The organism is Bradyrhizobium sp. JYMT SZCCT0180 (assembly GCF_018130165.1).
In the GTDB taxonomy this organism is placed as follows: domain Bacteria; phylum Pseudomonadota; class Alphaproteobacteria; order Rhizobiales; family Xanthobacteraceae; genus Bradyrhizobium.
In genome coordinates this window covers 54,279-109,911 of record NZ_JAFCLZ010000015.1, presented here as the reverse complement: position 1 = coordinate 109,911, position 55,633 = coordinate 54,279, and the positions used below count along the sequence as shown (strand labels likewise).

57 protein-coding genes, 1 tRNA gene and 1 pseudogene (2 of these 59 only partly in view) are annotated in these 55,633 nt (G+C 62.5%); 8 read left to right on the top strand and 51 right to left on the bottom strand.

Annotation, left to right across the window (positions count from 1 at the left end):
• From rplO to rpsL, 25 genes are all read right to left on the bottom strand, one after another.
• On the bottom strand, positions 1 to 2 hold a 2-nt sliver of the coding sequence (rplO, locus tag JQ641_RS22455) for a 50S ribosomal protein L15 (RefSeq protein WP_211998088.1). The gene continues 487 nt to the left of window position 1, outside the view; only 2 of the gene's 489 nt are visible here; only part of the start codon is in view: it crosses the left edge, with 2 bases visible at positions 1 to 2; the stop codon falls past the left edge of the window.
• A gap of 83 nt (positions 3 to 85) precedes the next feature.
• Entirely contained in the window at positions 86 to 277 is a 192-nt protein-coding gene (gene rpmD / locus JQ641_RS22450; RefSeq protein WP_192733854.1) for a 50S ribosomal protein L30, read from the bottom strand.
• Positions 278 to 318: 41 nt separating this feature from the next.
• Positions 319 to 894: a 30S ribosomal protein S5 gene (gene rpsE, locus JQ641_RS22445; RefSeq protein ID WP_028349043.1), complete on the bottom strand. Its 576-nt coding sequence runs from the start codon at positions 892 to 894 to the stop codon at positions 319 to 321.
• A gap of 62 nt (positions 895 to 956) precedes the next feature.
• A complete protein-coding gene (rplR, locus tag JQ641_RS22440; protein ID WP_192733855.1) occupies positions 957 to 1,316 on the bottom strand; it encodes a 50S ribosomal protein L18 in 360 nt (119 codons plus the stop codon).
• 11 nt (positions 1,317 to 1,327) lie between these two features.
• Positions 1,328 to 1,861, bottom strand: a complete 534-nt coding sequence (gene rplF / locus JQ641_RS22435) for a 50S ribosomal protein L6 (protein WP_192733856.1) — start codon at positions 1,859 to 1,861, stop codon at positions 1,328 to 1,330.
• Positions 1,862 to 1,875: 14 nt separating this feature from the next.
• The gene (gene rpsH / locus JQ641_RS22430) at positions 1,876 to 2,274 is read right to left on the bottom strand and encodes a 30S ribosomal protein S8 (RefSeq protein WP_211998087.1); all 399 of its coding nucleotides are present in this window, start codon (positions 2,272 to 2,274) and stop codon (positions 1,876 to 1,878) included.
• 13 nt (positions 2,275 to 2,287) lie between these two features.
• Complete coding sequence (gene rpsN / locus JQ641_RS22425; RefSeq protein WP_192733858.1) at positions 2,288 to 2,593, bottom strand: 30S ribosomal protein S14; 306 nt, start codon at positions 2,591 to 2,593, stop codon at positions 2,288 to 2,290.
• Between the two features lie 44 nt (positions 2,594 to 2,637).
• A complete protein-coding gene (gene rplE, locus JQ641_RS22420; protein ID WP_192733859.1) occupies positions 2,638 to 3,195 on the bottom strand; it encodes a 50S ribosomal protein L5 in 558 nt (185 codons plus the stop codon).
• Positions 3,188 to 3,502, bottom strand: a complete 315-nt coding sequence (gene rplX, locus JQ641_RS22415; protein ID WP_192733860.1) for a 50S ribosomal protein L24 — start codon at positions 3,500 to 3,502, stop codon at positions 3,188 to 3,190. The genes rplE and rplX overlap by 8 nt, the downstream gene beginning before the upstream one ends.
• Positions 3,502 to 3,870 (bottom strand): 50S ribosomal protein L14, encoded by a 369-nt coding sequence (gene rplN / locus JQ641_RS22410; protein ID WP_011473865.1) that lies wholly within the window; start codon positions 3,868 to 3,870, stop codon positions 3,502 to 3,504. Before rplN ends, rplX begins: the two co-directional genes overlap by 1 nt.
• A gap of 84 nt (positions 3,871 to 3,954) precedes the next feature.
• Positions 3,955 to 4,203, bottom strand: a complete 249-nt coding sequence (rpsQ, locus tag JQ641_RS22405) for a 30S ribosomal protein S17 (protein WP_192733861.1) — start codon at positions 4,201 to 4,203, stop codon at positions 3,955 to 3,957.
• A gap of 10 nt (positions 4,204 to 4,213) precedes the next feature.
• The gene (gene rpmC, locus JQ641_RS22400) at positions 4,214 to 4,420 is read right to left on the bottom strand and encodes a 50S ribosomal protein L29 (protein ID WP_192733862.1); all 207 of its coding nucleotides are present in this window, start codon (positions 4,418 to 4,420) and stop codon (positions 4,214 to 4,216) included.
• A gap of 5 nt (positions 4,421 to 4,425) precedes the next feature.
• Positions 4,426 to 4,839, bottom strand: a complete 414-nt coding sequence (gene rplP / locus JQ641_RS22395) for a 50S ribosomal protein L16 (protein WP_025588649.1) — start codon at positions 4,837 to 4,839, stop codon at positions 4,426 to 4,428.
• Between the two features lie 30 nt (positions 4,840 to 4,869).
• Entirely contained in the window at positions 4,870 to 5,568 is a 699-nt protein-coding gene (gene rpsC, locus JQ641_RS22390) for a 30S ribosomal protein S3 (protein WP_192733863.1), read from the bottom strand.
• A gap of 17 nt (positions 5,569 to 5,585) precedes the next feature.
• Positions 5,586 to 5,972 carry a 50S ribosomal protein L22 gene (rplV, locus tag JQ641_RS22385; RefSeq protein ID WP_192733864.1) on the bottom strand — a complete coding sequence of 129 codons (387 nt, stop codon included), beginning with the start codon at positions 5,970 to 5,972 and terminating at the stop codon, positions 5,586 to 5,588.
• 10 nt (positions 5,973 to 5,982) lie between these two features.
• A complete protein-coding gene (gene rpsS / locus JQ641_RS22380; protein ID WP_027536815.1) occupies positions 5,983 to 6,261 on the bottom strand; it encodes a 30S ribosomal protein S19 in 279 nt (92 codons plus the stop codon).
• A 12-nt stretch (positions 6,262 to 6,273) separates the two neighbouring features.
• Complete coding sequence (rplB, locus tag JQ641_RS22375) at positions 6,274 to 7,107, bottom strand: 50S ribosomal protein L2 (protein ID WP_211998086.1); 834 nt, start codon at positions 7,105 to 7,107, stop codon at positions 6,274 to 6,276.
• A gap of 12 nt (positions 7,108 to 7,119) precedes the next feature.
• On the bottom strand, positions 7,120 to 7,419 hold the full coding sequence (locus JQ641_RS22370; protein ID WP_192733866.1) for a 50S ribosomal protein L23: 300 nt from the start codon (positions 7,417 to 7,419) through the stop codon (positions 7,120 to 7,122).
• Positions 7,416 to 8,036: a 50S ribosomal protein L4 gene (rplD, locus tag JQ641_RS22365; RefSeq protein WP_192733867.1), complete on the bottom strand. Its 621-nt coding sequence runs from the start codon at positions 8,034 to 8,036 to the stop codon at positions 7,416 to 7,418. Before rplD ends, JQ641_RS22370 begins: the two co-directional genes overlap by 4 nt.
• A 1-nt stretch (position 8,037) precedes the next feature.
• The gene (rplC, locus tag JQ641_RS22360; RefSeq protein ID WP_192733868.1) at positions 8,038 to 8,760 is read right to left on the bottom strand and encodes a 50S ribosomal protein L3; all 723 of its coding nucleotides are present in this window, start codon (positions 8,758 to 8,760) and stop codon (positions 8,038 to 8,040) included.
• A 53-nt stretch (positions 8,761 to 8,813) separates the two neighbouring features.
• Complete coding sequence (gene rpsJ, locus JQ641_RS22355) at positions 8,814 to 9,122, bottom strand: 30S ribosomal protein S10 (protein WP_002712302.1); 309 nt, start codon at positions 9,120 to 9,122, stop codon at positions 8,814 to 8,816.
• Positions 9,123 to 9,211: 89 nt separating this feature from the next.
• The gene (tuf, locus tag JQ641_RS22350; RefSeq protein ID WP_192733869.1) at positions 9,212 to 10,402 is read right to left on the bottom strand and encodes an elongation factor Tu; all 1,191 of its coding nucleotides are present in this window, start codon (positions 10,400 to 10,402) and stop codon (positions 9,212 to 9,214) included.
• Positions 10,403 to 10,441: 39 nt separating this feature from the next.
• The gene (gene fusA / locus JQ641_RS22345; RefSeq protein WP_211998085.1) at positions 10,442 to 12,514 is read right to left on the bottom strand and encodes an elongation factor G; all 2,073 of its coding nucleotides are present in this window, start codon (positions 12,512 to 12,514) and stop codon (positions 10,442 to 10,444) included.
• Positions 12,515 to 12,544: 30 nt separating this feature from the next.
• Positions 12,545 to 13,015 carry a 30S ribosomal protein S7 gene (gene rpsG / locus JQ641_RS22340; protein WP_192733871.1) on the bottom strand — a complete coding sequence of 157 codons (471 nt, stop codon included), beginning with the start codon at positions 13,013 to 13,015 and terminating at the stop codon, positions 12,545 to 12,547.
• Positions 13,016 to 13,030: 15 nt separating this feature from the next.
• On the bottom strand, positions 13,031 to 13,402 hold the full coding sequence (gene rpsL, locus JQ641_RS22335; RefSeq protein WP_057849132.1) for a 30S ribosomal protein S12: 372 nt from the start codon (positions 13,400 to 13,402) through the stop codon (positions 13,031 to 13,033).
• A gap of 701 nt (positions 13,403 to 14,103) precedes the next feature.
• Between rpsL and JQ641_RS22330 the strand changes: the two genes are divergently transcribed.
• Positions 14,104 to 15,333, top strand: a complete 1,230-nt coding sequence (locus JQ641_RS22330; protein ID WP_211998084.1) for an FAD-dependent oxidoreductase — start codon at positions 14,104 to 14,106, stop codon at positions 15,331 to 15,333.
• Here the strand turns inward: JQ641_RS22330 and JQ641_RS22325 are convergent.
• The 12 genes from JQ641_RS22325 to secE form a co-directional block, all read right to left on the bottom strand.
• Positions 15,270 to 17,318 carry an ABC transporter ATP-binding protein gene (locus tag JQ641_RS22325; protein WP_211998083.1) on the bottom strand — a complete coding sequence of 683 codons (2,049 nt, stop codon included), beginning with the start codon at positions 17,316 to 17,318 and terminating at the stop codon, positions 15,270 to 15,272. The two genes, JQ641_RS22330 and JQ641_RS22325, sit on opposite strands and share 64 nt — an antisense overlap.
• Positions 17,319 to 17,457: 139 nt before the next feature.
• Positions 17,458 to 19,512 (bottom strand): FAD-dependent oxidoreductase, encoded by a 2,055-nt coding sequence (locus JQ641_RS22320; protein WP_211998082.1) that lies wholly within the window; start codon positions 19,510 to 19,512, stop codon positions 17,458 to 17,460.
• A 303-nt stretch (positions 19,513 to 19,815) separates the two neighbouring features.
• Entirely contained in the window at positions 19,816 to 20,910 is a 1,095-nt protein-coding gene (locus tag JQ641_RS22315) for a helix-turn-helix transcriptional regulator (RefSeq protein ID WP_211998081.1), read from the bottom strand.
• 226 nt (positions 20,911 to 21,136) lie between these two features.
• Positions 21,137 to 25,336 carry a DNA-directed RNA polymerase subunit beta' gene (gene rpoC, locus JQ641_RS22310; protein ID WP_211998080.1) on the bottom strand — a complete coding sequence of 1,400 codons (4,200 nt, stop codon included), beginning with the start codon at positions 25,334 to 25,336 and terminating at the stop codon, positions 21,137 to 21,139.
• Positions 25,337 to 25,491: 155 nt separating this feature from the next.
• The gene (gene rpoB / locus JQ641_RS22305) at positions 25,492 to 29,610 is read right to left on the bottom strand and encodes a DNA-directed RNA polymerase subunit beta (protein WP_192733877.1); all 4,119 of its coding nucleotides are present in this window, start codon (positions 29,608 to 29,610) and stop codon (positions 25,492 to 25,494) included.
• A 457-nt stretch (positions 29,611 to 30,067) separates the two neighbouring features.
• Positions 30,068 to 30,445, bottom strand: coding sequence for a 50S ribosomal protein L7/L12 (rplL, locus tag JQ641_RS22300; protein ID WP_192733878.1), 378 nt, complete (start codon positions 30,443 to 30,445; stop codon positions 30,068 to 30,070).
• A 52-nt stretch (positions 30,446 to 30,497) separates the two neighbouring features.
• Positions 30,498 to 31,016: a 50S ribosomal protein L10 gene (rplJ, locus tag JQ641_RS22295; protein ID WP_211998079.1), complete on the bottom strand. Its 519-nt coding sequence runs from the start codon at positions 31,014 to 31,016 to the stop codon at positions 30,498 to 30,500.
• Between the two features lie 594 nt (positions 31,017 to 31,610).
• The gene (locus JQ641_RS22290) at positions 31,611 to 32,564 is read right to left on the bottom strand and encodes a 2-hydroxyacid dehydrogenase (RefSeq protein WP_211998078.1); all 954 of its coding nucleotides are present in this window, start codon (positions 32,562 to 32,564) and stop codon (positions 31,611 to 31,613) included.
• A gap of 84 nt (positions 32,565 to 32,648) precedes the next feature.
• Positions 32,649 to 33,341: a 50S ribosomal protein L1 gene (rplA, locus tag JQ641_RS22285; RefSeq protein ID WP_192733881.1), complete on the bottom strand. Its 693-nt coding sequence runs from the start codon at positions 33,339 to 33,341 to the stop codon at positions 32,649 to 32,651.
• Between the two features lie 6 nt (positions 33,342 to 33,347).
• Positions 33,348 to 33,776, bottom strand: coding sequence for a 50S ribosomal protein L11 (rplK, locus tag JQ641_RS22280; protein ID WP_192733882.1), 429 nt, complete (start codon positions 33,774 to 33,776; stop codon positions 33,348 to 33,350).
• 137 nt (positions 33,777 to 33,913) lie between these two features.
• Positions 33,914 to 34,444 carry a transcription termination/antitermination protein NusG gene (nusG, locus tag JQ641_RS22275; protein WP_211998187.1) on the bottom strand — a complete coding sequence of 177 codons (531 nt, stop codon included), beginning with the start codon at positions 34,442 to 34,444 and terminating at the stop codon, positions 33,914 to 33,916.
• 20 nt (positions 34,445 to 34,464) lie between these two features.
• Positions 34,465 to 34,656 carry a preprotein translocase subunit SecE gene (secE, locus tag JQ641_RS22270; protein WP_211998077.1) on the bottom strand — a complete coding sequence of 64 codons (192 nt, stop codon included), beginning with the start codon at positions 34,654 to 34,656 and terminating at the stop codon, positions 34,465 to 34,467.
• Between the two features lie 370 nt (positions 34,657 to 35,026).
• Between secE and JQ641_RS22265 the strand changes: the two genes are divergently transcribed.
• The gene (locus tag JQ641_RS22265) at positions 35,027 to 35,221 is read left to right on the top strand and encodes a hypothetical protein (protein ID WP_211998076.1); all 195 of its coding nucleotides are present in this window, start codon (positions 35,027 to 35,029) and stop codon (positions 35,219 to 35,221) included.
• 56 nt (positions 35,222 to 35,277) lie between these two features.
• Here the strand turns inward: JQ641_RS22265 and JQ641_RS22260 are convergent.
• Positions 35,278 to 35,353: transfer RNA gene (locus JQ641_RS22260), tRNA-Trp, on the bottom strand.
• Positions 35,354 to 35,529: 176 nt separating this feature from the next.
• Between JQ641_RS22260 and JQ641_RS22255 the strand changes: the two genes are divergently transcribed.
• Positions 35,530 to 36,753: a serine hydrolase domain-containing protein gene (locus tag JQ641_RS22255; protein ID WP_211998075.1), complete on the top strand. Its 1,224-nt coding sequence runs from the start codon at positions 35,530 to 35,532 to the stop codon at positions 36,751 to 36,753.
• 161 nt (positions 36,754 to 36,914) lie between these two features.
• On the opposite strand, the gene JQ641_RS22250 is transcribed toward JQ641_RS22255, so the two are convergent.
• On the bottom strand, positions 36,915 to 37,682 hold the full coding sequence (locus JQ641_RS22250; RefSeq protein ID WP_211998074.1) for an SDR family NAD(P)-dependent oxidoreductase: 768 nt from the start codon (positions 37,680 to 37,682) through the stop codon (positions 36,915 to 36,917).
• 87 nt (positions 37,683 to 37,769) lie between these two features.
• Positions 37,770 to 38,480 (bottom strand): histidine phosphatase family protein, encoded by a 711-nt coding sequence (locus JQ641_RS22245; RefSeq protein ID WP_211998073.1) that lies wholly within the window; start codon positions 38,478 to 38,480, stop codon positions 37,770 to 37,772.
• A gap of 161 nt (positions 38,481 to 38,641) precedes the next feature.
• Between JQ641_RS22245 and JQ641_RS22240 the strand changes: the two genes are divergently transcribed.
• Entirely contained in the window at positions 38,642 to 39,427 is a 786-nt protein-coding gene (locus tag JQ641_RS22240) for an SDR family NAD(P)-dependent oxidoreductase (RefSeq protein ID WP_211998072.1), read from the top strand.
• Positions 39,428 to 40,069: 642 nt separating this feature from the next.
• Here JQ641_RS22240 and JQ641_RS22235 read toward each other — a convergent pair.
• The 4 genes from JQ641_RS22235 to JQ641_RS22220 all read right to left on the bottom strand — a co-directional run bounded on the left by JQ641_RS22235 (position 40,070) and on the right by JQ641_RS22220 (position 44,187).
• The gene (locus tag JQ641_RS22235; protein ID WP_211998071.1) at positions 40,070 to 40,423 is read right to left on the bottom strand and encodes an NIPSNAP family protein; all 354 of its coding nucleotides are present in this window, start codon (positions 40,421 to 40,423) and stop codon (positions 40,070 to 40,072) included.
• A 94-nt stretch (positions 40,424 to 40,517) separates the two neighbouring features.
• Positions 40,518 to 41,429 carry a DMT family transporter gene (locus JQ641_RS22230; protein WP_211998070.1) on the bottom strand — a complete coding sequence of 304 codons (912 nt, stop codon included), beginning with the start codon at positions 41,427 to 41,429 and terminating at the stop codon, positions 40,518 to 40,520.
• Between the two features lie 243 nt (positions 41,430 to 41,672).
• Positions 41,673 to 42,731 (bottom strand): phosphotransferase family protein, encoded by a 1,059-nt coding sequence (locus tag JQ641_RS22225; RefSeq protein ID WP_211998069.1) that lies wholly within the window; start codon positions 42,729 to 42,731, stop codon positions 41,673 to 41,675.
• A gap of 223 nt (positions 42,732 to 42,954) precedes the next feature.
• Entirely contained in the window at positions 42,955 to 44,187 is a 1,233-nt protein-coding gene (locus JQ641_RS22220; protein ID WP_211998068.1) for an acyl-CoA dehydrogenase family protein, read from the bottom strand.
• Between the two features lie 183 nt (positions 44,188 to 44,370).
• Between JQ641_RS22220 and JQ641_RS22215 the strand changes: the two genes are divergently transcribed.
• The gene (locus JQ641_RS22215; protein WP_192733893.1) at positions 44,371 to 45,063 is read left to right on the top strand and encodes a TetR/AcrR family transcriptional regulator; all 693 of its coding nucleotides are present in this window, start codon (positions 44,371 to 44,373) and stop codon (positions 45,061 to 45,063) included.
• Between the two features lies 1 nt (position 45,064).
• Here the strand turns inward: JQ641_RS22215 and JQ641_RS22210 are convergent, their stop codons facing one another.
• The 3 genes from JQ641_RS22210 to JQ641_RS22200 form a co-directional block, all read right to left on the bottom strand.
• On the bottom strand, positions 45,065 to 45,460 hold the full coding sequence (locus tag JQ641_RS22210) for a RidA family protein (RefSeq protein WP_211998067.1): 396 nt from the start codon (positions 45,458 to 45,460) through the stop codon (positions 45,065 to 45,067).
• Between the two features lie 92 nt (positions 45,461 to 45,552).
• Entirely contained in the window at positions 45,553 to 46,779 is a 1,227-nt protein-coding gene (locus JQ641_RS22205; RefSeq protein ID WP_211998066.1) for a CaiB/BaiF CoA transferase family protein, read from the bottom strand.
• 146 nt (positions 46,780 to 46,925) lie between these two features.
• Entirely contained in the window at positions 46,926 to 47,675 is a 750-nt protein-coding gene (locus tag JQ641_RS22200; RefSeq protein WP_249150605.1) for an NUDIX hydrolase, read from the bottom strand.
• Between the two features lie 104 nt (positions 47,676 to 47,779).
• Here JQ641_RS22200 and JQ641_RS22195 point away from each other — a divergent pair, with 104 nt between their 5' ends.
• On the top strand, positions 47,780 to 48,820 hold the full coding sequence (locus tag JQ641_RS22195; RefSeq protein WP_211998065.1) for an SPFH domain-containing protein: 1,041 nt from the start codon (positions 47,780 to 47,782) through the stop codon (positions 48,818 to 48,820).
• Positions 48,804 to 49,739 carry a diacylglycerol kinase catalytic domain-containing protein gene (locus tag JQ641_RS22190; protein ID WP_211998064.1) on the top strand — a complete coding sequence of 312 codons (936 nt, stop codon included), beginning with the start codon at positions 48,804 to 48,806 and terminating at the stop codon, positions 49,737 to 49,739. The genes JQ641_RS22195 and JQ641_RS22190 overlap by 17 nt, the downstream gene beginning before the upstream one ends.
• A gap of 21 nt (positions 49,740 to 49,760) precedes the next feature.
• Here the strand turns inward: JQ641_RS22190 and JQ641_RS22185 are convergent.
• From JQ641_RS22185 to JQ641_RS22170, 3 genes and pseudogenes are all read right to left on the bottom strand, one after another.
• Positions 49,761 to 50,638: pseudogene (locus JQ641_RS22185) on the bottom strand (Bug family tripartite tricarboxylate transporter substrate binding protein).
• Between the two features lie 184 nt (positions 50,639 to 50,822).
• Complete coding sequence (locus tag JQ641_RS22175; protein ID WP_249150604.1) at positions 50,823 to 52,040, bottom strand: CaiB/BaiF CoA transferase family protein; 1,218 nt, start codon at positions 52,038 to 52,040, stop codon at positions 50,823 to 50,825.
• A complete protein-coding gene (locus JQ641_RS22170; protein WP_211998061.1) occupies positions 52,037 to 52,993 on the bottom strand; it encodes a hydroxymethylglutaryl-CoA lyase in 957 nt (318 codons plus the stop codon). The genes JQ641_RS22175 and JQ641_RS22170 overlap by 4 nt, the downstream gene beginning before the upstream one ends.
• 101 nt (positions 52,994 to 53,094) lie before the next feature.
• Between JQ641_RS22170 and JQ641_RS22165 the strand changes: the two genes are divergently transcribed.
• Positions 53,095 to 54,093, top strand: a complete 999-nt coding sequence (locus tag JQ641_RS22165; protein WP_211998060.1) for a LysR family transcriptional regulator — start codon at positions 53,095 to 53,097, stop codon at positions 54,091 to 54,093.
• A gap of 406 nt (positions 54,094 to 54,499) precedes the next feature.
• Here the strand turns inward: JQ641_RS22165 and JQ641_RS22160 are convergent, their stop codons facing one another.
• On the bottom strand, positions 54,500 to 55,633 hold the 3' portion of the coding sequence (locus tag JQ641_RS22160) for a M20/M25/M40 family metallo-hydrolase (protein WP_211998059.1). Its footprint extends 60 nt past the window's final position; the window shows 1,134 of its 1,194 coding nt (coding positions 61-1,194); its start codon lies off the right edge, out of view; it ends in the stop codon at positions 54,500 to 54,502.

Below are 55,633 nucleotides of genomic sequence, written 5' to 3'. Positions count from 1 at the left end.
ATCGCGAAATTCCCTTATCTATGGAGCATGATCTTGACCGAAAACCGGTCCCCACTTTTCGGGATCATGCTCCTCCCTGTCTTGCTTACTCGCCGACGACGCGGACGAGATGTTGAACCTTGCTGATCATGCCGCGAACTTCAGGCGTATCCTGCAGCTCGGAAACCCGGCCAATCTTGTTGAGCTTGAGGCCGATCAGCGTCGCACGCTGCGAGTGGTGGCGGCGGATTGCGCTGCCAGTCTGCTCGACCTTGATCATCTTTGCGGCCTTGGCCATCGTCTTGACTCCGAACGGCGCGGGAAACTGCGCCTGATTGTTTATTCAGCCACCACTTCGGCATCGCCACCGACGCGGCGCGACTGCAGCGTGGACACCTTGATGTTGCGGCGTGCCGCCACCGAACGCGGCGAATCCTGATGCTTCAGCGCGTCGAAGGTTGCGCGAACCATGTTGTAGGGGTTCGACGAGCCGATCGACTTCGCCACCACGTCCTGGATGCCGAGCGTTTCGAACACCGCGCGCATCGGACCGCCCGCGATGATGCCGGTACCGGCGGGGGCTGCGCGCAGATAGACGCGGCCCGCACCGTGACGGCCGGCGATATCGTGATGCAGCGTGCGGCCTTCGCGCAGAGCAACGCGCGTCAGGTTACGCTTCGCCGATTCCGTCGCCTTGCGGATCGCCTCGGGAACTTCGCGCGCCTTGCCGTGACCGAAACCGACCCGACCCTTCTGGTCGCCGATCACGACCAGTGCCGCAAAGCCGAAGCGCTTGCCGCCCTTGACGACCTTCGCCACGCGATTGATGTGGACCAGCTTGTCGACGAACTCGCTGTCGCGCTCTTCGCGATCCCTGCTCCGTTCGCGTCCGCCGCGTTCGCGTTCACCTGCCATGGTGTTTTCCAATCTCAGGGAGCCTAACGCCCCTGTCCTTAATCTTGGTTCAAAACCGGTTGTTAGAAGCTCAATCCGCTTTCGCGGGCCGCATCAGCGAGCGCCTTGACGCGCCCGTGATACAGATACTGACCGCGATCGAATATCACTTCCTTGACGCCCTTCTGCACGGCGCGTTCCGCCAGCAGCTTGCCGACGGCCTTGGCCGCATCGATGTTGGCGCCCGTGTTGCCGCTCTCGCGCATCGTCTTTTCCAGCGACGACGCGGAAGCCAGCGTCTCGCCCTTCAGGTCGTCGATGACCTGGGCATAGATGTGCTTCGACGAGCGGAACACCGACAGACGCGGACGTCCATTGGCGGAGCGGCGCAGTGAATTCCTCACACGCTGCTTGCGCCGGGCATTTGTAACTTTCAGTGACATGGCCGGCTCCGTTACTTCTTCTTGCCTTCCTTGCGGAAGATGAATTCGTTGGCGTACTTCACGCCCTTGCCCTTGTAGGGCTCCGGCGGGCGATAGGCGCGGATCTCGGCCGCAACCTGGCCGACGCGCTGGGAATCATTGCCCGTGATCGTGATCTCGGTCGGCTTCGGCACCGCGATGGTGATGCCATCCGGGATCGCGTAGACGACGTCGTGGCTGTAGCCGAGCGCGAGCTGCAGGTTCTTGCCCTGCAGCGCGGCGCGGTAGCCGACGCCGGTGATCTCGAGCTTCTTCTCGAAACCCTTGGTGACGCCCTCGACCAGGTTTGCGACCTGGGCGCGCGCGGTGCCGTACATGGCCTGCGCCCGGTTGGTTTCGAGCTTCGGCGCGACCTTGACCGCGCCGTCCTCGAACTTCACCTCGACGTCGTCATGCACGACGAACTGAAGCTGGCCCTTGGGCCCCTTCATCTTGACGGTCTGCCCTTCGACCGTCGCCGTCACACCGGACGGGATCGGCACGGGCCGTTTGCCAACACGTGACATGCTAAAATCCTTCCTCAGAACACCGTGAAGAGAACTTCGCCGCCCACATTCGCGTCACGCGCGTCGTGGTCAGCCATGATTCCCTTCGGCGTCGACAAGACCGAAATACCGAGACCGTTGTTCACGCGCGGCAGGTTCTTCACCGAAGCGTAAACCCGACGGCCGGGCTTCGACACCCGCTCGATTTCGCGAATGACCGGCTCGCCGTCGAAATACTTCAGCTCGATCTCGAGCTCGCTGCGGCCGGAAGCATGTTCGACGCTGGCATAGCCGCGGATGTAGCCCTCGGACTTCAGCACTTCGAGAACGTTGGCGCGCATCTTCGAGCCCGGGGTCGAAACCTTGGACTTCGAGCGCATCTGCGCGTTGCGGATGCGGGTGATGAGATCGCTGATCGGATCGTGCGTTGACATCTGACGACCCTCCTTACCAGCTCGACTTCACGAGCCCGGGAACCAGGCCCTTGGAGCCGAGTTCACGCAGCGCGATGCGGCTGAGCTTGTTCTTGCGATAGACGGAACGCGGACGGCCGGTCAGCTCGCAGCGGTTGCGGATGCGCGTCGCCGACGAGTTGCGCGGCATCTCGGCAAGCTTCAGCGTCGCCGCGAAGCGCTCTTCCATCGGCTTGGTCTTGTCGGCGATGATCGCCTTCAGCTTCGCGCGCTGGGGGGCGGCGTTCTTGGTCATCCGCTTGCGCCGGTTGTTCTTCTCGATTGAACTCTTCTTTGCCATGCTTGGCTCCTGGGTTTCCGCGTTTGAGAGGCTTTAACTGCGTCTCACTGCCGGAACGGGAAATTGAAAGCGGTCAACAAGGCACGCGCCTCGTCGTCGGTCTGCGCCGTGGTGCAAACCGTGATGTCCATGCCGCGGGCTTCCGAAACCTTGTCGAAGTCGATTTCGGGGAAAATGATGTGCTCCTTGAGGCCGAGCGAATAATTGCCGCGGCCGTCGAAGCTCTTCGGATTGAGGCCGCGGAAGTCGCGCACGCGCGGCAGCGCCACGTTCACCAGGCGGTCGATGAACTCGTACATCTTGGCCTTGCGCAGCGTGACCTTGCAGCCGATCGGCTGGTTTTCACGCAGCTTGAAGGTCGCGATCGCGACGCGCGAATAGGTCACGATCGCCTTCTGGCCGGCGATCAGCGACAGGTCGCCAGCCGCAGTCTCGGCCTTTTTGCGGTCGTTGACGGCATCGCCGACGCCCATGTTGAGGACGACCTTGTCAAGACGCGGCACCTGCATGACGTTGGCATAGCCGAACTGTTCAGTCAGCTTGCTGCGGATGCTCTTGTCATACTCCACGCGCAGGCGCGGCACATAAGCGGTTTCAGCCATCGATCTCTGCTCCCGAGCTCTTGGCAATGCGTACCTTCTTGCCATCAGCCTGAATCTTGAAGCCCACGCGGGTCGGTTTGCCGTCCTTGCCGACATACGCGATGTTGGACAGGTGGATCGGCGCCTCCTTGGAGATGATGCCGCCTTCCTGGGACTGGGTCTGCTTCTGGTGACGCTTCACCAAATTGACGCCGCGCACGAGAGCCTTGTTCTCGTCCGGACGGACCTCGAATACTTCGCCGGTACGGCCCTTGTCGCGGCCGTTCAGCACGATGACCTTGTCACCCTTGCGGATCTTGGCAGCCATCACAGCACCTCCGGCGCAAGTGAAATGATCTTCATGTGGTTCTTGGCGCGCAGCTCGCGCGGCACGGGCCCGAAGATACGGGTGCCGACCGGCTCCGACTGATTGTTGATCAGCACGGCGGCGTTGCGGTCGAAGCGGATGACCGAGCCGTCGGCGCGGCGGATGTCCTTGCGGACCCGCACCACGACAGCCTTCATCACGTCGCCCTTCTTCACCTTGCCGCGCGGAATCGCTTCCTTGATCGACACAACGATAACATCGCCCACGGTGGCATAGCGGCGCTTGGAGCCCCCAAGCACCTTGATGCACATGACACGGCGTGCGCCTGAATTATCGGCCACGTCGAGGTTGGTCTGCATCTGAATCATTGATGCACCTCGTCCTCTTTCTGATGCGCTGAAACGCGCTTAAAATTTCCCAAAACCAGTCAGGCTATCTAAGCCCGACCTGCTTCAGGCCGTTTTCTTCTGTTCGCCCCGGACAACCGTCCAGCGCTTCAACTTCGAGATCGGCTTGCTCTCCTCGATCCACACCATGTCGCCCGGCTTGAACTCGTTGTTCTCGTCGTGCGCGTGATAGTTCTTGGAGCGGCGGATCGTCTTCTTGTAGATCGGGTGGGTGAAGCGGCGGTCGACGCGCACCACGATCGTCTTGGCTTGCTTGTCGCTCACGACCACGCCTTGAAGGGTTCGTTTCGGCATATCCGGCCTCTTACTTCTTCTTCGCGCGCGCTTGCGCGGCGATGGTCTTGATGCGGGCGATATCGCGGCGGGCTTCACGCAGCCGCGTGGTGTTTTCCAGCTGCCCGGTGGCGCGCTGGAAACGCAGGTTGAAACGCTCTTTCTTCAGGTTGAGGACGGCGTCCTCCCTCTGATCGTCGCTCATCGCGCGAATGTCGGCGGTTTTCATCTCGGCCATGAATGTTACTCCGCAATGCGCGCGACGAAGCGCGTCTTGATCGGCAGCTTGGCGGCGGCGAGCGAGAGCGCTTCCTTTGCGGTCTGCACCGTGACGCCGTCGATCTCGAAAATCACGCGGCCGGGCTTGACGCGGGCCACCCACAATTCCGGCGTACCCTTGCCCGAGCCCATGCGGACTTCGGCAGGCTTCTTCGACACCGGCAGGTCCGGAAACACGCGGATCCAGACGCGGCCGGCGCGCTTCATGTGACGGGTCAGCGCGCGGCGTGCGGCTTCGATCTGACGGGCGGTGATGCGCTCGGGCGCCATCGCCTTCAGGCCGAACTGTCCGAACGACAACGTCGCGCCCGAAGTCGCAACGCCGTGGATACGGCCCTTATGCGCCTTCCGGAACTTCGTTTTCTTTGGTTGCATCATGGCTTACGCCCTCAAACCTTCTCTAATGTCTCAAGCAGCGTCGCGACGCGGACGGGTATTGTCGCCTTCGGCCATCTTCTTGTCCTGGGCCATCGGATCGTGCTCGAGGATCTCGCCTTTGAAGATCCAGACCTTGACGCCGCAGGTACCGAATGTCGTGAACGCAGTCGCCACGCCGTAATCGACGTCGGCGCGCAGCGTGTGCAAGGGAACGCGACCTTCGCGATACCATTCCATACGCGCGATTTCGGCGCCGCCGAGACGGCCCGAGCAGTTGATACGAATGCCTTCGGCGCCAAGACGCATCGCCGACTGCACCGCGCGCTTCATGGCGCGGCGGAATGCGACGCGGCGCTCGAGCTGCTGGGCGATCGATTCGGCGACCAGGGTGGCGTCGAGTTCGGGCTTGCGGATTTCGACGATGTTGATGACGACGTCGGAAGCCGTGATGTCGGCAACCCGCTTGCGCAGCTTGTCGATGTCGGCGCCCTTCTTGCCGATGACGACGCCCGGGCGCGCCGAATGGATCGTCACGCGGCACTTCTTGTGCGGACGCTCGATCACGATACGGGCGACGGCTGCCTGCTTGAGTTCCTTGTGCAGGATCTCACGGATCCGCACGTCCTCATGCAGCAGCTTGCCGTACTCGTTCTTGCCGGCGAACCAACGGGAATCCCACGTACGGTTGATGCCGAGACGCAGTCCGATTGGATTGATTTTTTGACCCATCGTCTTCTCCCGCGCCCTTAAGCGCCAGCCTCGGCCTCGACCTGACGAACCACGATGGTCAGGTGCGAGAACGGTTTGTAGATACGACCCGAACGGCCACGGCCGCGCGGCGAAAAGCGCTTCATCACGATGCCGTTGCCGACATGGGCCTCGGCGACGACCAGATCGTCGACCTCGAGGTCGTGGTTGTTCTCGGCGTTCGCGATCGCCGATTCCAGGCACTTCTTGACGTCGACCGCGATCCGCTTGCGCGAGAACTGCAGGTCGGCCAGTGCCGCAGACGCCTTCCGGCCGCGGATCAGCTGCGCGACAAGATTAAGCTTCTGCGGGCTCACGCGCAGCATCCGGGCCACAGCCTTGGCCTCGTTATCCGCGAGCACTCTTTCGCGCTTTGGTTTGCTCATCGCTTATTCCTCAAGCCTTCTTGGCTTTCTTGTCGCCAGAATGGCCATGGAAGGTACGGGTCGGCGAGAATTCACCGAACTTGTGACCCACCATTTCCTCGTTGACCGATACCGGCACATGCTTCTGGCCGTTGTAGACACCGAAGACCAGGCCGACGAACTGCGGCAGGATGGTCGAGCGGCGGCTCCAGATCTTGATGACGTCGTGACGGCCGGACGCGCGCGCGGCATCTGCTTTCTTGAGCAGAGAACCCTCGACGAACGGGCCTTTCCAGACTGAACGAACCATGTCCGGCGTTCCTTACTTCTTCCGCTTGTGGCGGCTTAGGAGGATGAATCTGTTGGTCGACTTATTCGAACGGGTCTTCTTGCCCTTGGTCGGCTTGCCCCACGGGGTCACCGGGTGGCGGCCGCCCGAGGTGCGGCCTTCGCCGCCGCCGTGCGGATGGTCGATCGGGTTCATGACGACGCCGCGGTTATGCGGACGCCAGCCGAGCCAGCGGGTACGGCCGGCCTTGCCGATCGAGATGTTCATGTGATCGGGGTTCGACACCGCGCCGATGGTGCCGCGGCAACGGCCGTGCACCAGGCGCTGCTCGCCCGAGTTCAGGCGCAGAATGACGTAGTCCTGATCGCGGCCGACGATCTGCGCATAGGTGCCGGCGGAACGTGCGATCTGGCCGCCCTTGCCGATCTTCATCTCGATATTGTGGACGATCGTGCCGACCGGCATGTTGCCGAGCGGCATGACATTGCCGGGCTTCACGTCGACATAGTTGCCGGCAACGACGGTGTCGCCCGCGGCCAGCCGCTGCGGCGCCAGGATGTAGGCCTGCTCGCCGTCGGCATACTTGATCAGCGCGATGAACGCGGTGCGGTTCGGATCGTATTCCAGGCGCTCGACGGTCGCTGAAACGTCGACCTTGTCGCGCTTGAAATCGACCATCCGGTAGGCCTTCTTGTGGCCACCGCCACGAAAGCGAACCGTGATACGGCCGGTGTTGTTGCGGCCGCCATTGCTCTGCTTGCCCTCGGTCAACGCCTTGACCGGCTTGCCCTTGTACAGCGCCGAACGGTCGACCATCACCAGCTGGCGCTGGCCCGGCGTCGTCGGATTGTATGTTTTCAATGCCATCGTCGTAACGCCTTATAGTCCGGTGGTGACGTCGATGCGGTGGCCCTCTTCGAGGGTCACGATCGCCCGCTTCACATCCGACTGCGAACCGAAATTGCCGCGGAACACCTTGGTCTTGCCCTTGCGGACCAGCGTGTTCACGCTCTTCACCTTGACGTCGAACAGCTTTTCGACGGCTTCCTTGATTTGCGGCTTGGTCGCCTTGGAGGCGACCTTGAACACAACCTTGTTGTGCTCGGACGCTACCGTTGCCTTTTCGGTCACCACCGGGGCAACGATCACGTCGTAATGGCGCGGATCGATATTCTTCATTTGAAGCGCGCCTCCAACGCATCCACCGCCGACTTGGTCAGCACCAGCTTGTGACGGCGCAGAATGTCATAGACGTTGATGCCCTGGATCGGCAGCACGTCGATGTTCGGAATGTTGCGGGCCGCGGTCGCGAAACCGGTGTTGACCTCGGCGCCGTCGATGATCAGCGCATTGGTCAGGCCGAGACCCGAGAAATGCCCGACCAGAGCCTTGGTCTTGGCGGCCTCGAGCGTCGCCGATTCGATCACGATCAGCCCGCCGTCCTTTGCCTTGGCGGAGAGCGCATGGCGAAGTGCCAGTGCGCGCACCTTCTTCGGCAAGGCGAAAGCGTGCGAGCGCACCACCGGACCGAACGCACGGCCACCGCCGCGGAACTGCGGAACGCGGGCCGACCCGTGACGAGCACCGCCGGTGCCCTTCTGCTTGTACATCTTCTTGCCGGTGCGCCAGACATCGGCGCGGCCCTGCGTCTTGTGCGTGCCGGCCTGACGCTTGGCGAGCTGCCAGTTGACGCAGCGCTGGATGATATCCTTGCGCGGCTCCAGGCCGAAAATCTCATCGGACAGCTGGACCGAACCAGCTTCCTTGCCCTCAAGGGTCGTGACTTTCAGTTCCATCTCACGCGCCCTCCTGCTCGGCCGGTGCAGCAGCCTGCTCGGCGCCGCCGACAACCCTGAACTTGCCGGGCTTCGGAGCTTCCTTCGGCAACGGCTTCTTCACCGCATCACGCACCGAGATCCAACCGCCCTTGGAGCCGGGAACGGCGCCCTCGACGAGGATCAGGCCGCGCTCGACGTCGGTCTGCACGACGCGCAGATTGAGCGTGGTGATGCGATCGACGCCCATGTGACCGGGCATCTTCTTGTTCTTGAAGGTCTTGCCGGGATCCTGACGTCCGCCGGTCGAACCGATCGAACGATGCGAAACCGACACGCCGTGGGTGGCGCGAAGACCGCCGAAGTTCCAGCGCTTCATGCCGCCGGCAAAACCCTTACCGACCGAGGTGCCGGTGACGTCGACGAACTGGCCGACCACGAAATGGTCCGCCTGAATTTCGGCGCCAACCGGGATCAGCGCGTCCTCGGACACGCGGAACTCGGTGACCTTCCGCTTGGGCTCGACCTTGGACACCGCAAACTGGCCGCGCTCTGCCTTGGGCAGATAGACGGTCTTGCGGGTGCCGGAACCGAGCTGCAGCGCAACGTAACCGTTCTTCTCGGTCGTGCGGTGGCCCAGAACCTGGCAATTGCCCAGCTTCAGCACGGTCACAGGGATATGTTCACCGGTCTCCGTAAAGACCCGCGTCATCCCGACCTTTTGTGCGATCACTCCGGAGCGCATCGGCGTGCTTCCTGTTCTTTCTGTCCGCTAACTTCGGACGATCTAAAAAAATCTTAGAGCTTGATCTCGACGTCGACACCGGCGGCCAGGTCGAGCTTCATCAAAGCATCGACGGTCTGCGGGGTCGGATCGACAATGTCGAGCAGGCGCTTGTGGGTGCGCATCTCGAACTGCTCGCGGCTCTTCTTGTCGACGTGCGGCGAACGGTTGACGGTAAACTTCTCGATGCGGGTGGGCAGCGGAATGGGTCCGCGAACCTGAGCACCGGTACGTTTCGCCGTGTTCACGATCTCGCGGGTCGACGTATCGAGAATTCGATGGTCGAACGCCTTGAGACGGATGCGAATATTTTGGCCGTTCATTGCCGCTGTCTTTCTTTGTCGTCGTATTTGCGAATGGTGGCTAGCGAGTAGCGGATGATTTCATCCGCCACTCGCCAATTCCTGTTCGCTTACTCAATGATGGCGGAGACGACACCCGAGCCGACAGTGCGGCCACCTTCGCGGATCGCGAAGCGGAGCTTCTCTTCCATCGCGATCGGCACGATCAGGTGCACTTCCATCGCGATGTTGTCGCCCGGCATCACCATTTCGGTGCCTTCGGGCAGATGCACGACGCCGGTCACGTCGGTCGTGCGGAAGTAGAACTGCGGCCGGTAGTTGGTGAAGAACGGGGTGTGACGACCGCCCTCCTCCTTGGTCAGGATGTAAGCCTCAGCCTTGAACTTGGTGTGCGGCTTGACCGAACCCGGCTTGCACAGCACCTGGCCACGCTCGACTTCCTCGCGCTTGGTACCGCGCAGCAGCGCACCGATGTTGTCGCCGGCCTGGCCCTGATCGAGCAGCTTGCGGAACATTTCGACGCCGGTGACGATGGTCTTCTGAGTATCGCGCAGACCGACGATTTCGATTTCCTCGCCAACCTTGACGATGCCACGTTCGACACGGCCGGTCACCACGGTGCCGCGGCCCGAGATCGAGAACACGTCTTCGACCGGCATCAGGAACGGCTGGTCGATCGGACGCGCCGGCTGCGGGATGCTTTCGTCGACAGCCTTCATCAGCTCGAGAACCGCATCGTGGCCGAGCTTCTTGTCCTTGTCTTCGAGGGCGGCGAGAGCCGAACCCTTGATGATCGGGATGGTGTCGCCCGGGAACTCGTACTTCGAGAGCAGTTCGCGAACTTCCATCTCGACCAGTTCGAGCAGTTCCGGATCGTCGACCATGTCGCACTTGTTCAGGAACACGACGAGCGCGGGAACGCCGACCTGACGGGCAAGCAGAATGTGCTCGCGGGTCTGCGGCATCGGGCCGTCTGCGGCCGACACCACCAGGATCGCGCCGTCCATCTGCGCCGCACCGGTGATCATGTTCTTGACGTAGTCGGCGTGGCCCGGGCAGTCGACGTGGGCGTAGTGCCGGTTGGCGGTCTCGTATTCGACGTGAGCGGTCGAGATCGTGATGCCGCGCGCCTTTTCTTCGGGCGCCTTGTCGATCTGGTCGTACGCCGTGAACGTCGCACCGCCGGTTTCAGCCAGCACCTTGGTGATCGCTGCGGTCAGCGAAGTCTTGCCATGGTCGACGTGACCGATGGTTCCGATATTGCAGTGCGGTTTGTTACGTTCAAATTTTGCTTTGGCCATTTGACTCTCCGTTTAATCGTTGACTGCCGCCAACGACAATCAGGCAAACTTCTTCTGGACTTCTGCGGACACGTTCGCGGGGGCTTCCGCGTAGTGATCGAATTGCATCGTAAAGGTCGCGCGTCCCTGGCTCATCGAGCGCAGGTTATTCACGTACCCGAACATGTTCATGAGCGGCACCATCGCGTTGATGACGTTGGCGTTGCCGCGCATGTCTTGACCCTGGATCTGGCCGCGCCGCGAATTCAGGTCGCCGATGACCGAACCGGTGTAGTCTTCCGGGGTCACCACTTCGACCTTCATGATCGGCTCGAGCAGGACGGACTTGCCCTTCTGCAGCGCTTCGCGGAATGCCGCGCGCGATGCGATTTCGAAGGCCAGCGCCGACGAGTCGACGTCGTGATACTTGCCGTCGACCAGCGTCACCTTGACGTCGACCACCGGGAAGCCGGCGACGACACCCGAGCCCATCACGCTGTTGAGGCCCTTTTCGACGCCGGGGATGTATTCCTTCGGCACCGAACCGCCAACAACCTTGGACTCGAACTCGTAGCCCTTGCCGGGCTCGTTCGGCTCGACCACGATCGACACTTCGGCGAACTGACCGGTACCGCCGGTCTGCTTCTTGTGCGTGTACTTGACCTCGGCCTTTTTGGTGACGCGCTCACGGAACGCCACCTGCGGCGCGCCAATGTTCGCATCGACCTTGTAGGTACGGCGCAGGATGTCGACCTTGATGTCGAGATGGAGTTCGCCCATGCCCTTGAGGATGGTCTGGCCGGACTCCTGGTCGGTCGACACGCGGAACGACGGATCTTCCGCAGCGAGCTTCGCAAGCGCGACGCCGAGCTTTTCCTGGTCGGCCTTCGACTTCGGCTCGATCGCGATTTCGATCACCGGCTCCGGGAATTCCATCTTTTCCAGGATCACCTGCTTGTCGGGATCGCACAGCGTGTCACCGGTGCGCGCTTCCTTCAGGCCCGCCAAAGCAACGATGTCGCCGGCATAAGCTTCCTTGATGTCTTCGCGGTTGTTCGCATGCATCAAAAGCATGCGGCCGATACGTTCTTTCTTCTCGCGGGTCGAGTTGACCACGCCGGTACCGCTCATCAGCACACCCGAATAGATGCGGCAGAAGGTGATAGTGCCGACGAACGGGTCGTCCATGATCTTGAACGCGAGCAGAGCCAGCGGCTCCTTGTCGTCGGCCTTGCGGGTGACTTCGTTGCCGTCGTCATCGATGCCCTTGATGGCGGGCACGTCGACCGGCGACGGCAGATAGTCCACGACCGCGTCGAGCAGCGGCTGCACGCCCTTGTTCTTGAACGCCGAACCGCAGAGCACCGGGAAGAACGCGCCGGTCAGCACGGCCTTGCGGATCATGCGCTTCAAGGTTGCGACATCGGGCTCCTTGCCATCAAGATAAGCAGCAAGAACGTCGTCGTCGAGTTCGACGGCGGCTTCCAGCAGCTTCTCGCGATATTCATTGGCCTTCTCGACCATGTCTTCGGGAATATCGATGTCGACGAATTTGGCGTCGAGCTTCTCTTCTTCCCAGACCACGCCCTTCATGCGGACGAGATCGATCAGGCCCTTGAAGTTGTTTTCGGAGCCGATCGGAAGCTGGATCGCAATCGGCTTGGCGCCGAGGCGATCGACAATATCCTGCATGCATTTGTAGAAGTCGGCGCCGGTCTTATCCATCTTGTTGGCGAAGACGATACGCGGAACGCGGTACTTGTCGCCCTGACGCCAGACGGTTTCGGTCTGGGGTTCAACGCCCTGGTTCGAGTCGAGCACGCATACCGCGCCGTCGAGCACGCGCAGCGAGCGCTCGACTTCAATGGTGAAGTCGACGTGGCCGGGAGTGTCGATGATGTTGAGGCGCTTGCCTTCCCAGAACGCGGTGGTCGCAGCCGACGTAATCGTAATGCCGCGCTCCTGCTCCTGCTCCATCCAGTCCATCGTCGCGGCACCTTCGTGCACTTCGCCGATCTTGTGGCTCTTGCCGGTGTAATAAAGGATGCGCTCGGTGGTCGTGGTCTTGCCGGCATCGATATGCGCCATGATACCGAAGTTGCGGTAGTTCTCTATGGCATGAACGCGGGGCATGGGTTGTTCCTTAAAATCCGTGTTTCGCCGTTACCAGCGATAGTGCGAGAAGGCGCGGTTGGCTTCAGCCATCCGGTGCACGTCTTCACGCTTCTTGACGGCGTTCCCCCGGTTGTTCGACGCGTCGAGCAACTCGGCCGAGAGCCGCTCCGTCATGGTCTTCTCGTTGCGATCGCGCGCCGCGGTGATGATCCAGCGAATGCCGAGCGCCTGACGGCGGACGGAACGCACTTCAACCGGCACCTGGTAGGTAGCGCCGCCGACGCGGCGCGAACGCACTTCGATGGTCGGCATGACGTTTTCCAACGCCTGCTCGAACACCGGCAGCGGACCCTGCTTGGTCTTGGCCTCGATCATGGCGAGCGCGCCGTAGACGATGCTCTCGGCGGCAGACTTCTTGCCGTCGTACATGATCGAATTCATGAACTTCGTAATGATGATGTTCCCGAACTTCGGATCCGGGTTCACTTCACGCTTTTCAGCTGAATGGCGACGAGACATCTTGGCTGTTCCCGCTTACTTCGGACGCTTCGCGCCGTACTTCGAACGACGCTGCTTACGGTTCTTGACGCCCTGGGTATCGAGGACGCCGCGGAGAATGTGGTAGCGCACGCCGGGCAAATCCTTGACGCGGCCGCCGCGGATCATGACCACCGAATGCTCCTGAAGGTTATGGCCTTCACCGGGGATGTAGCCGATCACTTCGAAGCCGTTGGTCAGGCGCACCTTGGCAACCTTACGAAGCGCCGAGTTCGGCTTCTTCGGGGTCGTGGTATAGACGCGCGTGCAAACGCCGCGCTTCTGCGGGGACTGCTGCAGCGCCGGCACCTTCTTGCGCGACTTCTGCACGGTACGCGGTTTTGCGATCAGCTGGTTGATCGTCGGCATGTCAGCCTTCACCCTTTAGTTCGCGCGAAACCGGAGATGGCTTCGCAAATTCTTCTCGGGACTAGCCGCCCCGTTCGGCCGCCTTGCACGGAAAAACACCCACGCAAAACGAAATCGCGCCAACCACTCATTGCTGAGCGGAAAGCGCTTCGACGCCACAGAGGACCGCGACTGAAGACCGATCAGCGTTCGCTGTTCGGCCTGCTACCGAGGTCATGCATCCGAGTTCACTCTCAAGAGAACGTGCTCAAGAGAACTAAAATCGCACTGGCATTGCCTAGCTATATGATCGACAGCGTTTGAGCGGCATTCGTCGAGGTTGGTGCCCGTCTCAGTCCAGAAGGATTTGGGTCCATAAGGATTTGAAGGGTGTTCCGTTCCGACGCTGGCGACGCTCACCGCCTGTCGTGAAGTGGGGGTCTTCTATAAGCCGTGGGTAGCTAAGTCAAGCGAAACGACAACGCAGGAAACGCCTATGGCACCTGCAGATTCAGAGCTTCGCGTGAATCGGTGCGCACCGAAAATTGGCGGCACTCCCCGCTTCTTCGAATCGGACGGCACCAGCGATTCTCGCCTATTTTACCCGGGTAAATATATCCAGAAACATAATTGCCCGGGTTTCCGTCCAAAGCGGATTGCCAAGCTAAGCCTTTATTTGCCTTTCCCGGCGCAAAACTAGCCCTTCAAGGCCGGAATTTCCTATGCAGTACACCGACATTGCAATTATCGGGGGCGGCCTCGCCGGCTCGACCGCGGCCGCGATGCTCGGACGCGCCGGGATTCCGACGCTCCTGATCGACCCGCATGAAAATTATCCGTTCGATTTTCGCGTCGAAAAGCTGAGCGGAGGCACCCAGGTCGACCTTTTGCAGAAGACGGGATTCGCCGATTCGCTGCTGCGTGCGACCACCCATGACGGCGAAAACTGGATCGCGCGGGCCGGATATCTGCTCGACAAGCGGCCCAGCCAGCAGTTCGGCATCATGTATGACGCGCTGATCATGGCGATTCGGGCCGAAATCCCCAAACCTGCCGAACTGGTCTACGCCAAGGTCACGGATGTCTCGACCAGCGACGATCGCCAGAAGCTCACACTCTCGAACGGCGAATCGATCTCGGCGCGGCTGGTGGTGCTGGCCAATGGGTTGAACATCGGGCTCCGCCGCAATCTCGGCATCGAACGCCAGATCATCAGCGCGTGTCACTCGATCTCGATCGGATTCGACCTTGCGCCCGCCGGTCGCGCCGCTTTCGAATTTCCCGCGCTGACGTATTTCTCGGAACGGCCGAGCGGCCGTATCCCCTATCTGACGCTGTTTCCGGTCGGCACCAAAATGCGGGCCAATCTGTTCGCCTATCGCGAGGCCGACGATCCCTGGCTGCGCGAGATGCGGCAAAGGCCGGTCGAGACCTTGAATGCCGCGCTGCCGCGGCTGCGCCGCATCACCGGCGAGTATACCGTGTCAGGCGACGTCAAGATCAGGCCGGCGGATCTCCACGTCAGCACAGGCTATCGGCAGCCCGGCATCGTCCTGGTCGGCGACGCCTTCGCGACCACCTGCCCCGTCACGGGCACCGGCACCGACAAGGTACTCACTGACGTCACCCAGCTCTGCAACGTCCATATTCCCGCCTGGCTGGCGACCGAGGGCATGAACGAGGCCAAGATCGCGTCGTATTACGAAGATCCGGTCAAGCAGGCCTGCGACGCCTGGTCGATGGCGAAGGCCTTCAGCTTCCGCAAGGTCACGCTGGACCGCGGCATCTACTGGCGCGCACAACGCCTGGCGCGGTTCCTGGCGTGGTTTGGCGAAGGCAATTTGCGACGGCTACGCAAGGCAATCAGCGCGGAAGCAAAAACCCACGCTCACTCCTCCTCGTCGTCCTCGTCCTCATCATCATCGTCGTCTTCATTGTCGTCGTCGGCCTGACCGGCCGCATTGTGCGGCCTGTGGCCCTGGTCGTCCCAGAGCTTGCGGTAGGCGCCATTGCGGGCAAGCAGCTCCGCGTGCGAGCCGCGCTCGATCGCCTTGCCGTTTGAAATCACGATGATCTCGTCCATCTCGACCACCGACGTCAGGCGGTGCGTCGACCAGATCATGGTGCGTCCCTCCGCGACCTTCAGCAGCGTGCGATTGATCGCAGCTTCCGTGGTCTGGTCGAGCGCGGACGTTGCTTCGTCCAGCAGCAGGACGGACGGGTTGCGGATGACGGCGCGCGCGATCGCGATGCGCTGACGCTGGCCGCCCGACAACGTGTCGCCGCGTTCGCCGACCGGCGTGTCGTACTTCTGCGGCAGGCTCATGATGTACTGGTGGATCTCGGCCTTCTTGGCGGCCTCCTCGACCTCTTCGTCGCTCGCGCCTTCCTTGCCGAGCCGGATGTTTTCGCGGATCGACATGTTGAACAGCATGTTCTCCTGGAACACGACCGCCATGCTCCCGCGCAGCGATTCCAGGGTGACGCGGCGGACGTCGACGCCGTCGATGGTCAGGCGCCCCTCGTCGGGCTGGTAGAGCCGCAGGACCAGGTTGAGCAGCGTGCTCTTGCCGGAGCCGCTGGGTCCGACAATGGCAATGCGCTTGCCGGCATTGAGCTTGAGGCTGAGATTGTCGAGCACCGGGGTCTCGCTGCCCTCGTATTGGAAGGTCACGCGATCGAAGGTGATGTCGTTGGTGATGCGCGGCAGATCGGGCGCGCCGGGGCGGTCGGCGCCGCGGGTCGGCTCGTCCAGCAGTTCCTGCATATGCCGCACCGATGCGGCCGCCTGGATCGACACCGGAATGAAATGCATCAGATGGGCGATGTTGTAGGACACCTCCCAGAACGCGCTCTCGAAGGTCACGAAGGTGCCGATGGTGATCTGGCCCGTGGTGGCGAGATAGGCGCCGATCGCGAGCACCACGAGATGCAGCAACAGCACCGAGATGGTGACGGTGCGTTCCACCATGGTCGACAGGAACACCGCGGACGCGGTCTTGATGCGCACATCCTGGTTGCGCAGGGAGAACCAGCCGAACGCGCGGCGCTGCAGGCTGAACGCTTTCACCACCGCCTGGGCCGCGACGTTTTCCTGCACCGTGCCGAGCAGCGCCGATTCGTTCAGCTTCTGCTCGTAATTGGCCTGCACCGCCTTTGGCGTCAGAATCCGCGGGCCGATCAGTGTGATCGGAAACACCAGAAGCGCGACGGCCGCGAGCTGCCAGTTCAGGAACAGCATCAGGATGATGCCGGCGATCAGCTCCAGGAAGGGCAGCGCCGCGCTGTTGGCAAAGGTCTTGACAGCCCCCTCGAACGCCGAGAGATCGATCGAGAAGCGCGAGAGAATTTCGCCACGCTTGGTGCGGGCGAAATAGCCCGCCGGCAAGCTCTGGACATGCTCGAACAACCGCGTCCGGACATCGGATATGATGCCGGCTGCCAGCCGCGCATCCCAGCGCTCATACCAGATCGCGACGATCGAGGTGATGATGCCGGCGACCGCGAGCACGCCGAGGATCTTGTACAGCGCCTGGAAATCCTCTTCGCCGAGCGCGTCGTCGATCAGGAACTTCAGGCTGAGCGGCATGATGACGTTGAACAGCGTCTCGACCAGCACGCCGAAGGTGACGATCGCCAATGGCTTCCTGTAATTGCCAAGATACGGCTTGACGAAACCGTAGACCGTCGCCATCGCGCCGGCGGCTTCCTTCGCGGTGAAGACGACGAGGTCCTCGTCATCATCGTCGTCAAGCTCCACCTCGTCGTCGTCCTCGTCCTCGTCCTTCTTGGCCTTTTTGTCTTTGCCGTCATCGGCGGCGGGCACGCCGGCCGGCTTGCCAGTGGCGACAGCCTCGAGCGCGAGCCTCTTCGCAAGCTCAGGATCGTCCGCTGGCGCGGGATTCTGATCATCCGGAGAAGGAGGCTTTGGCGCCATAAAACCAACCGATGCTGCACGGCCGGCATGACCGCAAATCGAAACGCGATAGCGGTGGACGCTACCGCGCCGATCCTATGCGATCAGGATGAATTCGGCAAAACAATTGCCAAACAATCCGAGTACCGGCGGCCGCCGATCAGTCGTCGGACTCCACCTTGTCGAAGAACGAATAGCGCAGGCTGTCGGAGTCGGCGTACCACTGCCCCGGCCCCTTGTTGACGGCAAGCGTCGCCGCCCACAATGCATCGGTGACGTCACGGCGATGCATCGAGAGGTCGAATCCGTTGCCGAAGAACAACTCCGACCATTCCCACCAGGTGCCGAGCTTCTTCACCCCGCGCAGCAGATCGTAGCGGTCGATCAGCGCCGGCGGCGTGTCCGACGTGACGGAGCCGAACAGCAGTCCGGTCTTGATCACCCGGTTCAGTTCGCGCACCGCGCGCGGCACCTGCTTCTCCGCGACGTGACACAGGCTGGTCTCGAACACGAAATCGAATTCGCCGTCCTTGAACGGCATATCGACGATCGAGCCGAGCTTGTTGAATTTCTTCAGCGCCTTTGGCGTCCGGGCATGGATGGCCCGGTTGTTTTCGATGCCCCAGGCGTCGATGCCGCGCTCGCGCAGCGCGCCGACCAGTTCGCCGCTGGCGGAGCCCGCGATCAGGAGCTTGTAGCCCCTCGCCCGGTTCCAGACGATCTTGATCAGGTCGGTCAGATAGGCCGGGTCGGTAAACTGGCTCCAGACCTCGTTGTACGGGCCAAGCCCGCGATAATTCTGGAAATAATCGCGGTCGATCTTGTCGGAGAGCTGTCCGCCCGCCTGCGCGCGTGCGCGGCGCAGCCGCATCATCTCGGAGACGATGATGTCGGTGGCGGCGTCGGAGGAGTCGAGCAGTCCGTTGAGCGTGGAGTCGAACAGATAGTCGCCGACCACGACGATCCCCGGATGTTCCTTCGGCTCGGGCCGGTGGTTGGTCATGACGTCGCGCACCGGCAAGCCGCCCGGCAGCGCGTTCACCGACGACAGCCAGCGATGGATCTTGCCTTCCTTGAAATAGTCGCGGGCGTTGCCGAGCGACGCCGGCAGCGACTTCAGCGCGGCGTCGATCAGTTCCTGATCGCTGAGATTGGCAAACGCCAGCGCATCGGAACCCGCAATCAGCCAGTTCAGGACGCCGTGCTTGCCGACGTCATGGCGCGCGCCCTCGTTGTAGACGCAGCAGCCACCGAATGCCTCCGACATGAACCAGGCGCCGGGGATCTTCTCGCCCCAGAACGGTTCGTCGAACAGGATCGAGACCCGCAGATAATGCGCGGGCCGGTCGAAATAGGCGACGTGCTTGACCATCGACTTGCGCAGCTCTTCGCCGTTCCAGCGCATCGTGCCGAGCCAGGAATGCGGCAGGCACATCACCACGAGATCGAAGTCCCGCGTCTCCGGTCCCTTGCCGTTCATCATGTTGAGCTGATAGCGGCCGGAAGACGTCTTGCCGACCTGGAGCACCCGGTGATTGAGCTGGATATCGGCCGTGACTTCGCTGCGCAGGCAATCGACCAGTTGTTCGTTGCCGTTCTGGATCGAATACAGCCCGATATAGCCGTCGACATCCATCACGAAGTTCTTCAGCGCGTTGAGCCCGTTGGTGTTGTGCGGCTCGGTCGCGATGTCGGAGCGGGCCATCACCTTGAAGAAGCGCTTGGCGGTATCGTCGTCGACGAACTTTTCGAGCAGTTCCTCGGCCGTCATGTAGGCCCACGGATGCTCGTTGTCGTGGGCGCCGACGCCTTCGTAATATTCGATCGGCGACACCATATCGCTGCAGCGCTTGCGAAAGCCCTCGATCGCGGCCGCGGTCTTTGCACCATATTTGCGGCGCATGCCCGGCACGTCGTTGAGGAGTTCGCCGTCGAACTGCACCTGCTCGGCGTCCATCGGAATCGTCTGCAGGCCGAAATGCTGGATCAGCTCGCGCAGCGGATCGGGTCCGGTCATCGAGTAATCATAGATCTCGGCAACGCCGGCCTCGTACATCGCCGGCGCCGAATCGAATTTGCGCGTGACGATCTTGCCGCCGACCCGGTCGGATGCCTCGTAGATCGTGATGCGGCAGAGGTCGCCGAGCTTCTTTTTCAGATACCAGGCGCTCATCAGCCCCCCGGGGCCGCCGCCTACGATTGCAAGATCGAGCATGTGTTTTCCGCAAGTTCCCGCCTGCCCCCAAAGTGCAGCCGGTTTAAGTCTCCTTAGCAAAAGCGCTTTTCACCCTGAAGGGAAGATGAACAAAGCAGGTCCGCGCATCGCGGCAATGCGGGAAAGCGCCATGGAGCCCGTCATAACCGCGCTTTTTCATCCGAATCCGTACTCTTACGGGGGTTTCGGCGCCGGCGGTTGATCGGGAGTCGCCGTGTGTGAAAGCCACGGTAGCGGCAAGCGGAACGCCGACCTCATTCCCGCAGACGTGGAGTACGCCATCGGATTCCCGCAGACGTTTCGTTATTTCGGGAACGCCTTGCCAGCGAGCAGACTGATCAGTTCCTGCTGCCGCGAAAGGCCGGTTTTCGCGAGCACCGACTTGAGCTGAGTGCGCACCGTTTCGCGGCTGACACCAAGCGTCCCTGCGAGTACCTCGATCGTGCGGGCCTCGCTGATGCCGCGCGCCACACGCGCTTCCGCCGGCGTCAGGTCGAACAGGCCTTGCAGGACCTCGGCGGACGGCACCGCGGCGCGATCGACCGGCGTCACCACAAGCAGCACGCTCGCTTGTGTGAAGATGTCGCGCGCGGCCCCGCGGACGGGAATGACGTGCAGTACCATCGGCAGATAATTGGCCGTCGCCGCAACCGGTATCGACTTGATGATCCGGCCATCCCCAGGAGGCCGCGCGGCGAGCGCTTCGGCCAGCAGCGCATCCGCCGTCACATCCGTCATTGTCACGCGCTCGGCGCGGTCTTCAAACAGCGAAGGCATCAAGGCTTCGAACAGGCCGTTGGCCGCAAACACCTGGCCGCGCGCACGCAGCACCGCGCCGGGCAGGCCCAGCGACTGCAACGCGTCCGCCTGGGCGCGTGCGCGCTCGAAGCCAAGGCGGTTTGCCGCAAGCGATGCCCGCGCCAGATGCGGCCGCAGTCCATCCAGGAAGGTGACGATCTCGCGCGGCACCGGACCAAGATCCTGGTGCCGCGGCACGACGATTGCGATCGAGTCGCCGCTCGGTATCGGGATGATCGTGCCGGCCCGGTAGCCGAGGCCGTATTTGCGATAAAAATTGCAATAGACGTCGTTGGTTGCAATCTCCTCTTCCGAGAGAAGATCGCCGTCCGTGAGGAAGCCCGCGTGATTCAGCGCGATGGCGCGCGGCAGATTCGGATCGCGTTCACTCCATCCGTCTCTCAGAAAGAGCGGCATGGTCTCGTCATATTCGACTGAGTTGACCGCGCTGACGTATCCGTCCCGCACGGCGAACATAAACCCACCGCTACCGCTGGTCGCCGCACCGAGCTCGCCAAGCACAGCCGGCCAAAGCGATGGAATGAGCCCCGCCTCGTAAATGCGGTCGATCAAACGTTCTGAATGATCCATTTCGCTCATGGAAACCCGTGAAAATGGTTGCCCGGATACGATTCACCTCTTGATAGCACGCCTCCGCTTTGTGGGTGAAGCACCAGGACACGCCCGTCGACAAAAGGACAGCCAGCTTCCCCTCTCCCGTTTGAAGGAACCGGGCGGTGTCACAGCGACACGTGAACGCCAATGCCGCAGCAAAAAGGCCGGCTTGCGCCGGCCTTTTCTCTTACAGCGTATTCGTGCGGAAGCCCTATTCCGCGGGCGGCAGCGCCAGCGGTTCCGCTTCCGGAGCGGTCGGCACGATCGCGGCCTGCTTCTCGCGCTCGTCGAGAATCAGCTTGTCGCGCTTGACCGCGACTTCGCGGATCTTGGCCATCGAGGCGCCGGTGCCCGCCGGGATCAGCCGGCCGACAATGACGTTCTCCTTGAGGCCTTCCAGCGGGTCCACCTTGCCGTTGACGGCGGCTTCGGTGAGCACGCGGGTGGTCTCCTGGAACGAGGCCGCCGAGAAGAACGAGCGGGTCTGCAGGCTCGCCTTGGTGATGCCGAGCAGAACCGGCGTTCCCGTGGCGATCTTCTTGCCCTCTTCCTTGGCCTTGGCGTTGATCACGTCGAACTCGATCTTGTCGACCTGCTCGCCCGAGATCATGTCGGTGTCGCCCTGGTCGGTGATCTCGACCTTCTGCAGCATCTGACGGACAATCACCTCGATGTGCTTGTCGTTGATGAGCACGCCCTGCAGCCGGTAGACCTCCTGGATTTCGTTGACCAGATAGGCGGCGAGTTCCTCGATGCCCTTGATCGCCAGGATGTCGTGCGGTGCCGGATTGCCTTCGACGATGAAATCGCCCTTTTCGACGATATCGCCATCCTGCAGATGGATGTGCTTGCCCTTCGGGATCAGGTACTCCCTGGTCTCCTCGGTCTTGTCCATCGGCTCGATCGAGATGCGGCGCTTGTTCTTGTAGTCGCGGCCGAAGCGGATCGTGCCCGCGATTTCCGCGATGATCGCCGCATCCTTTGGCTTGCGAGCCTCGAACAGTTCGGCCACGCGCGGCAAACCGCCCGTGATGTCGCGGGTCTTGGCGCTCTCGGTCGAGACGCGCGCCAGGATGTCGCCGGCCTTCACCTTTGCGCCGGTGTCGACCGACAGAATGGCGTCGACCGACAGCATGTAGCGGGCATCGCCGCCACGTGCGAGCTTCAGCACCTTGCCGTCCTTGCCCTTGACCACGATGGCCGGACGCAGATCGCCGCCGCCCCGCGAGGCGCGCCAGTCGATGACGACGCGCTTGGCGATACCGGTGGACTCGTCGAGCGTTTCCGAGATCGACTGGCCTTCGACCAGATCCTCGAACCCGATGGTGCCCTCGACTTCGGTCAGAACCGGACGGCTGTACGGATCCCATTCGGCGATGCGCTGGCCGCGCTTGACCATGTCGCCTTCATCGACGTGCACGCGCGCACCGTACTGAATGCGGTGGGTCGCCCGCTCGGTGCCGTCGGCATCGGTGATGGCAAACACCATGTTACGGACCATCGCGACCAGATGGCCTTCGCTGTTTCTGGCGATGGCCTTGTTCTTGATGATCACCTTGCCGTCGAAGTTCGACTCGATGAACGACTGCTCGTTGATCTGCGCCGCGCCGCCGATGTGGAACGTACGCATCGTCAGCTGGGTGCCGGGTTCACCGATCGACTGCGCCGCGATGACGCCGACCGCTTCACCGTGGTTGACCGGCGTGCCGCGGGCCAGATCGCGGCCGTAGCACTTGCCGCAGATGCCGTTGACCAGTTCGCAGGTCAGGGCCGAGCGGATCTTCACTTCCTGGATGCCGGCCTGCTGGATGGCGTCGACATGCATTTCTTCCATCAGCGTGCCGCGCTTGACCACGACCTTGTTGGTCGCAGCATCGCGCAGATCCTCGCCCGCGGTGCGGCCGAGAATGCGGGACGCCAGCGAGGCAACGACCGTACCGGCATCGACGATGGCGCGCATCTTGATGCCGAGCTTGGTGCCGCAATCGTCCTGCGTGATGATGCAGTCCTGAGCCACGTCGACCAGACGGCGCGTCAGGTAGCCCGAGTTCGCGGTCTTCAACGCGGTGTCCGCGAGACCCTTGCGGGCGCCGTGGGTCGAGTTGAAGTATTCGAGCACCGACAGACCTTCCTTGAAGTTGGAAATGATCGGCGTTTCGATGATCTCACCCGACGGCTTGGCCATCAGGCCGCGCATACCGGCGAGCTGACGCATCTGGGCCGGCGAACCGCGCGCGCCCGAATGCGCCATCATGTAGATCGAGTTGATGTCGGCGTCGGCGCCCTTGGCGTTCTTCTTGGTCGAGGAGATTTCCTTCATCATCTCCTTGGCGATTTCTTCGGTCGCCTTCGACCATGCGTCGACCACCTTGTTGTACTTCTCGCCATGGGTGATCAGGCCGTCATTGTACTGCTGCTCGAAATCCTTCGCCAGCGTACGGGTGGTGTCGACGATCTTCCACTTGGAGTGCGGGACAACCATGTCGTCCTTGCCGAACGAAATGCCGGCCTTGAACGCGTTGTAGAAGCCGAGCGCCATGATGCGGTCGCAGAAGATCACCGTCTCCTTCTGACCGCAGTGGCGGTAGACCTGGTCGATGACGCCGGAGATTTCGCGCTTGGTCATCAGCTTGTTGATGATGTCGTACGAAATCTTCGCCGAGCTCGGCAGCAAATTGCCGAGCATGACGCGGCCCGCGGTGGTTTCGATCCAGCGCTTGGACACCTTGCCGGTCTCGTCGATGCCTTCCCACCGGTACTTGATCTTGGTGTGGAGGTGGATGACCTTCGAATGCAGGGCGTGCTCGAGTTCGGCCATCTCGCCGAAGATCTTGCCCTCGCCGGGCAGGCCTTCGCGCATGATCGACACGTAATAGAGGCCGAGCACGATGTCCTGCGACGGCACGATGATCGGCTGGCCGTTCGCCGGATGCAGGATGTTGTTGGTCGACATCATCAGGACGCGCGCTTCCAGCTGCGCTTCAAGCGACAGCGGAACGTGCACGGCCATCTGGTCGCCGTCGAAGTCGGCGTTGAACGCGGCGCAGACCAGGGGATGCAGCTGGATCGCCTTGCCCTCGATCAGGACGGGTTCGAACGCCTGAATGCCGAGGCGATGCAGCGTCGGCGCGCGGTTCAGCAGCACCGGATGCTCGCGGATGACCTCGTCGAGAATGTCCCAGACCTCGGGACGCTCTTTTTCGACGAGCTTCTTCGCCTGCTTCACCGTGGTGGACAGACCCTTGGCGTCGAGCCGCGAGTAGATGAACGGCTTGAACAGTTCGAGCGCCATCTTCTTCGGCAGGCCGCACTGATGCAGCCGCAGTTCGGGACCGACCACGATCACCGAACGGCCGGAATAGTCGACGCGCTTGCCGAGCAGGTTCTGCCGGAAGCGGCCCTGCTTGCCCTTGAGCATGTCGGCCAGCGACTTCAAAGGCCTCTTGTTGGCGCCGGTGATGACGCGGCCGCGGCGGCCGTTGTCGAACAGAGCGTCGACGGCCTCCTGCAGCATGCGCTTTTCGTTGCGGATGATGATGTCGGGCGCGCGCAGCTCCATCAGCCGCTTCAGGCGGTTGTTGCGGTTGATGACGCGGCGATAGAGGTCGTTGAGATCCGAGGTCGCAAAGCGGCCGCCGTCGAGCGGCACCAGCGGACGCAGGTCCGGCGGAATCACCGGCACCACGGTCAGGATCATCCACTCCGGCTTGTTGCCGGAATAGCGGAACGCTTCGACGATCTTGAGGCGCTTGGCGAGCTTCTTGTGCTTGATGTCGGATTCAGTTTCCTGCATCTCGGCGCGCAGGGACTGCTCGAGCTTTTCGAGCTCGAGACCCTTGAGCAGCTCGCGGATCGCTTCGGCGCCGATCATGGCGGTGAAGCTGTCCTGGCCGTATTCGTCCTGCGCCTTCAGATACTCGTCTTCCGACAAGAGCTGACGGTCCTTGAGCGCGGTCAGGCCCGGCTCCAGCACGACGTAATATTCGAAGTACAGAATCCGCTCGAGATCCTTCAGTGTCATGTCGAGCAGAAGGCCGATACGGGACGGCAGCGACTTCAGGAACCAGATGTGCGCAACCGGCGCTGCCAGTTCGATATGGCCCATGCGCTCGCGACGGACGCGGGAGAGCGTCACTTCGACCGAGCACTTTTCGCAGATGATGCCCTTGTACTTCATCCGCTTGTACTTGCCGCACAAGCACTCGTAGTCCTTGATCGGCCCGAAGATGCGGGCGCAGAACAGGCCGTCGCGCTCGGGCTTGAAGGTACGGTAGTTGATGGTCTCCGGCTTCTTGATTTCGCCATACGACCACGACAGAATCTTCTCCGGAGACGCAATCGAAATCCGGATCTGGTCGAAGACCTGAGCCGGCGTCGTCGGATTGAAGAGATTCATAATTTCTTGGTTCATCGTCTTCTCCTCGCGTGCCGATCGTCACCGGCAGCAAATTCGAAACTCTTTGTCAGCGCGCGCCCTGCTCAACGTCCGAGCGGAGTGCGAATGCCCGGCACATCTGAGCGAAGACCTGGCTTCGCCCGCATGCGCCGGACATGAATTCGTAAGCGTTACTCTGCCGCCTCGGACGTTGTGGCCGGGCCGATCTTGGAATTGTGCAGGTCGACGTTGAGGCCGAGCGAGCGCATTTCCTTGACCAGCACGTTGAACGATTCCGGGATACCCGCCTCGAACGTGTCATCGCCGCGTACGATCGCCTCGTACACCTTGGTACGGCCGGCGACGTCGTCCGACTTCACGGTCAGCATTTCCTGCAGCGTGTAGGCGGCGCCGTACGCTTCGAGCGCCCAGACCTCCATTTCGCCGAAACGCTGGCCACCGAACTGCGCCTTGCCGCCCAGCGGCTGCTGGGTAACGAGCGAGTACGGTCCGATCGAACGCGCGTGGATCTTGTCGTCCACGAGATGGTGCAGCTTGAGCATGTAGATGTAGCCCACCGTCACCTTGCGGTCGAAGGCGTCGCCGGTCCGGCCGTCATAGACGGTCGACTGGCCCGAGGCGTCGAAGCCCGCGAGCTTCAGCATCTCCTCGATGTCGGCTTCCTTGGCGCCGTCGAACACCGGCGTTGCGATCGGCACGCCGTGGCTCAGGTTCTTGCCAAGCTCCATCAACTCGCCATCGTTCATCGTCTTGATGGTTTCATCGTCGCCATAGATCTTCTTCAGGGTCTCGCGCAGCGGCTTGAGATCCTGCTTCTGATAATAGCTGTCGATGGTCTGGCCGATGCGCTTGCCGAGGCCGGCGCAGGCCCAGCCGAGATGCGTCTCCAGAATCTGACCGACGTTCATGCGCGAGGGCACGCCCAGCGGATTGAGCACGATGTCGGCATGGGTGCCGTCCTCGAGGAACGGCATGTCCTCGATCGGAACGATCTTGGACACCACGCCCTTGTTGCCGTGACGGCCGGCCATCTTGTCGCCGGGCTGGATCTTGCGCTTCACCGCGACGAAGACCTTGACCATCTTCATCACGCCGGGCGGCAATTCGTCGCCACGCTGCAGCTTCTCGACCTTGTCGAGGAAGCGCTGTTCAAGGCCCTTCTTCGATTCGTCGTACTGCTTCCGCATCGCCTCGATTTCAGCCATCAGCTTGTCGTTGGGCGACGCGAACAGCCACCACTGCGAGCGCGGATGCTCGTCGAGCACCGCACGGGTGATCTTGGTGTCCTTCTTGAAGCCCTTCGGACCGGCGATGCCCTGGCGGTTTTCCAGAAGCTCCGCCAGACGGCCGTAGACGTTACGGTCGAGAATCGCCTGCTCGTCGTCGCGGTCCTTGGCCAGACGCTCGATCTCTTCCCGTTCGATCGCCAGCGCACGCTCGTCCTTGTCGACGCCGTGACGGTTGAACACGCGCACTTCGACGATCGTGCCCTGCACGCCCGGGGGCACGCGGAGCGAGGTGTCGCGAACGTCGGACGCCTTTTCGCCGAAGATGGCGCGCAGCAGCTTTTCTTCCGGCGTCATCGGGCTTTCGCCCTTCGGCGTGATCTTGCCGACCAGGATGTCGCCGGCGCGGACTTCGGCGCCGATGTAGACGATACCGGCTTCGTCGAGGTTCTTCAGCGCTTCTTCCGAAACGTTCGGAATGTCGCGGGTGATTTCCTCCGGACCAAGCTTGGTGTCGCGGGCCATCACCTCGAATTCCTCGATGTGGATCGAGGTGAAGACGTCGTCCTTCACGATCCGCTCGGAGAGCAGGATCGAGTCTTCGAAGTTGTAGCCATTCCACGGCATGAACGCGACCAGCACGTTGCGGCCGAGCGCGAGTTCGCCGAGATCGGTCGAGGGACCGTCGGCGATGATGTCGCCCTTCTTGACGATATCGCCGACCTTCACCAGCGGACGCTGGTTGATGCAGGTCGACTGGTTGGAGCGCTGGTACTTCATCAGCCGGTAGATATCGACGCCCGACTTGGTGGGATCGAGATCCTCGGTGGCGCGGATAACGACGCGGGTGGCGTCGATCTGGTCGATCACGCCGGAACGGCGGGCCGCGATCGCAGCACCGGAGTCACGCGCAACCACGCCTTCCATGCCGGTGCCGACGAACGGCGCCTCGGCGCGAACCAGCGGCACCGCCTGGCGCTGCATGTTCGAGCCCATCAGCGCGCGGTTGGCGTCGTCGTTCTCGAGGAACGGGATCAGGGCCGCGGCAACCGAAACCAGCTGTTTCGGCGACACGTCCATGTAGTCGACCTTGTCCGGCGTGATCGGCAGCACTTCGCCGGCGTGCCGGCAGATGATCAGGTCTTCGGTGAAGCGGCCCTTGGCGTCGAGCGGCACGTTGGCTTGCGCGACGCGATAACGGCCCTCTTCCATCGCCGAGAGGTACACGACCTCCTCGGTGACGCGGCCGTCCTTGACCTTGCGGTAAGGCGTTTCGACGAAGCCGTACTTGTTGACGCGCGCAAAGGTCGCCAGCGAGTTGATCAGACCGATGTTCGGGCCTTCCGGCGTCTCAATCGGGCAGATACGGCCGTAATGCGTCGGATGCACGTCGCGCACTTCGAAGCCGGCGCGCTCGCGGGTCAGACCGCCCGGTCCAAGCGCCGAGAGACGGCGCTTGTGGGTGATCTCCGACAGCGGGTTGGTCTGGTCCATGAACTGCGACAGCTGCGAGGAGCCGAAGAACTCGCGCACCGCGGCAGCCGCCGGCTTGGCGTTGATCAGGTCCTGCGGCATCACGGTGTCGATATCGACACTGGACATGCGCTCCTTGATCGCGCGCTCCATGCGCAGGAGGCCGATGCGGTACTGGTTTTCCATCAATTCGCCGACCGAACGCACCCGGCGGTTGCCGAGATGGTCGATGTCGTCGATCTCGCCCTTGCCGTCGCGCAGGTCGACCAGCGTCTTGATGACGGCCAGGATGTCTTCCTTGCGCAGCGTGCGGTGGGTGTCGGGCGCGTCGAGCTCGAGGCGCATGTTCATCTTGACGCGGCCGACCGCGGACAGGTCGTAGCGCTCACTGTCGAAGAACAGCGACTGGAACATGGTCTGCGCCGAGTCGATGGTCGGCGGCTCGCCGGGACGCATCACGCGGTAGATGTCGAACAGCGCGTCTTCACGCGTCATGTTCTTGTCGGCGTGCAGCGTGTTGCGGATGTAGGCGCCGACATTGACGTGGTCGATGTCGAGCAGCGGCAGTTCCTTGTAGCCCTGCTCGTTGAGCGCCTTCAGCGACTTCTCGGTCAGTTCCTCGCCGGCTTCGGCGTAGATTTCACCGGTCTTCGGATTGACGAGGTCTTCGGCCAGATAGTTGCCGATCAGCTCTTCGTCCGACAGACGGAGCGCCTTGAGGCCCTTTTCCTGCATCTGGCGCGCGCTGCGCACGGTCAGCTTCTTGCCGGCCTCGAGCACGACCTTGCCGGTGTCGGCGTCGATCAGGTCGTTGATGGTCGAGTAGCCACGGAAACGGGTGGCGTCGAACGGCACGCGCCAGCCTTCCTTGGCGCGCTTGTAATTGATCTTCTTGTAGAAGGTGGACAGGATCGTCTCGCCGTCGAGACCAAGCGCATACATCAGCGAGGTCACGGGGATCTTGCGGCGGCGATCGATGCGCGCGAACACGATGTCCTTGGCGTCGAACTCGATGTCCAGCCAGGAACCGCGGTACGGAATCACGCGAGCGGCAAACAGCAGCTTGCCGGACGAATGGGTCTTGCCCTTGTCGTGGTCGAAGAACACGCCCGGGGAGCGGTGCATCTGGGAGACGATGACGCGCTCGGTGCCGTTGACGACGAAGGTGCCGTTCATGGTCATGAGCGGGATATCGCCCATGTAGACGTCCTGCTCCTTGATGTCCTTGACCGACTTGGCGCCGGTTTCCTCGTCGATATCGAACACGATCAGGCGCAGCGTCACCTTCAGCGGCGCCGCATAGGTCATGCCGCGCTGACGGCACTCGTCGACGTCGTATTTCGGCGGCTCGAATTCATAGCGGACGAACTCCAGCATCGAGGTGCCGGAGAAATCCGAGATCGGGAACACCGAACGGAAGACCGCCTGCAGGCCCTCGTCCAGACGGCCGCCGACCGGCTCATCGACCATCAGGAACTGGTCATAGGACGCCTTCTGAACCTCGATGAGGTTCGGCATCTCGGCGACTTCCTTGATGTGTCCAAAAAACTTGCGGATGCGTTTGCGACCGGTGAATGTCTGCTGCGCCATCGTGGCCTCTCATTTTCGTCGCCCTTGATGGACGAACCTTCCGAAGCGCGACTGCCATCGCCCCCGGGTTGAATTTTCGAATCGCTTCGCCGGAACCAAGCCCAAATTCAGGAATTAAGTCCCAAATCCGTTCTCCAGACCTTCAAAACGCAAAACGACGCGCAAGGCGCATGACTGCACCTCGCCCGTCCAACCATCGCTTCACGGACTGAAAAAGCCCGAAATTTGACTGTCTCCCAACGGCTTACGCCGAGAACCCTGCCGTTCCCGCCGCCTACCGTATTTTCCTGCTGCCAGCCCGATATGGGATGACAATAGTGGAGATTCGAGGGTTAACCCCGCGAATCCCCACACATTTTTGTGTACGCCGTGCGTCCGGTTGTCCCATAGCACGACTTTTGCATCGATTCCGGGTGCAGCTGCGCCCCGCCCGGGACCTTGTCCCAAGTAACTTGCGTTACTTGAGTTCAACCTTGGCGCCGGCCTTTTCGAGCTGGGCCTTGATCTTCTCGGCTTCGTCCTTGTTGACGCCTTCCTTGACCGGCTTCGGCGCGCCTTCGACGAGGTCCTTGGCTTCCTTGAGGCCCAGGCCGGTGATGGCGCGGACTTCCTTGATGACTTCGATCTTCTTCTCGCCGGCGGCGGCGAGCACGACCGTGAAGTCGGTCTTTTCTTCAGCGGGAGCGGCGGCAGCGCCACCACCGGCCGGACCGGCAACCGCAACGGCGGCAGCGGCGGACACGCCCCACTTTTCTTCAAGGAGCTTTGCGAGCTCGGCAGCTTCGAGCACGGTCAGGCTCGAGAGGTCGTCGACGATTTTCTGTAAGTCAGCCATTGATCTGTTTCCTTAAACGTATTGGTTCGAACCAGGTTTGATTTGCGAAGGGTCAGGCCGCTTCGCTCTTTGAGGCATAGGCCTGGACGACGCGAGCGAGCTTGGCCGCGGGCGCAGTCGAGAGCTGAGCGATCTTGGTCGCCGGCGCCACTAGGAGGCCGACAAGCTTTGCGCGCAGTTCATCGAGTGACGGCAGCGAGGCAAGAGCCTTCACGCCGTTAACATCCAGGACGGTTTTACCCATCGAGCCGCCGAGAATGACGAACTGCTCGTTCGTCTTGGCGAATTCGATGGCAACCTTCGGCGCCGCTACCGGATCGTCTGAAGTGGCGATCACGGTCGGTCCCTTCAGCAGGGAACCGATGGCAACGACATCCGTGCCTTCAAGAGCAATTTTGGCGAGACGGTTCTTCGAGACCTTCACCGACGCACCCGCCTGCTTCATCTGCATGCGCAGCTTCTGCATCTGGGCCACGGTGAGGCCGGAATAGTGGGCGACGACTGCAACGCTGGTGGTCTTGAAGACCCCGTTCAGCGCCTCAACCGCGTCCTTTTTTGCCGCTCTTTCCACAGCAAGCTCTCTCCGGTTGGCGGCCTTCGCGTGAGGCGAGACCGCCGGGTTGCACCCACCGTCTCACCCAAAACCTGACCTCAAGACACCAGTCCTTCGGACACGTCGGGCAAGACGACATTGAAAAGCCTGCCCTCCCGAACCAGATGGCGCGGGGTGTCGAGGTTCGAACCAAATCGGCCCACACGCCGCATGACGCGACGCGAAGCAAAATCCGGTCTTCACCCGTCTGTGCAGGCTATGCGATTAAGCCGTTGAAGAGACTTGCATCTCAACTTGGGCGCCTGCAGTCTTGGACAGGATCGAGGTTATCCGGCAAGCCGGACGCCCCCTGCCGCATTCCAGCCTGACGATGAGTTTTCCTTCCTTTCGAGCAATCCATGGCGGATGTCCTGAAAGGAATGATCTCCTACCGTATCGGGTTTTCGGAATGCGAGCACAGACGTGCCAGCAACGGCCAGCACGCCCGGAAGCCGTTCTTTACCGATTCTCGCCCGTCTTGCCAAGGGCAAAATTCAGGCCGCTGCCACAAATGGGGAAACGCCCCTTCCCGGCACAGTTCCCGTCCGTCCAGGCGTTGCCAGCGGCTGGCAATCAACCGAGCTTGACCGCGTAAGGCAGCAACTTGCCGGCGAAATAGGCCTCGAGATTGGCCATCACACAGTCCTGCATCGCCACATGCGATTCCAGCGTGTGGCCGCCGATATGCGGAGACAGCACGACGTTCGGCAGTGCCGTCAGCGCGTCCGGCGCGTGCGGCTCCCTGGCGTAGACGTCGAGGCCGGCGCCGGCGATGGTCTGGTCGGTCAGCGCCGCGACCAGCGCCTGCTGATCGATCACCGAACCCCGCGCGATGTTGACGACGTAGCCGTCCTTGCCCAGCCTGTTCAGGATATTGGCATCGACCGCATGGTGGGTGTCGCTGCCGGCACGAACGGCGATCATGAGCACGCTGCACCATTCCGCGAGCGCCTCGAGCGTCGGAAAATATCGATACGGCACGTCGTGCTGGCTGCGGCTGAAATAGCCCACTTCGGTCTCGAAGGCTGCGACACGCGCGGCGATCTTGCGGCCGATCTCCCCCATGCCGTAGACGCCGATCCTGCGGCCGGGCATGCCGGCTTGTGGACGCATCATCGGCGACGGTTTTGCGCCGGCCCAGCTTCCGCTGCGCACGTAATCGTCGGCCGCCAGCAAGCGCCGGGTCGCGGCCAGCATCAGCGTCACCGCAATGTCGGCCACGGAAGTGGCATTCGCACCCGGGCTGTGGCCGAGCACAATCTTGCGCTTGGCGACCGCTGCGAGATCGACGCCGTCATACCCGGTGCCGTAACAGACGATGGCGGCCAGTTTCGGCATCTGGTCCATCGTGTTGGCGCTGAGCGGTGTCCCGCCTGCCGTGATCATCGCGCGAATACCGGAGAGCTGTTCGGCCGAGAACGTCTCGTTCGGCGGCTTGCCCGCGGCATCCAGCAATTCGTAGCGCTCACCGATCCGCACCATCAGGGCTTTCGGGAAGCGCGAATAGACCAGGACCTTCTCGGGCATGTTGTTGTTCTTTCCCTGTCGCAAAGCAAAGGGCGGAACCGGTCACCCGATTCCGCCCTGTTTTCTCATCCGTGCCCCAAGACCTTAACCGAGCAGCGTGCCCGGCTCGACCTTGACGCCCGGGCCCATGGTGGAGGAGACCGCCACGCGCTGGATATAGGTGCCCTTGGAGCCGGCGGGTTTCGCCTTGGAGACCGCATCCGCGAGCGCCTTGACGTTCTGCACCAGCTTTTCTTCGGTGAACGAGGCCTTGCCGATGCCGGCCTGCACGATGCCGGCCTTCTCGACGCGGAACTCGACCGAGCCGCCCTTGGCGCCCTTCACGGCGGTGGCGACGTCCATCGTCACGGTGCCGATCTTCGGGTTCGGCATCATGCCGCGCGGGCCGAGCACCTTACCGAGGCGGCCGACCAGCGGCATCATGTCGGGGGTGGCGATACAACGATCGAAGTCGATCGCACCGCCCTGCACCTTCTCGACCAGGTCTTCGGCGCCGACGACGTCAGCACCCGCAGCCTTGGCTTCTTCCGCCTTGGCGCCGCGCGCGAACACGCCGACGCGCAGCGTGCGGCCGGTGCCGTTCGGCAGGGTCACCACGCCGCGAACCATCTGGTCGGCGTGACGCGGATCGACGCCGAGATTGATCGCGATCTCGATCGTCTCGTCGAACTTCGACTTGGCGCGTTCCTTGACCATCTTGATGGCGTCCGCGAGCGGATAGAGCTTCTCGCGGTCGACGCCCTCGCGGGCCTTCTTCAAACGTTTTCCGATTGCCATGGTCCGTTACCCCGCAACTTCCAGACCCATCGAACGGGCGGAGCCCTCGACCATCTTCATGGCCGACTCGACGGAATCGCAATTGAGATCCTTCATCTTCTTCTCGGCGATCTCGCGCACCTGCGCTTTGGTCACCGAGCCTGCCTTGTCGCGGCCCGGGGCTTTCGAACCGGACTGGATCTTGGCGGCCTGCTTGAGGAAGAAGGACATCGGCGGGGTCTTCATCTCGAAGGTGAACGAACGATCGGCGTAGATCGTGATCACCACCGGAATCGGAGTGTTCTTTTCTTCCTTCTGCGTCTGGGCGTTGAACGCCTTGCAGAATTCCATGATGTTGAGACCGCGCTGACCAAGCGCGGGACCGATCGGGGGCGAAGGATTCGCAGCACCCGCCGGCACCTGCAATTTCAGGTATCCGGTCACTTTCTTTGCCATACGTCACTCCTCATGTTGCTCCGGATCATCCGGAAGCTTCACAGGACCGTGGTGCGGTTCAACGGATGACTGGCGATCACCCATCTCCTCCCACGGCACTTTTCCCTCTCCCCGCATGCGGGAAGAGGTCAAGACGATCAGACCTTCTCGACCTGACCGAATTCCAGTTCGACGGGCGTCGCGCGGCCGAAGATCGACACTGCGACCTTCACGCGGCTGCGTGCCTCGTCAATTTCCTCGACCACGCCGGAGAACGACGCGAACGGCCCATCGGCCACGCGGACATTCTCGCCGATTTCGAACGACACCGACGCCTTGGGACGTTCGACGCCTTCCTGCACCTGGTGCAGGATCCGCATCGCCTCGGACTCCGAGATCGGCATCGGCTTGTTTTCGGCGCCCAGGAAGCCGGTCACCTTGGGCGTGTTCTTGATGAGATGGAACGCCTCGTCGGTCAGCTTCATCTTCACCAGCACGTAGCCGGGGAAGAACTTGCGCTCGGCGTCGATCTTGCGGCCGCGGCGCACCTCGGTGACCTTTTCGGTCGGCACCAGCACCAGTTCGAACAGGTCCTCGAGCCCGCGCTGCTTGGACTGTTCGCGGATCGATTCCGCGACCTTCTTCTCGAAGTTCGAATACGCGTGAACAATGTACCAGCGCTTGTCCATCGTTTGGGTTCCGGTGCTCATCAGTGGACGCCCAGCAGGAAGGTAATGAGATAGCGGATGATCATATCCGCAGCGAAGAAGAAGATCGAAGACAGCGCCACCATGATGAACACCATGATGGTGGTGATGGTCACTTCGCGCCGGGTCGGCCAGGTGACCTTGGCGGTCTCCGAACGCACTTCCTGCAGGAACTTGAACGGGCTGATAGCCATCGTTGGGTACCGCGTCCTTTGAGACGAATTTCTGAATTTAAGCGAATCCGAACAGCCCTCTAGCGCCCAGCCCTCTCTCGAAGGATGAGCCGCCAAGCGGGCTCGATTGTTCGGGGGATTTCAAAGCCGCGCCGGATATCCGCATAACGGGCCGGCAGCAGGTGGCGGGTATCTACTGCCAGTCGGGCAAAAGGTCAAGGTATGCGCCGGCCGCGGAAGGCCCCGGGCCGGCGGAAACGCCTCGGCCGGACCGAAGGCCGTTGGTTAACCGCAGGTAGCGGGCGCCCGTCAAATCCGAATCAGCGGGCGATCGGGTTCTTAAAGGCTCCCCGCCATCCTGACCGTCCCCTTGATGGACCATGAGGTGACGATGTCGCTGCTCAGCCAACCCCAGACCGGCCAGGACGGACCTGCAGGTGACATCGCCTGGAGCGTTCTCGATGCGGCCAACGATCTCGGCGACATCGTCACCATCGATGCCTGCCGGCGCGTGATCGACGCGAATCTGCGCGGCGTGGCGCCCGCGACTTCGGACATGGCTGTTGTCGTGGGGTTCTTCGGTTAGTTCCGGACGGCGGCAGGAAACCCACCCAAGCCTTTGATCTAAGTCCTTGATTTAGCTGGCAGGGGCGGCAGGGCTCGAACCTGCGACAACCGGTTTTGGAGACCGGTACTCTACCAACTGAGCTACACCCCTACGCAAACCATGCGTCGCCGCCGGTTTCGGCCCGTTTCAAGCATAGGCGATGCCCCGATTGCAAGGGCGAAGCCGCGAGCAGCCCTCTGGAAATCGGTAACCGCCCTGTTCAAGTCAAGGGTTCTGCGCCAAACTTGCTCCCACAACAACAAGAGCCAAGAGCAATGGGAGAGACCATGAACGCGCAGACCGCCCCTAAGCACACCGCCGCCCCGCAGACCCCGTCCCTCCCCCACGCCAAGCCGGAACAGATCGGGTTGTCCACCGCCCGCCTGCAACGCATGTCGGACGCCTTCAAGCGCGAGGTCGACAAGGGAACCCTGCCGGGTGCGACCGTGCTGGTGGCCCGCCGCGGCCAGATCGGCTGGTTCGACGCGATCGGCCGGCAGGCGCCCGCTTCTTCCGCGCCGATGGCGAAGGACAGCATCTTCCGCATCTTCTCGATGACCAAGCCGATCGTCTCCATCGGCATCATGATGCTGATCGAGGACGGCCACTTCCTGCTCAGCGATCCCGTCGCGAAATTCATCCCGGAATTCGCCGGTCAGAAGGTCGGCGTCGAGCACAACGGCCAGCTCGAGCTGGTGCCGCTGAAGCGGCAGATGACGGTGCAGGACCTGCTGCGCCACACTTCCGGTATCACTTACGACCATACCGGCAACGGACTGGTGCAACAGCTCTATCAGCAATCGCGGCTGCGCAGCCGCAAGATCACCAATGCCGAACATGCGGTGATGGTCGCGAGCATGCCGCTGATCTGCCAGCCCGGGGCGGAATGGAATTACAGCCGCTCCACCGACATCCTCGGCCGCATCATCGAAGTCGTCTCCGGCAAGTCGCTCGGCGCCTTCCTGACCGAACGGATCCTGGCGCCGCTGCAGATGGCCGAGACCGCGTTCCACACCGCGGAGGAAAATGCCGGCCGGCTGGCCGAGGCGTTCCCGACCGATCCCTGGAACGGCGACAAGGTCCAGCTCTTCAACATGCTCGAGAAGCCGGTGATGGAATCCGGCGGCGGCGGGCTGGTCTCGACCACGATGGACTATGCCCGCTTCAGCCAGATGCTGCTGAGCGGCGGCACGCTGGATGGCGTCAGGATCGTCAGCCGCAAGACGCTGGAACTGATGGCGTCCGATCACCTCGCTCCGTCAGTCAAGGTCAACTCGCCCCTGATGCCGGCCGGTCACGGCTTTGGCCTCGGCTTCGCCGTCCGCACCCATGACGGCATGGCGCCGTTCCCGGGCTCGCGCGGCAACTTCTTCTGGAGCGGGATGGCCGGGACGTTCTTCTGGATCGATCCGAAGGAGGACCTGTTCGCGGTGTTCATGATGCAGGGCCCGGGCCAGCGGGAATACATCCGCACGATGTTGCGGAACCTGGTGTACGCGGCGGTGGAGTGACGATTGCTGTCGTCACCCGCCCTAGTGCGCAATTGCGCACGGGGGGCGGGTGACCCAGTACGCTGCGGCTTCTCGGCTGAATCACTCACGCCTCTGGAATACTGGATCACCCGCTTTCGCGGGTGATGACAGTTGAGTGCGTGGCATGCCCAGCTTCGATCTCAACTAATCGTAGCTCCGCCATCGATCACGATGGTCTGGCCGGTCATGAAGTCGCCGGCGGCCGATCCCATGAAGACGGCGGCGCCGGCGATCTCGTCGGGGGTGCCGATGCGGAGCAGCGGCGAGCGCGCGGTCGAGGCTTTCAGGGTATCGGGATTGTCCCACAGCGCCTTGGCAAAATCGGTCTTGATCAGGCCGGGCGCGATGCAGTTCACACGGATGTTGTGCTTGCCGTATTCGCAGGCGAGGTTGCGCGCGAGCTGCATGTCGGCGGCCTTCGAGATCGCGTAGGCGCCGAGCACGGTCGAACCCTTCAGACCGCCGATCGAAGACACGATGATGATCGAGCCGTCCTTGCGCTCGATCATCTGCGGCACGACCATGTTGATCAGCCAGTTGTTGGCGACGATGTTGTTGTCCAGGATCTTGCGGAACTGATCGTCGGAGATGCCGCCGAGCGGACCATAGTAAGGGTTGGACGCGGCGTTGCAGACCAGCACGTCGATCTTGCCGAAGGCGCGGTTGGATTCATCGACGAGGTTTTGCAGGTTTTCCTTGCTCGAAATATTCGCCGCGATCGAGACCGCCGTGCCCTTGCCGAATTTCTCGTTGATCGATTTGGTGACCTGGTCGCAGACATCCTGCTTGCGCGAGGAGATCACGACCTTGGCGCCGTGCTCGGCCATCCGCTCGGCGATGGCAAGGCCGATGCCGCGCGTGGAGCCGGTGATGACGGCGACTTTGCCCTTCATGTCGAACAAGCTCATGTCTCTCTCCCAGTTGTTGATCCGGCATTACACCGGTTGTCGTTTTTCAGATTCAAACTAAGCAGCCTTTGCGGTGTTCGACAACGCTCAAGCAAGCTTCGTCGCGGGCGGAACGACCTCCGGCCCCGCCGGCTGATGCATCGCATTGTGCGAAGGGTCGGCGATCCATGGCTGCTGGTTGACCATCGGAAGCCGCCAGATCGAATGGCTTCCAGTTGCGATGTGATCGAGCCGCGTCACCGATACATTGTCGACATCAAAGGCGAGGCCCTTGTCGGGTTGACCGCCCAACGCAAGACCAATGGCGGCCTTGATGGTTCCGCCATGCGCGGCGACGATGACGTCCTTGCCCGCCTGCTCCTTCGTGATGCGCTCGATCGCGCCGCGGACGCGGTAATAGAGGTCCATAAAACTCTCACCGCCGGGCGCGGGTTCGTCGATCGCCGCGAACCAGTGACTGCCGGCGGGTTGCCTCGCCAGAAACGCCGCGCGATTCATGCCCTGCCATTCGCCGAGATGCTGTTCGGCAAACGCCTTCTCGTGCGGCATGTCAGCGGGCTTGGGAAAGCCGGCAGCCCAGATCGCGGCTGCGGTCTGATGCGTGCGCTTCAGATTGCTTGCATACCAGACCGCATTGCGCGGCAGGATTTTTCCGACCGCGTCGAACACCACGCGATCGCTGGTGTCGCAACCCAGATCCTTCTGCCCGTAGATGCAGCCGCCGTCCTCGCGGACCGGCGCATGCCGCACCCACCACCAGCGCGTCGTGACCTCATTCGGTTTGCCTGGATTGGACATCGCCAAAGCCCTTCAATAGTGTTTGCAATAGCATTCGATGACGCTGTACGTCAGAGCACGCACCGCCTCAAGTCACTTCGACGTTCTTGAGCGTTTGAAAACTTGTTTGAAATTCCGCAAGGCGGCAGACGCCGACCTTGTATACTCCAGGGAGAAACTTCATGGGCCGCCTCGAAGGCAAATCCGTCATCATCACCGGCGCAGGCAGCGGCATCGGACGCGCAGCCTCCTTGTTGTTCACCAGGGAAGGCGCAAAGCTGATTGCGGTCGATCACAGCGAAGCGGCGAAGGAAACCGCAAAGCTCGTCAGTGACGCCGGCGGCATTGTCGAAGCCGTGATGGCGGATGCGGGATCGGAAGCCGACGTGAAGGCCTTCATCGACAAGGCGGTCTCGAAATACGGCAAGCTCGATGCGATCTGGGCCAATGCCGGCGTCAGCGGCGGGCTGGTTCCGATTCCCGAACAGACGGTGGAGCATTGGCAGGAGGTGCTGCGCATCAACCTGATCGGACCGTTCCTTGCGATCAAGCATTCGATGCCGCACATGATCAGGCAGAAGTCGGGCTCGATCGTCTGCACCGCTTCCGTCGCAGGTCTCAAGGCCGGCGCCAGCGGACATCCCTATGGCGCGAGCAAGGCCGGCGTCATCAGCCTGGTCCAGACCACGGCCTATTCGCTGTCCGGCACCGGCGTGCGCATCAATGCGGTGTGCCCGGGGCTGATCGAAACGGGAATGACAAAACCGGTGTTCGATCGCGCCAAGGAGCGCGGCACGCAGGACAAGATCGGACAACTCAATCCGCTGAAGCGCGCCGGCCAGCCGCATGAACTCGCGGCGATGGGACTGTTCCTTGCGAGTGATGACGCGTCCTACGTCAACGGCCAGGCGATCCCGGTCGACGGCGGCTTGACGGCCTCGATGCCGTATACGGGGAAGCCGGTTTAAATCTCGTGCCCCGGACGCTGCGCAGCGCGCCGCACTTGCGGCGTGGTGCGCTGCTGAGCCGGGGCCCATCGCTCCACTTGCGCAAGTGGGTGGGTCCCGGCTCTGCGGAGCAGCGCTGCGCGCTGCACCGCGTCCGGGACACGTAGAAGATTTTCGCACGTTCAAATTCATTTCGACGTGACTTTAAATTCTCGCGACGCATTGCGCCCGAGCTTTGCCAGCAACTTCCCGCCCTCAAATGAGAGGGCGCAGGGAAGACCGGGTGCGCGCTGCACCCGCGGTCCCGTGTGCGGTTTGCACTAAGTAGGCTGCACACGAGCATACAGGGCAGCGGAGAACACCCGGCCTTCCCTGCGCAATGGCTTTACGGCTTATGCCGTGATCTCCCCGGAGACGAGTTCTTGGTTGACTCCGTCACCACCGGTTCAGCTTGCGCTTAGCCGACAGCTTGACGCCAGCAACGGGCGCCAGGACCACACGGTTTTGCCGTACGCTTAATCCACGCCGTCGTCAGACGTGAACCAGCGTCCACCGCATCCCGCCGCGCGTTCGTGACGTGCGCACGCCCCTCTTGTCGGGCGGGACGCGACAATTCAAACCGCTGATTTGCCCGACGAGGAAAGCGGAATTTTGCCCGTCGGGTTAATTTGTCGCAGACAGCAAACTCCCTTTCACCGGCGAATAATCCACCGGCGCCAGCAAGCGATCCTCGATCTGCCCGACCATCAGTCCGTGCTCCGCATGCGTCACGCGCTTGATTTCAGACCATTCGGTGTCCGCCATGAAGGCCGACCATGCCGCAGTCTTGGTCGCCTCGTCGGGCCATTCCAGCAGATAGGCGAATTCGGTTCTGTCACCGAATTTGGTTTCCCACATCGCGACGATGCGAAAGCCGTATTTGGTACGCATGATACGCGCCGCGTGATCGCGAAACCGGTTATGGAACGTGGCCTTGTTCCGTTCGAAGATCTCATAGATGCGAAGTTGCTGGATCATGATCTGATCTCCTCTTGCGCGGGAGATATGATCGCGCTGCTGCCTGTCAATTGCCGGAGCATCCCGCGATCGGTTCCATCGAACAACGCGACGATCACAACCCGTCGGGCGGAATGCCTGACGTGCTGGCCGCCACCGGCCGGGCGCGGACGCGCTCGCGATAGAACGCGTAGAGTCCGGACGAGACGATGATCGAGGCGCCGAGCAACATCATGGCATCAGGCTTGTCGCCGAACATGAAATAGCCGAGCAGCATGGCCCACAGCAGCGCGGAATAGCGGAACGGCGCTACCGCCGAGATATCGCCCGATCGCAGCGCCACGATCATGCATTGATAGCCGATCAGCACCAGCACCGCCGCCAGCGCCAGCATGCCCAGCGCGTGACTGGACGGCGGCGTCCAGCCGCCGAGCGGAAACAGGATGACCGCGCCCGCCGAAGTGACCGTCACCGTCATCAACAGCGTGATGAACAGCGAGGGGATTTGCGCGGGTATTTTCTTGGTGGAGAGATCGCGCAGGGCGCAGAACGCCACCGAGACCAACGCCAGCAGCGAAAACTGGTTGAAGCCGGCAATTCCCGGCCGCACGATGATGAGCATGCCGACAAAACCGGCCGCGATCGCCAGCCAGCGCCGCCAGCCGACCGGCTCGCGAAACACCAGCGCCGCGCCGAGCGTGATGGCGAGAGGCAAGGCCTGAAAGATCGCCGAAGTATTGGCCAGCGGCAGGTGCGTGAGCGCCGCCATGAACGATATCGTGCCGCCGACCTCGCCGATGACGCGCAGCGCGACCGGCGCGGTCATCACCGTGCGCAGGGGGCGCAACGCACGCTGATGGAACGCGAGCGCTGCGACCAGCACGATCGCGAACAGGCCACGCACCAGCATCACCTGGCCGAAATTGATTTCCGCCGACACCGCCTTGGTGATGGAGTCGTTGATCGTGAAAGCGGCCATGGCGGTGGCCATGATCAGGCTGCCGCGGATATTTGGGGAGAGAGCCAAGTGGAATTCCAGTGAACCGTGGATCGTAGGGTGGGCAAAGCGTGTCCAGGCTTTGTCATCGTCCGCGAAGGCGGACGATCCAGTATTCCAGAGACGCCAGCGATAAATCGAGAAGCCGCGGCGTACTGGATACCCCGCATGCGCGGGGTATGACGAGTTACGGCGCTAAAGCGCCTTTGCCCACCCTACGGTTGCAATGAATGAAACATGGCGCGATCCGGATGGACCGCGCCATGTTGCAAATTATTTCGCGCCGGCCTTCTGCGCGTATTCCCAGGAGGCCTGCGACAGCGGCACCGTGCGCTTCGCCGACTCGATGGCCTTGGCGTTGGCCGCGGTGCCGTCGCGGATCCGGCCCGCAATACCCTGCGTGATGCCCGCAAGGCGGAACAGATTGTAGGAGAAATACCAGTTCAGGTCGGGGACCTCGGTACCGGTCACGTTGCAGTAGATCTGCGCGGCCGCTTCCATGCTCGGGATGTTCAGCGCCTTCAGATCGGCGTTGGCGAGGCCCGGCATGGTCCATTGCATCAACAGGTAAGTGAAGTCGGCCATGGGATCGCCGAGCGTCGACAATTCCCAGTCCAGCACCGCTTGCACGCGCGGCTCGGTGGCGTGGAAGATCATATTGTCGAGGCGATAGTCGCCATGGACGATGGAAACGCGCTTCTGCTCCGGCACCGTCTTCGGCAGCCATTCGGCGAGCTTTTCGAATTCCGGAATGTGCTGGGTCTCGGAGGCGCGGTATTGTTTGGTCCAGCGATCGACCTGCCGCGCAAAATAATTGCCGGGCTTGCCGAAATCGCCGAGGCCGATGGCCTGCGGATCGAACAGATGCAGTTTTGCAAGTGTCTCGATCTTGCTGGTGAAAATCTTGTAGCGATCTTCCGGCGTCTGGCTCGGCAGCGTCGGATCCCACAGCACCCGCCCCTCTTCCATCGACATGATGTAGAAGGCCGAGCCGATCACGCCGTCGTCGGTGCAGAGCGCATAGGCCTTTGCAACCGGAAATCCCTGCTTGCTGAGCGCGGCGATGACGCGGAATTCGCGATCCACCGCATGCGCCGACGGCAGCAATTTGCCGAACGGCCTGCGCCGCATCACATAGGATCGCCCGGGCGTATCGAGCCGGTAGGTCGGGTTGGACTGGCCGCCCTTGAACTGCAGGACGGTCAGTGGTCCCTGATAGCCTTCAACGTTTTCGCGCATCCACGCATCGAGGCGCTTTTCATCGATGCGATGACGCTCCTCGACTTCCTTGGTGCCTGAAAACTCTTCGTCTTTCCTGACGCCGTCCGCCACGATGACGCTCCCTTGAATGGTTCTTGGGGAACGCCATCAGGCGTTCCCTTTGGTTCATCCGTCACACCCTCATGGTGAGGACGCCACCGGGTCCGCGCAAAGCGCGGCCCGATGATAAACTCCACGCGCGTCTCGAACCATGAGGCCCCACCGTGGCCTACATCCTTCGAGACGCCCTGCGGGCTCCTCAGGATGAGGTTCAGGCAGTGATCACGCAGCAAGATCAGTGCGACGTGTTTGCATACTTCCGAAGTTCAAGTCTGGCAATGGCGCGATTGTGCACCTCGTCCGGACCGTCGGCCAGGCGGAGCGTACGGATATGGGCATAATCCTTCGCCAGGCCGGCTTCGTCGGAGACGCCGGCGCCGCCGTAGGACTGGATGGCGTTGTCGATGATCTTCAAGGCCATGTTGGGCGCGGTGACCTTGATCATTGCGATCTCGGCCTGTGCGGTCTTGTTGCCGACCTTGTCCATCATGTCGGCAGCCTTGAGGCACAGCAGGCGATTCATCTCGATGTCGGCGCGCGCTTCGCCGATACGCTGTTCCCACACCGAGTGCTCGATGATCTTCTTGCCGAACGCAGTGCGCGAGGCCAGCCGCTTCACCATCTTCTCAAGCGCTTCCTCGGCCTTGCCGATGGTGCGCATGCAGTGATGGATGCGGCCCGGACCAAGACGGCCCTGCGCGATCTCGAAGCCGCGGCCCTCGCCGAGCAGGATGTTTTCCGCAGGAACCCGGACGTTCTCCAGCAGCACCTGGGCGTGGCCGTGCGGCGCATCGTCATAGCCGAACACCGGAAGCATTTTCTCGACCTTGATGCCGGGGGTATCGAGCGGAACCAGGATCTGCGACTGCGCCTTGTGTTTCGCCTCGTTCGGATCGGTCTTGCCCATCAGGATCGCGATCTTGCAGCGGGGGTCGCCGACGCCTGACGACCACCATTTGCGGCCGTTGATGACGTAGTGGTCGCCATCCTTTTCGATGCGCGTTTCGATGTTGGTCGCGTCCGACGACGCCACCGCGGGCTCGGTCATCAGGAAGGCGGAACGGATTTCACCGTCCATCAGCGGCCGCAGCCACTTCCGCTTCTGCTCCTTGGTGCCGTAGCGGATGAACACTTCCATGTTACCGGTATCCGGGGCGGAACAATTGAACACTTCCGATGCCCAGGAGATGCGGCCCATCTCTTCCGACAGCAACGCATATTCGAGGTTGGTCAATCCCGCGCCGCGGAATTCGTCATCCTCATGCGCGTTCGGCGGCATGAACATGTTCCAGAGGCCTTCGGCCCTGGCCTTCTTCTTCAGATCCTCGAGGACCGGGATCACCTTCCAGCGCGGTCCCTCTGCATCCTGCTTGTCGTAGATCGGCACTGCGGGCCGAACATGCGTTTTCATGAACGAACGAACGCGGTTGAGCCATTCGGTCTGGCGTTCTGACATATTGAAGTCCATGGGACGCTCCCTTCCTTGGATATTCGCTGGCTTTTGAAACCTTTGGCGGCACTGTCTGCCCGCCCCTCGTGCGCCGCAAGAGATTTGCTGATGCACGAACCGAGGTGGATTGACATTCGCCGCCCTTCAAACGATAGTTTCATACACGCGTTTGAAATGCAACTCCCCAACAGGGGACCAGATATGGCGTCCGATCATACCCGCTCCGCCATTCTCGCCGCCGCCGAACGGCTTTACGCCGATCGCGGTTTTGGCGACGTGACGCTGCGCGACATCGTTGCCGAGGCGAACGTCAATCTCGCCGCGGTGAACTATCATTTCGGTTCGAAGGACGAGTTGATCGCGGAATTGTTCGTGACCCGCAGCCTCGCCACCAACCGCGAGCGGCTCAACGAACTGAAGGCGGCCGAGGAAGCCGGCGGCGGCCGCGCCTCGATCGAGGCCATCATGCACGCGCTGGTCGGCCCCACCTTGCGCGGCTGCCTCGGCCCGGACCGCGAAGGCTCGACCGCGGCACGGTTCATGATCCGCGCCTCGATCGAGTCAGTACCGCCGATCCGCCGCATCAAGAATCGCGAGGTCGATCATCTGCGGAAATTCGTCGCCGCAATGCGCCGCTCCCTGCCCGGCCGCGACGACGCCGAGCTCTATTGGGGCCTGCATTTTGCGCTCGCGATGTCGCACCACACGATCCGCGAAAAGGAACGGCTGACGAAACTGTCGGAAGGCCAATGCGACCTCAACGACGTGAATGCGATCGTCGAACGCGTGGTCACGGTGTCGGTAATGGCGCTGACGGGCGGCGAGCCCGCGAAGAAGGCGCCAGCCCGGTCCATGGCGCCGCCGTATGGCCGGCTGACGCGGCAGGATTTGTGAACTACATCATCGCCACGCAATCGATCTCGATGTCGAACGGCCCGGTCCATTCGGGGATGCAAACGAAGATGCGGGCCGGCGGGTCCTCTGGAAAGTAGCGCCGGTAGACCGAGTTGACGGCCGCAAAGTGCCTGGCCGAGGTGCAGTAGATGTTGCACTTCATCACATTGTCCAGCGATGCGCCCGCGGCCTCCAGACAGCGTTTCATCTGCTCGAGCACGAGTTCGGTCTGGCGCTCGATCGGAACGCTGAGGATTTCGCCGGTCTGCGGATCGAATGGCGGCAGGCCCGAGACAAAGATCATGTTGCCGGCGCGCGTCACCGGCGATCCCGGAGGCGCTCCCCACTTCTCGAGAAAAGAGGAGATCGGTTCGACGCGGAGCGCTTCCCGTTTCATGGCATCACCTTCGACTGGCGGATCGACGGCGCAAGACTAACGCCTTCCGCCGCGATCATGCTTCGAAGGTGATCGAAATGTCGATGCCTGGCCTAGACGATCTTCTGCGCCTTCAACGCCTCGACCTTGGCCTCGTCATAGCCGATCGTCGCCAGCACTTCCCTGGTGTGTGCGCCGAGCAGCGGCGGCGCGCGATACTCCTTCACCGGCGTGCCGGAGAACGAGATGGCGTTGCGGATCAGCGACAGTTCCGGCTCGAAGGGATGCTCAACCTTGACCCGCATGCCGCGCGACTGGACGTGCGGATCTGAAAACACCTGCTCGAAATTGTTGATCGGACCGGAGGGCACGCCGGCCTTCTCCAATTCGTCCAGCCAGTACGCCACCGGCTTCTTCAGGAACAGTCCGGCGAAGATCGCCATGATCTCCTTGCCGTGCACGACGCGGTCGTTGTTCTTGAGGAATTTTGGATCGGTCGCGAGCTCGGGAGCGCCCAGCACGGCGCAGGTGCGCGCGAACTGGCCGTCATTGCCGACCACCAGCATCAATTCGCCATCGGTGGCGCGGAACACGCCGGCCGGCATGCCGCCATTGCCCCAGGTGCCGCGCCGCGGCGGCGTCACGCCGTTGACGAGATAGATCTGCAACCAATGCGACAGCGAGGCGATCACGGTGTCGAACAGGCAGACGTCGACATGCTGCCCCTCCCCGCCATTGACCTTGCGGTGAAACAGCGCCGAGAGAATGCCAATGGACGTGTTCATGCCGGTCATGTAGTCGACGATCGACGGGCCGACCTTCATCGGACCTTCGCCGGGTTCGCCATCGATATGGCCGGTGACGCTCATCAGGCCGCCCATCGCCTGCAAAATCGCGTCGTAGCCGGCGCGCGGCGCGTAAGGTCCGGTCTGGCCGAAACCGGTCACCGAGCAATAGATGATGCCGGGATTAATCGCCTTGATCGATTCATAGTCGAGCCGGTAGCGCTTGAGATCGCCGACCTTGTAATTCTCCATCATCACGTCGCAGGATTTTGCCAGCTCGCGGATGATGTCCTGACCTTCCGGCGAGGCGATGTTGACCGTGACCGACTTCTTGTTGCGGTTGGCGCACAGATAGAACGAGTTGTTGTTGTTGGCCTTGCCCTCGGGGTCCTGCAGATAAGGCGGGCCGAAGGCGCGGGCATCGTCGCCGCCGCCGGGACGCTCGATCTTGATCACCTCGGCGCCGAGATCGCCCAGCATCTGCGCCGACAAGGGCCCCGCCAGCACCCGCGTCAGGTCGAGAATCTTGATGCCTTTGAGTGGCAGAGCCGACATGAAACTTCCTCCGAAACTTTTGATTTGGTGGCGCCGGAATGTCCCCCCGGCGCGCGATGCCCAGCCGATACACTATTTTGCGGCCATGAGCCCTGCATTCGCGGCATGCAGGTATCCGCCTGCGGCTGACGGCCTGCCGAAACGCCTCAGCCGGGCGCGTTGAACGTGCGCGCAAAGAACACCGGGGACCTTGCCTTCTTCAGCCGGTAAAGCTGTGCCGGCCGGTTCGGCCCCTTGCGCATTTTGGCGACCGGCTCGATCAGGTCCGCCGCCAGCATCCGGGTGCGGAAGGCGCTTTTCTCCAGCGGGCGGTCGAGCACGATCTCGTAGACGCGCTGCAGGTCCGGCAGCGTGAATTCCGGCGGCATCAGATAGGCCGGCAGCGAGGTGTACTCGACCTTGTTGCGCAGGCGCTGGACCGCCGCCTCCAGAATGTCGGCGTGGTCGAAGGCAAGCCTGACCTTTGGCTTGCCTGAACCAACGGCAAACCACCGCGCGTCGGCGGCGCCGGGGCCGCTCGCGGGCAAATCGGGCATCAGCGCGAAATAGGCGTGGGTCGCCGACCAGCCGCGGGGATCGCGGCCGGCGCTGCCCCAACTCCCCAATTGTTCAAGGTAGGGACTGACCATGCCGGTCTTGTCCCTGAGCTTGCGGACCGCACAGGCCTCGAGGTCGCGGTCCTTCTCGATGTCCACGAAGCCGCCCGGTAACGCCCAGGAATCCGGAAACGGCTCGCCCTCATTTGCCGGGCGCTGGACCAGCAGGACCTGAAGCGCATCGTCGCGCACGGCGAAAATGACGACATCGACCGTCGTCAGCGGCCGCGGAAAATCCAGCCCTCCCGGGTTGCCTGGTTTTGGTCCCCGTCCCTGTTCCATGCCCGAATCCGTGTCCATGAACCTTTTTGCCGCTGGCCTTGACAATAGCATACTTAGTTGTACTGTACAACTTACTTAGTTGCCCAGACACACTTACGAGCGAACTAGAAGGAGTACACGCCATGTTCGGCATCCGGTTCATCAAGGCACAGCCGACGACCTATCTGATGAAATACCGCGGCGGCGCCGTGACCCAGGAAGGCGCCGGCCTCTCGGGGTTCTATTATTCCCCGGTCACGTCGCTGGTCGCGGTGCCGATCGGCAGCCGCGACGCCGCCTTCATCTTCGAGCAGATCGCCCGCGACTTTCAGGCCGTCACCATCCAGGGCCACGTCACCTATCGCGTCAGTGATCCCAAGCGGGCGGCGGCCATGCTCAATTTCACGCTCAAGAAGGACGGCAAGAATTACGAGTCCGACGACCCCGAGAGGCTTCCGCTGCGGATCCTCGGCACCGTCGAGGTGCTGGCGCAACAGGTGGTGAAGGACCTGACGCTCAAGGAAGCGCTGCAGGCCTCCGACCGGATCGCCGACATTATCGCAACCGGACTCAAGAGCCGCGCCGACATCGCTTCGCTCGGGCTGGAAATCCTCGGCGTCTCGATCCGCGCCATCAAGCCGACGCCGGACACCGCCAAGGCGCTCGAAGCCGAAGCGCGTGAGGCAATTTTGCGAAACGCCGACGAAGCGATCTTCGCCCGGCGCAATTTCGCGGTGGAACAGGAACGCGCCATTCGCGAGAGCGAACTCGACACCGAAATCGCCGTCGAGCAGAAGAAGCGCTCGATCCGCGAGACCCAGATGGACGCCGAGGCCAGCGTGGTCGCCAAGCAGAACGAACTGCGCGAAGCCGGCATGGTCGCCGACATCACGCTGGAAGCAAAGCGCGGGGATTTCGTGGCGCTCAACGCGGAAAACACCAGGACGCTGGCGGACGCCGAAGCCTACCGCGTCGGCGCGCTGATGAAGATTTTCGAAGGCGTCGACACCAGGGTGATCCAGGCGCTCGCGGCGGCGGGCATGCAGCCCGGCCAGTTGATCGCGCAGGCGTTCGGCGGCATCGCCGAAAAGGCCGAGCGGATCGGCCAGTTGAACGTCTCGCCGGAACTGCTCAGCGCGCTGATGGAGAAGCCGAAGGAGACCACGCATGCCCGCCGCCAATGACCGCAAGGTGGTGCTGGTCACCCGCAAGACGCGGCTGGAAGATCTGATCGCGAAATATCTGACGGCCGCGCAAGCGAAATTCTATGTCGAGCATCTCGGCGCCGACTTCTCCGACTATCAGCGCGAGCACGACGTCTATCAGGCAGAGCGGCACCGCACCGTGCAGACGCTGGAGCAATGGGGCCGCTACCAGATCATCGACCGGAGTTTTTTGCCGAACTTCCTGTTCGGCCCCGCCGACATCGTGGTCGCGCTCGGCCAGGACGGCGTGGTCGCCAACACCATGAAGTATCTCGACGGCCACCCGCTGATCGGTCTCAACCCGGACGCAAGGCGCTACGACGGCATCCTGCTGCCGTTCGTGCCGGACAATCTCCCTGCCCTGCTGCGCGAGGTCGCCGCCGACAAGCGCGGCTTCAAGGCGGTGACCATGGCGAGGGCCACGCTGACCAACGGTCAGGTGCTCCATGCCGTCAACGAGCTCTTCATCGGCGCGCGCACGCACACATCAGCGGTGTATGAAATCGTGGCCGGCGGGCACAGGGAGACACAGTCATCGAGCGGCCTGATCGTCTCCACCGGCCTCGGCTCGACGGCGTGGTTCAAGAGCATCGTCACCGGCTCGCTCGCCATCGCCGGCGCGTTCGGCGGCGAGACCGCGCCCGCATCCTATTCGGCGCAGGCCTGGGATTGCAACGCCTTGCGCTTCGCCGTGCGCGAACCGTTTCCAAGCCGCACCTCGCAGGTAAATCTGGTCTATGGCGAGCTGACGGGATCCGAACGGCTCAGCGTCCGCTCCCTGATGCCGGAAAACGGCGTCATCTTCAGCGACGGCATCGAAGCCGACCGCCTCGAGTTCAATTCGGGGACCGAGGCGCAGATCACGGTGGCCGATCGGGTCGGCCGGCTCATCGTGTGATGCGATCCGCTGCCTTCCAGCTCACTCGGCGGCAATGCCGAGAGCCCGGACAAGCTCGCCACGCGCCCGATAGTCGATGTCGATCTGGCGCTTGAAATCATCAGCCGTACCACCGATCGCGGCCATGCCCTGCTTGGCCAGCCAGGCGCGCATCGTGTCCGTCGCAAGGACCTGATTCACCTCCTTGTTCAAGGTATCGATCACCGCCTTTGGCGTGTTCTTCGGCAGCATGAATCCAATGTAGCTGGTGATTTTGTAACCCGGGAAAGTCTCGCTGATCGCAGGCACGTTGGGGAGCAGCGGGTCGCGCTTCTCCGAGGTAACGCCCAGCAGCTTAATCTTGCCCGCCGCCGCCAGCGGCTCGACCGCCGTGTACGCGCCGAACACCAGCGGTATCTGTCCGCCCAACAGGTCGTTCACCGAAGCCGCCGTCCCCTTGTATGGAATATGGGTCATCGTGAAGCCGCCGGCCTTCTGCAACATCTCGCCGGCGAGACGATGTGGAGTGGAGCTGCCTGAACTGCCAAAGCTTAATTCCACGGTCTTTTGCTTGGCCAGCGCGACGAGCTCGGCCACCGAGTTGGCCGGCAGATTGATGCTGGCGGCAAGCAGCAATGGCGCCCCGGTGACGCTGATCACTGGCTCCAAGGCTGCCGAAAGGTCGAACTGTTTGCTGGTGGCGAGATGCGGATCGATCGTCACCATCGCATCCGTAACCATCAGGATGTGTATCCATCGGGCTCGGCGCGTGCGGCCGCCTGCGCCGCGATCATGCCATTGGCACCCGTCTTGTTCTCGATGACGACGGATACTTTGAGGTTCTCGCCGAGTTGCTTGCCGATGATCCGGGCCAGTGCATCGGCCTGCCCGCCCGCGGAATATCCCACCAGGAAGGTCATCGATCGTGATGGATATGGCTGCGCGTTGGCGACTTGTACCGTCGCGACCAACGCCATCGTAACCAGCGCCGCGCCGAGCGTACGGGCTTTGCCTCGCACCAGTTTGCCTGACGTCATGCTCCGCCTCCTCCCTGAGATCACATTTTTATCCACGCGCGGTTGAATCCACCGCGCTGGTTCGTTTTTACGCGGGCTCGTTCGCGACCGCGCCCAGCACGCCGGCCGAGCGCAAATCCTCAATGTCGCGCTCCGAATATCCGGCGGCCCGCAGAATTTCGTCCGTGTGCTCGCCGATCCGCGGCGGCTGGCGATCGAGGCCGGGCCGTTCCTGCGCTTCGCCGAACTCCACCGGCAGCGCCGGGATTCCGACCAGCCGCCCGCCACCTAGTCCCGAAACGGCGGTTGCAAGCAAGCCGCCATTGCCGAGCAGATGCGGATCGGTCGACAGTTCGTCGGGCCGGCCAACCCGCGAATAGGCCACCCGCGCCGCTTCGCATTTTGCCAGGATTTCGCCGAGTGGCAGCCGCGCGATCCGCCGCTCCAGTTCGGGGAGCATCCACTCACGCGCTTCGCAGCGTGCGGCGTTACCCGCAAACCTGATATCATCGCGCCAGTCGTCGAAGCCGAACGTTTCGCAGAACCGCTGCCAGTGACCGTCCGAGGTGCAGCCGATGAAGACCTGACCGCCATCGGATGCGGTGAAGACATCATAGACACCCCAGGCATTCTTGCGCGCCGGCATCGGCGGCATCGGTCCGCCGATGACCGCGCTGCCCACGACAACGGCGCCGAGCATGAAGGTCGCGCTTTCAAACAGCGAGCTGGCGACCTTTTGCCCGACGCCAGTGGTGTCGCGCTCGCGCAGCGCCGCCAGCGCAGCCACCACGCCAAACGCGCCGCCGAGAATGTCGATCACGGGCGCGCCGGCGCGGAGTGGCCGGCCGGGCGGACCCGTCATGTAGGCGAGGCCGGACTGCATCTGCACGACTTCATCGAGTGCACCCCGATTCTCGTACGGCCCTTTCAAAAAACCCTTCATCGAAAGATAGACCAGACGCGGATTGATCCGGCGCAGATCCTCCCAGCTGCATTTCAGCCGCTCGATGGTTCCCGGCCCGAAATTCTCCAGCACCACGTCGGCGTCCCCGACGAGCCGATGCACGATCGCCTGCCCTTCGGGCCGCTTCAGGTCGATCGCGATCGACCGCTTGTTGCGATTGTAAGTCGCGAAGAATCCGGCGGCGAAGCCTGGCAGGCGCCGCGTCGGATCGCCGCCGGCAGGCTCGATCTTGATGACGTCGGCGCCGAGATCGGCAAACAGCACGCCCGCGCACGGACCCATGATGGTGTGGCCGAAATCCAGCACCTTCAATCCCGCCAGCGGCCTCGACGCCGTCATCATGCGGCCCTTTCCCGGAATGCAGCGAGCGTTCCCGATCGGAGCGCAGCGCTCGGCAGGCGGTGTCCGACGATCCGCTCGGCGAGACGCCCGGCCTCGATCAGCGCCTCGATGTTCAGGCCGGTCGCGATGCCCATCTCGTCACACAGCAGCGCGAGTTCCTCGGTGGCGATATTGCCGGGCGCACCGGGTTGGCCGGCAAACGGACAGCCGCCGAGCCCCGCCACCGCCGCGTCGAACGCGGTGACACCGAGCCTCAATCCTTCATAGGCGCATGCGATACCCTGCCCGCGCGTGTCATGCAGATGCAGGGCGATCTGCAAGTCCGGCCAGCGGTCACGAACGGCGCCAACCGCGGCCGCGACCCGGCGCGGCGTCGCCCAGCCCATGGAATCCGCGAGCGCAACGTCCCGCACCTCAACGCCGAATTCGCGTGCGACGGCAAGCCCGTCCGCCACCGTCTCGACGACCGCTGCGGGCGAGACGTCGCCGGCGAAATTACAGCCGAAGGCGGCCATGACGATGATCTTGGCGATCGGCACACCGGCTTCCTGGTGCACCCGCACATATTTGCGCATGGCTTCGAGTTGTCCGGCGCGATCGCGGTTGAGATTCCGGACGGCGAAGGCCTCCGATGCGCTCAGCGAAATGAACCCGGCAAGGGTCAGCTTCCCGCTGAACGCGAGCGCGCGCCGCAATCCGCCCTCGTTGAACCACAGCGCGGAGTATTCGACGCCTTGCCGTGCAGTGAACCCATCGACCACGGCCTCGGCGTCGGCCCAGCCCGGAACATGCTTGGCGTTGACGAAGGAGGCGATTTGAATCCGGCGCAGGCCGCAACTGGAGAGCGCATCGATCACCGCGATCTTGTCCGCGGTCGCGATCGGGCCCGGCTCGATCTGAAAGCCTTCGCGCGGCCCCTCTTCGCTGATGACGACGCTGTTCGGCAGGTCCATGCGCCGCGGCTCCTCCGGGTGATCTTTTGTTGGCTGGAGCTTGCTGCGCCCAAAGACATCTGACAAATATAATATCACGATCAATCTGTTCTAATAACTAGATGGCAGGAGCGATTTCGGTGGCGCTGGGATTGCGGCAGATCAGATACTTCATCGCCATCGCCGATGCCGGCGTGCTGTCGCGGGCGGCGGAGAGGCTCAACATCGCCCAGTCGGCGCTCAGCCATCACGTCGCCGCGCTCGAAAACGATCTCGGCGTCAAACTGCTCGAACGAAGGCCGCGCGGCATCGCGCTGACGGCAGCCGGACGCCGGCTCTATGAGCACGCCAGCGCGGTCTTGTCGGCGCTCGGCAAGGCCGAAGAGGATGTCCGGAACTTTAATGAGGCAGCGGCCGGTCCGGTCTACCTCGGCCTCAGCCATACCGGGATCTCCCTGGTCGCGCTCGATTTCATGAAGGCGGTCCGAACCAATGCTCCGGGCGTCTACCTGACAATCGTCGAGGCGCTGTCACCGGCGCTGACCGAGCGCGTCCTGTCGGGCACCCTCGATCTCGCGCTCGCCTACAATCCGCCGCGGGACGCCCGTCTGGATGTCGAGTTGCTGCTGGAGGAAGATCTCTACCTCGTCGGGCATCCGGGCCTGATCGGCCGGTCGACCGGTCCGATCGCCTTCTCCGCGATTCCGCAACGAAGCGTGCTTGGTTTGACGCCAATGCCGGCATCGCGCGCCATCATCCAGACCCAGGTTCTCCGCAATCAGGTCATTCCAAGCGAGACGCTCGAAGTGGATTCTCTGCCGGCGCTGCGCATGGCGCTCGAGGCCGGCCTCGGATGCGCTATTCTGTCCCGTGCCACCGTCCTCTCCGACCTCGCGGCGGAGAAGTATTACGCGCGGCGCATCATCGATCCGCCGCTGACGCGTTCGCTTGGGCTCATCGCGCTGGCGGACCGGCCTCAGACCAAGGCCTTTCTGGAGGTACGCAAGACGGCGATCGAGGTCGTACGCGCTGCCGTGAGCGACAAGCGCTGGCCGGCAACAGACCACGGCCGACGACGCACGCGTGCTGCGAAAGCGCCCAGAACCGCTAAGCCTGGCTGAGGTCGTAGGCGGTTTATCTATGTCAGCGCGGCAGTCTATCGGGCCGTCAGTAGAAACAAATCTCTGTCGGGAACGTTATTGGTATCAGTGGCTCCGACGACGCGCAGTTTGCGAGCTAGCTGAAAAACGGGTGCCCTCATGCCGGAAACCAAAACCAGTCGGCAAATCTACGACGAGAGCATAAAAATTCGGCGGCAAGTCGATGACGGCCGGCCGAGGCAATCGGAGGACGACATTCAGCGGGAGCAACTTGGACCGCGCGGGGTACCGGGACAGCCGGATCCCGCAATAATGGTCCCGCAACGCAGAAAGAAGACCCCGTCGGATTTTGATCCCGGCCATACGGCTTAGGACGGCTGCATCAAGGTTGTCATGTGCCTCACTGAACCGCAGTGGCAGGCCCGGCTCACCGCATCGTCGCGAGCTGGACGGCGAGCGCGCACGCCTTGTCGTACTCGTCGAGATTGATCCATTCGTCGATCGTGTGCGGCTCGTTCTGCCCGGCGCCGAAGGTCACCGTCGGAATGCCGTGGCGGACCATCCAGTTGGCGTCCAGCCCGCCATTGGCGGCGCGGATGGAAGGCGTTGCGCCGATGCCGGACACGGCCTCGATCGCGCGCTTGACCACGGGCAGGCTCTCTTTCATGCGGAACGGATAATAGTCGGTCTCGGCCTTGAACTTGACGCGGCCCGATTTGCCGTCGCTGTTCTTCACGCTCTTTGCGGCCTTCTCGAACGCGGCCTTGTAGGCCTTGGTGATCTCCTTGAAGAACTTGCTGTCGTGGCTGCGGCTTTCGCCGCGCACGTGCACGTAGTCGGTGACGACATTGGTGGCGTCGCCGGCCGGCCTTCCCTCGCCGCCGGTGACGGGGCCGACATTGCTGGTGCCCTGCAGCTTGCGCTTCACCACCTTGCCGAACCAGCCGCCGGCCTTCACGTCGGCGAGCGCCAGCGCCAGGATCATGGTCGAACTGATCCCGCGCTCGGGTGCGACGCCGGCGTGGGAGGCGCGGCCGAAAATCTCGACCTGCCAGCGATCCGCGCCGACGGCGCCGATCGTCACATTGGAGGCAGAGCCGCCGTCGTAGTTGAAGGCCATCACCGGCGAGCCGAGTTCGTCGGTCTTGACGTGGCGCGCGCCATAGAGCCCGCTCTCCTCGCGGACGCAGAACAGCAGCGTGATCGGCGGATGATCGAGCTTCTGCTTGGCTAGCTCGGCCGCCAGCGTGACGAGAACGCCGCAGCCGGCGCGGTTGTCGCCGCCGAGCGCGGTCTTCGCGTCATTGACGATCTTGCGCCCCGCCAGTTTTGGTTTGGCGCCGGCGCATAGCGGCACGGTGTCCATGTGGGTCATGAACATGATCCGCGGCTGGTTGTGCATCGCGCCGCGGCCGGGCAGATCGACAATGAGGTTGCCGGTCTCCGTCGGCACGGGAATGCGGGTGTTGGCGTCGTCGAGGCGGATCGCGCTCGCCGGCACGCCACTTTCCTGCAGCGCCGCGCTGAGCTCGCGTCCGATCGCGGCCTCCTTTCCGGTCAC

Coding starts and splice junctions, on each gene's coding strand:
- JQ641_RS22245 (WP_211998073.1), bottom strand. CDS start 38,480: ATGTCCAATCCAGGCAAACCGAATGAGGTCACGACGCGCTGGTGGTGG.
- JQ641_RS22235 (WP_211998071.1), bottom strand. CDS start 40,423: ATGATCCAGCAACTTCGCATCTATGAGATCTTCGAACGGAACAAGGCC.
- rplB (WP_211998086.1), bottom strand. CDS start 7,107: ATGGCATTGAAAACATACAATCCGACGACGCCGGGCCAGCGCCAGCTG.
- rplK (WP_192733882.1), bottom strand. CDS start 33,776: ATGGCAAAGAAAGTGACCGGATACCTGAAATTGCAGGTGCCGGCGGGT.
- rpsC (WP_192733863.1), bottom strand. CDS start 5,568: ATGGGTCAAAAAATCAATCCAATCGGACTGCGTCTCGGCATCAACCGT.
- JQ641_RS22330 (WP_211998084.1), top strand. CDS start 14,104: ATGCAGTACACCGACATTGCAATTATCGGGGGCGGCCTCGCCGGCTCG.
- rplC (WP_192733868.1), bottom strand. CDS start 8,760: ATGCGCTCCGGAGTGATCGCACAAAAGGTCGGGATGACGCGGGTCTTT.
- rplV (WP_192733864.1), bottom strand. CDS start 5,972: ATGAGCAAACCAAAGCGCGAAAGAGTGCTCGCGGATAACGAGGCCAAG.
- JQ641_RS22175 (WP_249150604.1), bottom strand. CDS start 52,040: ATGATGACGGCGTCGAGGCCGCTGGCGGGATTGAAGGTGCTGGATTTC.
- rpsN (WP_192733858.1), bottom strand. CDS start 2,593: ATGGCAAAGAAGAGTTCAATCGAGAAGAACAACCGGCGCAAGCGGATG.
- JQ641_RS22190 (WP_211998064.1), top strand. CDS start 48,804: ATGCCCGCCGCCAATGACCGCAAGGTGGTGCTGGTCACCCGCAAGACG.
- JQ641_RS22370 (WP_192733866.1), bottom strand. CDS start 7,419: ATGAAGAATATCGATCCGCGCCATTACGACGTGATCGTTGCCCCGGTG.
- JQ641_RS22265 (WP_211998076.1), top strand. CDS start 35,027: ATGTCGCTGCTCAGCCAACCCCAGACCGGCCAGGACGGACCTGCAGGT.
- JQ641_RS22200 (WP_249150605.1), bottom strand. CDS start 47,675: ATGGACACGGATTCGGGCATGGAACAGGGACGGGGACCAAAACCAGGC.
- JQ641_RS22320 (WP_211998082.1), bottom strand. CDS start 19,512: ATGCTCGATCTTGCAATCGTAGGCGGCGGCCCCGGGGGGCTGATGAGC.
- JQ641_RS22290 (WP_211998078.1), bottom strand. CDS start 32,564: ATGCCCGAGAAGGTCCTGGTCTATTCGCGCTTCCCGAAAGCCCTGATG.
- rplE (WP_192733859.1), bottom strand. CDS start 3,195: ATGGCTGAAACCGCTTATGTGCCGCGCCTGCGCGTGGAGTATGACAAG.
- rpsE (WP_028349043.1), bottom strand. CDS start 894: ATGGCAGGTGAACGCGAACGCGGCGGACGCGAACGGAGCAGGGATCGC.
- rplP (WP_025588649.1), bottom strand. CDS start 4,839: ATGATGCAACCAAAGAAAACGAAGTTCCGGAAGGCGCATAAGGGCCGT.
- fusA (WP_211998085.1), bottom strand. CDS start 12,514: ATGCCCCGCGTTCATGCCATAGAGAACTACCGCAACTTCGGTATCATG.
- rplL (WP_192733878.1), bottom strand. CDS start 30,445: ATGGCTGACTTACAGAAAATCGTCGACGACCTCTCGAGCCTGACCGTG.
- rpoB (WP_192733877.1), bottom strand. CDS start 29,610: ATGGCGCAGCAGACATTCACCGGTCGCAAACGCATCCGCAAGTTTTTT.
- rplR (WP_192733855.1), bottom strand. CDS start 1,316: ATGTCACTGAAAGTTACAAATGCCCGGCGCAAGCAGCGTGTGAGGAAT.
- rpsJ (WP_002712302.1), bottom strand. CDS start 9,122: ATGAACGGCCAAAATATTCGCATCCGTCTCAAGGCGTTCGACCATCGA.
- rpoC (WP_211998080.1), bottom strand. CDS start 25,336: ATGAACCAAGAAATTATGAATCTCTTCAATCCGACGACGCCGGCTCAG.
- rplF (WP_192733856.1), bottom strand. CDS start 1,861: ATGTCACGTGTTGGCAAACGGCCCGTGCCGATCCCGTCCGGTGTGACG.
- JQ641_RS22220 (WP_211998068.1), bottom strand. CDS start 44,187: ATGGACTTCAATATGTCAGAACGCCAGACCGAATGGCTCAACCGCGTT.
- rplN (WP_011473865.1), bottom strand. CDS start 3,870: ATGATTCAGATGCAGACCAACCTCGACGTGGCCGATAATTCAGGCGCA.
- JQ641_RS22170 (WP_211998061.1), bottom strand. CDS start 52,993: ATGGACCTGCCGAACAGCGTCGTCATCAGCGAAGAGGGGCCGCGCGAA.
- rpsQ (WP_192733861.1), bottom strand. CDS start 4,203: ATGCCGAAACGAACCCTTCAAGGCGTGGTCGTGAGCGACAAGCAAGCC.
- tuf (WP_192733869.1), bottom strand. CDS start 10,402: ATGGCCAAAGCAAAATTTGAACGTAACAAACCGCACTGCAATATCGGA.
- JQ641_RS22210 (WP_211998067.1), bottom strand. CDS start 45,460: ATGAAACGGGAAGCGCTCCGCGTCGAACCGATCTCCTCTTTTCTCGAG.
- JQ641_RS22325 (WP_211998083.1), bottom strand. CDS start 17,318: ATGGCGCCAAAGCCTCCTTCTCCGGATGATCAGAATCCCGCGCCAGCG.
- JQ641_RS22165 (WP_211998060.1), top strand. CDS start 53,095: ATGGCAGGAGCGATTTCGGTGGCGCTGGGATTGCGGCAGATCAGATAC.
- secE (WP_211998077.1), bottom strand. CDS start 34,656: ATGGCTATCAGCCCGTTCAAGTTCCTGCAGGAAGTGCGTTCGGAGACC.
- JQ641_RS22215 (WP_192733893.1), top strand. CDS start 44,371: ATGGCGTCCGATCATACCCGCTCCGCCATTCTCGCCGCCGCCGAACGG.
- rpsG (WP_192733871.1), bottom strand. CDS start 13,015: ATGTCTCGTCGCCATTCAGCTGAAAAGCGTGAAGTGAACCCGGATCCG.
- JQ641_RS22250 (WP_211998074.1), bottom strand. CDS start 37,682: ATGAGCTTGTTCGACATGAAGGGCAAAGTCGCCGTCATCACCGGCTCC.
- rpmD (WP_192733854.1), bottom strand. CDS start 277: ATGGCCAAGGCCGCAAAGATGATCAAGGTCGAGCAGACTGGCAGCGCA.
- rplX (WP_192733860.1), bottom strand. CDS start 3,502: ATGGCTGCCAAGATCCGCAAGGGTGACAAGGTCATCGTGCTGAACGGC.
- rplD (WP_192733867.1), bottom strand. CDS start 8,036: ATGGAACTGAAAGTCACGACCCTTGAGGGCAAGGAAGCTGGTTCGGTC.
- rpsH (WP_211998087.1), bottom strand. CDS start 2,274: ATGTCAACGCACGATCCGATCAGCGATCTCATCACCCGCATCCGCAAC.
- JQ641_RS22195 (WP_211998065.1), top strand. CDS start 47,780: ATGTTCGGCATCCGGTTCATCAAGGCACAGCCGACGACCTATCTGATG.
- JQ641_RS22205 (WP_211998066.1), bottom strand. CDS start 46,779: ATGTCGGCTCTGCCACTCAAAGGCATCAAGATTCTCGACCTGACGCGG.
- rpsL (WP_057849132.1), bottom strand. CDS start 13,402: ATGCCGACGATCAACCAGCTGATCGCAAAACCGCGTACCGTGCAGAAG.
- rpsS (WP_027536815.1), bottom strand. CDS start 6,261: ATGGTTCGTTCAGTCTGGAAAGGCCCGTTCGTCGAGGGTTCTCTGCTC.
- JQ641_RS22255 (WP_211998075.1), top strand. CDS start 35,530: ATGAACGCGCAGACCGCCCCTAAGCACACCGCCGCCCCGCAGACCCCG.
- rpmC (WP_192733862.1), bottom strand. CDS start 4,420: ATGGCCGAGATGAAAACCGCCGACATTCGCGCGATGAGCGACGATCAG.
- nusG (WP_211998187.1), bottom strand. CDS start 34,444: ATGGACAAGCGCTGGTACATTGTTCACGCGTATTCGAACTTCGAGAAG.
- JQ641_RS22240 (WP_211998072.1), top strand. CDS start 38,642: ATGGGCCGCCTCGAAGGCAAATCCGTCATCATCACCGGCGCAGGCAGC.
- JQ641_RS22315 (WP_211998081.1), bottom strand. CDS start 20,910: ATGAGCGAAATGGATCATTCAGAACGTTTGATCGACCGCATTTACGAG.
- rplA (WP_192733881.1), bottom strand. CDS start 33,341: ATGGCAATCGGAAAACGTTTGAAGAAGGCCCGCGAGGGCGTCGACCGC.